At 49.3% G+C, this 57671-nt stretch carries 49 protein-coding genes (1 of these 49 running past the window's edge); 19 read left to right on the forward strand and 30 right to left on the reverse strand.

The features are described 5' to 3' along the window. On the forward strand, nucleotides 1–188 hold a 188-nt coding region (locus BZG13_RS15415; RefSeq protein WP_206744308.1), incomplete at its 5' end, for a hypothetical protein. On the opposite strand, the gene BZG13_RS08010 is transcribed toward BZG13_RS15415, so the two are convergent. Then, entirely contained in the window at nucleotides 173–1201 is a 1029-nt protein-coding gene (locus BZG13_RS08010) for a lipoate--protein ligase (protein ID WP_077486242.1), read from the reverse strand. The genes BZG13_RS15415 and BZG13_RS08010 overlap by 16 nt on opposite strands. Before the next feature lie 443 nt (nucleotides 1202–1644). Between BZG13_RS08010 and pheS the strand changes: the two genes are divergently transcribed. The 6 genes from pheS (at nucleotide 1645) to btuD (ending at nucleotide 8779) form a co-directional block, all read left to right on the forward strand. Then, nucleotides 1645–2628 (forward strand): phenylalanine--tRNA ligase subunit alpha, encoded by a 984-nt coding sequence (gene pheS / locus BZG13_RS08015; RefSeq protein WP_069362382.1) that lies wholly within the window; start codon nucleotides 1645–1647, stop codon nucleotides 2626–2628. Nucleotides 2629–2647: 19 nt separating this feature from the next. Next, a complete protein-coding gene (pheT, locus tag BZG13_RS08020; protein WP_077486243.1) occupies nucleotides 2648–5050 on the forward strand; it encodes a phenylalanine--tRNA ligase subunit beta in 2403 nt (800 codons plus the stop codon). Between the two features lie 405 nt (nucleotides 5051–5455). Beyond that, nucleotides 5456–5752, forward strand: coding sequence for an integration host factor subunit alpha (gene ihfA, locus BZG13_RS08025; protein WP_069362384.1), 297 nt, complete (start codon nucleotides 5456–5458; stop codon nucleotides 5750–5752). Between the two features lie 170 nt (nucleotides 5753–5922). After that, on the forward strand, nucleotides 5923–6963 hold the full coding sequence (locus tag BZG13_RS08030; protein WP_077486244.1) for a succinylglutamate desuccinylase: 1041 nt from the start codon (nucleotides 5923–5925) through the stop codon (nucleotides 6961–6963). A 62-nt stretch (nucleotides 6964–7025) separates the two neighbouring features. Further along, nucleotides 7026–8009, forward strand: a complete 984-nt coding sequence (gene btuC / locus BZG13_RS08035; protein WP_077459491.1) for a vitamin B12 ABC transporter permease BtuC — start codon at nucleotides 7026–7028, stop codon at nucleotides 8007–8009. Further along, nucleotides 8006–8779: a vitamin B12 ABC transporter ATP-binding protein BtuD gene (gene btuD / locus BZG13_RS08040; RefSeq protein WP_108743871.1), complete on the forward strand. Its 774-nt coding sequence runs from the start codon at nucleotides 8006–8008 to the stop codon at nucleotides 8777–8779. Before btuC ends, btuD begins: the two co-directional genes overlap by 4 nt. An 18-nt stretch (nucleotides 8780–8797) precedes the next feature. Here btuD and BZG13_RS08045 read toward each other — a convergent pair whose 3' ends face one another. Next, nucleotides 8798–9262 (reverse strand): tellurite resistance TerB family protein, encoded by a 465-nt coding sequence (locus BZG13_RS08045; protein WP_077486245.1) that lies wholly within the window; start codon nucleotides 9260–9262, stop codon nucleotides 8798–8800. 329 nt (nucleotides 9263–9591) lie between these two features. On the opposite strand from BZG13_RS08045, the gene hrpA reads away from it, so the two are divergent. The 3 genes from hrpA to BZG13_RS08060 all read left to right on the forward strand — a co-directional run bounded on the left by hrpA (nucleotide 9592) and on the right by BZG13_RS08060 (nucleotide 15274). Further along, entirely contained in the window at nucleotides 9592–13428 is a 3837-nt protein-coding gene (gene hrpA, locus BZG13_RS08050; RefSeq protein ID WP_077486282.1) for an ATP-dependent RNA helicase HrpA, read from the forward strand. Nucleotides 13429–13608: 180 nt separating this feature from the next. Then, the gene (locus BZG13_RS08055; protein ID WP_077486246.1) at nucleotides 13609–14244 is read left to right on the forward strand and encodes a murein L,D-transpeptidase catalytic domain family protein; all 636 of its coding nucleotides are present in this window, start codon (nucleotides 13609–13611) and stop codon (nucleotides 14242–14244) included. A gap of 172 nt (nucleotides 14245–14416) precedes the next feature. Continuing rightward, the gene (locus tag BZG13_RS08060) at nucleotides 14417–15274 is read left to right on the forward strand and encodes a DNA ligase (RefSeq protein ID WP_077486247.1); all 858 of its coding nucleotides are present in this window, start codon (nucleotides 14417–14419) and stop codon (nucleotides 15272–15274) included. Nucleotides 15275–15314: 40 nt separating this feature from the next. Here BZG13_RS08060 and dld read toward each other — a convergent pair whose 3' ends face one another. Further along, entirely contained in the window at nucleotides 15315–17105 is a 1791-nt protein-coding gene (gene dld, locus BZG13_RS08065) for a D-lactate dehydrogenase (protein WP_077486248.1), read from the reverse strand. A gap of 103 nt (nucleotides 17106–17208) precedes the next feature. Further along, nucleotides 17209–18900 carry an L-lactate permease gene (locus tag BZG13_RS08070; RefSeq protein WP_077486249.1) on the reverse strand — a complete coding sequence of 564 codons (1692 nt, stop codon included), beginning with the start codon at nucleotides 18898–18900 and terminating at the stop codon, nucleotides 17209–17211. Nucleotides 18901–19077: 177 nt separating this feature from the next. Here BZG13_RS08070 and BZG13_RS08075 point away from each other — a divergent pair, with 177 nt between their 5' ends. Then, nucleotides 19078–19980: a LysR family transcriptional regulator gene (locus BZG13_RS08075; RefSeq protein ID WP_069362393.1), complete on the forward strand. Its 903-nt coding sequence runs from the start codon at nucleotides 19078–19080 to the stop codon at nucleotides 19978–19980. 55 nt (nucleotides 19981–20035) lie between these two features. Here BZG13_RS08075 and BZG13_RS08080 read toward each other — a convergent pair whose 3' ends face one another. Both BZG13_RS08080 and BZG13_RS08085 read right to left on the reverse strand, forming a co-directional pair. Next, nucleotides 20036–20860, reverse strand: a complete 825-nt coding sequence (locus tag BZG13_RS08080) for an HDOD domain-containing protein (RefSeq protein WP_077486250.1) — start codon at nucleotides 20858–20860, stop codon at nucleotides 20036–20038. Nucleotides 20861–20925: 65 nt separating this feature from the next. Then, nucleotides 20926–21645 carry a DUF3581 family protein gene (locus BZG13_RS08085; RefSeq protein ID WP_077486283.1) on the reverse strand — a complete coding sequence of 240 codons (720 nt, stop codon included), beginning with the start codon at nucleotides 21643–21645 and terminating at the stop codon, nucleotides 20926–20928. Nucleotides 21646–21833: 188 nt separating this feature from the next. Between BZG13_RS08085 and cobB the strand changes: the two genes are divergently transcribed. Next, nucleotides 21834–22550: a Sir2 family NAD+-dependent deacetylase gene (gene cobB / locus BZG13_RS08090; protein WP_077486251.1), complete on the forward strand. Its 717-nt coding sequence runs from the start codon at nucleotides 21834–21836 to the stop codon at nucleotides 22548–22550. A gap of 58 nt (nucleotides 22551–22608) precedes the next feature. Here cobB and potC read toward each other — a convergent pair whose 3' ends face one another. Genes potC through potA form a run of 3 tightly spaced genes read right to left on the reverse strand, consistent with a single transcriptional unit; the run spans nucleotide 22609 to nucleotide 25329 of the window. After that, entirely contained in the window at nucleotides 22609–23379 is a 771-nt protein-coding gene (potC, locus tag BZG13_RS08095) for a spermidine/putrescine ABC transporter permease PotC (protein ID WP_077486252.1), read from the reverse strand. Further along, complete coding sequence (potB, locus tag BZG13_RS08100; protein ID WP_069362397.1) at nucleotides 23376–24227, reverse strand: spermidine/putrescine ABC transporter permease PotB; 852 nt, start codon at nucleotides 24225–24227, stop codon at nucleotides 23376–23378. The genes potC and potB overlap by 4 nt, the downstream gene beginning before the upstream one ends. Then, complete coding sequence (gene potA / locus BZG13_RS08105; RefSeq protein ID WP_069362398.1) at nucleotides 24214–25329, reverse strand: spermidine/putrescine ABC transporter ATP-binding protein PotA; 1116 nt, start codon at nucleotides 25327–25329, stop codon at nucleotides 24214–24216. Before potA ends, potB begins: the two co-directional genes overlap by 14 nt. A 271-nt stretch (nucleotides 25330–25600) precedes the next feature. Between potA and BZG13_RS08110 the strand changes: the two genes are divergently transcribed. Further along, a complete protein-coding gene (locus tag BZG13_RS08110; RefSeq protein WP_069362399.1) occupies nucleotides 25601–26428 on the forward strand; it encodes a hypothetical protein in 828 nt (275 codons plus the stop codon). Between the two features lie 30 nt (nucleotides 26429–26458). Beyond that, nucleotides 26459–27109, forward strand: coding sequence for a DUF2987 domain-containing protein (locus tag BZG13_RS08115; RefSeq protein ID WP_069362400.1), 651 nt, complete (start codon nucleotides 26459–26461; stop codon nucleotides 27107–27109). Nucleotides 27110–27265: 156 nt separating this feature from the next. Here BZG13_RS08115 and ttcA read toward each other — a convergent pair whose 3' ends face one another. The 11 genes from ttcA to ccoN form a co-directional block, all read right to left on the reverse strand. Continuing rightward, nucleotides 27266–28195, reverse strand: a complete 930-nt coding sequence (gene ttcA, locus BZG13_RS08120; RefSeq protein ID WP_077459075.1) for a tRNA 2-thiocytidine(32) synthetase TtcA — start codon at nucleotides 28193–28195, stop codon at nucleotides 27266–27268. A 145-nt stretch (nucleotides 28196–28340) separates the two neighbouring features. Continuing rightward, a complete protein-coding gene (uspE, locus tag BZG13_RS08125) occupies nucleotides 28341–29288 on the reverse strand; it encodes a universal stress protein UspE (protein WP_077486253.1) in 948 nt (315 codons plus the stop codon). Between the two features lie 145 nt (nucleotides 29289–29433). Then, nucleotides 29434–30183 carry an FNR family transcription factor gene (locus tag BZG13_RS08130; protein ID WP_077486254.1) on the reverse strand — a complete coding sequence of 250 codons (750 nt, stop codon included), beginning with the start codon at nucleotides 30181–30183 and terminating at the stop codon, nucleotides 29434–29436. A 65-nt stretch (nucleotides 30184–30248) separates the two neighbouring features. After that, nucleotides 30249–30923, reverse strand: coding sequence for a sulfite exporter TauE/SafE family protein (locus tag BZG13_RS08135; protein WP_077486255.1), 675 nt, complete (start codon nucleotides 30921–30923; stop codon nucleotides 30249–30251). Next, nucleotides 30910–31125: a cbb3-type cytochrome oxidase assembly protein CcoS gene (gene ccoS / locus BZG13_RS08140; protein ID WP_077459072.1), complete on the reverse strand. Its 216-nt coding sequence runs from the start codon at nucleotides 31123–31125 to the stop codon at nucleotides 30910–30912. Before ccoS ends, BZG13_RS08135 begins: the two co-directional genes overlap by 14 nt. A gap of 4 nt (nucleotides 31126–31129) precedes the next feature. Further along, nucleotides 31130–33508: a heavy metal translocating P-type ATPase gene (locus tag BZG13_RS08145; RefSeq protein WP_077486256.1), complete on the reverse strand. Its 2379-nt coding sequence runs from the start codon at nucleotides 33506–33508 to the stop codon at nucleotides 31130–31132. Nucleotides 33509–33510: 2 nt separating this feature from the next. Continuing rightward, nucleotides 33511–33996, reverse strand: a complete 486-nt coding sequence (locus BZG13_RS08150; RefSeq protein ID WP_077459070.1) for a FixH family protein — start codon at nucleotides 33994–33996, stop codon at nucleotides 33511–33513. A gap of 74 nt (nucleotides 33997–34070) precedes the next feature. Further along, on the reverse strand, nucleotides 34071–35051 hold the full coding sequence (gene ccoP, locus BZG13_RS08155; RefSeq protein ID WP_077486257.1) for a cytochrome-c oxidase, cbb3-type subunit III: 981 nt from the start codon (nucleotides 35049–35051) through the stop codon (nucleotides 34071–34073). After that, the gene (locus tag BZG13_RS08160; protein WP_077459068.1) at nucleotides 35051–35233 is read right to left on the reverse strand and encodes a cbb3-type cytochrome oxidase subunit 3; all 183 of its coding nucleotides are present in this window, start codon (nucleotides 35231–35233) and stop codon (nucleotides 35051–35053) included. Before BZG13_RS08160 ends, ccoP begins: the two co-directional genes overlap by 1 nt. A gap of 12 nt (nucleotides 35234–35245) precedes the next feature. Beyond that, nucleotides 35246–35857, reverse strand: coding sequence for a cytochrome-c oxidase, cbb3-type subunit II (gene ccoO / locus BZG13_RS08165; RefSeq protein WP_077459067.1), 612 nt, complete (start codon nucleotides 35855–35857; stop codon nucleotides 35246–35248). A gap of 13 nt (nucleotides 35858–35870) precedes the next feature. Continuing rightward, entirely contained in the window at nucleotides 35871–37298 is a 1428-nt protein-coding gene (gene ccoN, locus BZG13_RS08170; RefSeq protein WP_046073229.1) for a cytochrome-c oxidase, cbb3-type subunit I, read from the reverse strand. A gap of 277 nt (nucleotides 37299–37575) precedes the next feature. Between ccoN and BZG13_RS08175 the strand changes: the two genes are divergently transcribed. Beyond that, nucleotides 37576–37995: a hypothetical protein gene (locus BZG13_RS08175; RefSeq protein ID WP_077486258.1), complete on the forward strand. Its 420-nt coding sequence runs from the start codon at nucleotides 37576–37578 to the stop codon at nucleotides 37993–37995. A gap of 87 nt (nucleotides 37996–38082) precedes the next feature. Here BZG13_RS08175 and BZG13_RS08180 read toward each other — a convergent pair whose 3' ends face one another. Continuing rightward, nucleotides 38083–38643, reverse strand: coding sequence for a hypothetical protein (locus tag BZG13_RS08180; RefSeq protein ID WP_077486259.1), 561 nt, complete (start codon nucleotides 38641–38643; stop codon nucleotides 38083–38085). Nucleotides 38644–38785: 142 nt separating this feature from the next. On the opposite strand from BZG13_RS08180, the gene BZG13_RS08185 reads away from it, so the two are divergent. Together BZG13_RS08185 and BZG13_RS08190 are read left to right on the forward strand one after the other, a co-directional pair. Then, nucleotides 38786–39976 carry an FIST signal transduction protein gene (locus BZG13_RS08185; protein WP_077486260.1) on the forward strand — a complete coding sequence of 397 codons (1191 nt, stop codon included), beginning with the start codon at nucleotides 38786–38788 and terminating at the stop codon, nucleotides 39974–39976. Nucleotides 39977–39978: 2 nt separating this feature from the next. Then, a complete protein-coding gene (locus BZG13_RS08190; RefSeq protein ID WP_077486261.1) occupies nucleotides 39979–42099 on the forward strand; it encodes an ATP-binding protein in 2121 nt (706 codons plus the stop codon). A 267-nt stretch (nucleotides 42100–42366) separates the two neighbouring features. Here BZG13_RS08190 and BZG13_RS08195 read toward each other — a convergent pair whose 3' ends face one another. After that, nucleotides 42367–42657 carry a DUF3634 family protein gene (locus tag BZG13_RS08195; RefSeq protein ID WP_077486262.1) on the reverse strand — a complete coding sequence of 97 codons (291 nt, stop codon included), beginning with the start codon at nucleotides 42655–42657 and terminating at the stop codon, nucleotides 42367–42369. 31 nt (nucleotides 42658–42688) lie between these two features. Further along, a complete protein-coding gene (matP, locus tag BZG13_RS08200) occupies nucleotides 42689–43138 on the reverse strand; it encodes a macrodomain Ter protein MatP (RefSeq protein WP_077486263.1) in 450 nt (149 codons plus the stop codon). A 184-nt stretch (nucleotides 43139–43322) separates the two neighbouring features. Here matP and BZG13_RS08205 point away from each other — a divergent pair, with 184 nt between their 5' ends. Both BZG13_RS08205 and fabA read left to right on the forward strand, forming a co-directional pair. Further along, nucleotides 43323–44978: an AAA family ATPase gene (locus BZG13_RS08205; protein WP_077486264.1), complete on the forward strand. Its 1656-nt coding sequence runs from the start codon at nucleotides 43323–43325 to the stop codon at nucleotides 44976–44978. A 68-nt stretch (nucleotides 44979–45046) separates the two neighbouring features. Continuing rightward, a complete protein-coding gene (gene fabA / locus BZG13_RS08210) occupies nucleotides 45047–45562 on the forward strand; it encodes a bifunctional 3-hydroxydecanoyl-ACP dehydratase/trans-2-decenoyl-ACP isomerase (RefSeq protein ID WP_069362414.1) in 516 nt (171 codons plus the stop codon). Between the two features lie 229 nt (nucleotides 45563–45791). Here fabA and rmf read toward each other — a convergent pair whose 3' ends face one another. From rmf to BZG13_RS08245, 7 genes are all read right to left on the reverse strand, one after another. Beyond that, nucleotides 45792–45962 carry a ribosome modulation factor gene (gene rmf / locus BZG13_RS08215; protein ID WP_077458712.1) on the reverse strand — a complete coding sequence of 57 codons (171 nt, stop codon included), beginning with the start codon at nucleotides 45960–45962 and terminating at the stop codon, nucleotides 45792–45794. Nucleotides 45963–46153: 191 nt separating this feature from the next. Then, nucleotides 46154–48064, reverse strand: a complete 1911-nt coding sequence (locus BZG13_RS08220; RefSeq protein WP_077486265.1) for an ABC transporter ATP-binding protein — start codon at nucleotides 48062–48064, stop codon at nucleotides 46154–46156. Continuing rightward, nucleotides 48051–48305 carry a glutaredoxin family protein gene (locus BZG13_RS08225; RefSeq protein WP_077486266.1) on the reverse strand — a complete coding sequence of 85 codons (255 nt, stop codon included), beginning with the start codon at nucleotides 48303–48305 and terminating at the stop codon, nucleotides 48051–48053. Before BZG13_RS08225 ends, BZG13_RS08220 begins: the two co-directional genes overlap by 14 nt. Then, a complete protein-coding gene (rlmKL, locus tag BZG13_RS08230; RefSeq protein ID WP_077486267.1) occupies nucleotides 48302–50431 on the reverse strand; it encodes a bifunctional 23S rRNA (guanine(2069)-N(7))-methyltransferase RlmK/23S rRNA (guanine(2445)-N(2))-methyltransferase RlmL in 2130 nt (709 codons plus the stop codon). Before rlmKL ends, BZG13_RS08225 begins: the two co-directional genes overlap by 4 nt. A 647-nt stretch (nucleotides 50432–51078) precedes the next feature. Further along, nucleotides 51079–51633, reverse strand: a complete 555-nt coding sequence (locus BZG13_RS08235; RefSeq protein ID WP_077458716.1) for a cell division protein ZapC — start codon at nucleotides 51631–51633, stop codon at nucleotides 51079–51081. A 139-nt stretch (nucleotides 51634–51772) separates the two neighbouring features. Then, nucleotides 51773–52786: a quinone-dependent dihydroorotate dehydrogenase gene (gene pyrD, locus BZG13_RS08240; RefSeq protein WP_077486268.1), complete on the reverse strand. Its 1014-nt coding sequence runs from the start codon at nucleotides 52784–52786 to the stop codon at nucleotides 51773–51775. A gap of 66 nt (nucleotides 52787–52852) precedes the next feature. Further along, on the reverse strand, nucleotides 52853–57671 hold the 3' portion of the coding sequence (locus tag BZG13_RS08245) for an NAD-glutamate dehydrogenase (protein WP_077486269.1). 2 nt of this gene lie beyond the right edge of the window; only the last 4819 of its 4821 coding nucleotides appear in the window; the start codon is cut by the window's right edge — 1 of its three bases falls inside, at nucleotide 57671; the stop codon is at nucleotides 52853–52855.

Here is a 57671-nt window from a genome sequence, read left to right on the forward strand (position 1 = left end):
CTATTATTCAAGCTAAAAATCCATCATTAATGATGAATTTTATCCATATGGTGAAATTTTGTTGCATTAGAAGAGCTGTCACCTATAGTGACGTGACAGCTGCTTGCGTCTTTGCGTGGGATCAAAGGAGAGGCGATTATGTGATAGAGGTCACTTTAGATGTGTTCAGCGATCAGGCGATGGCTTGACGTAACCACAGGGCTATATCTTCGTACATAACTTTGTGACTTTGATCGGCATCAGCCCAGCTCATCACAAACTGGTAAAGTTTTTCTGGATGGTAGGCTTGTCCGATCAATTGATTGGCCAGTGTTTCTAGCGGTCCTGGCGTTAAACTGTCAGTGAATAACTGGCAATCGATGATTTCTCCATTTTTCACATCTAAATGCAGCTCAACCCCTCCCCATTCAAAACGCTCATCAAAGGTATGCATGAACTGCGGGCTGTTACCGAAATTCCATGCCCAACTGCACTGTTTTTCATAAATAGCGTCAAACCCTTCGACATCAGGCTTGGCGTCGGGGGAAATGTACTCAACCTCAGTGGTATGGCCGTAATGGCGGAAAAAGGCGGTTTTAATCGCGTCACACACGCGTTGGTGATCAACGTCTGGGACAAAGTCAGCGATATTGGCCACGCGCGCACGCACAGATGAAATCCCCTTAGCTTGGAGTTTTTTAGGATCAGGGTTGAGGTAATCACCCAGTCGCGACAAGTTGGCATTAATCAAGAGTGTACCGTGGTGAAAGCCGCGATCTTTGGCCTCTTTGTAGGCAGAGCCCGATACTTTTCTTGGGCCGTCGGGCGTGTCCATGGTGAGATCATTTCGGCCACTGGCTGAGGCTCTGATCCCGAGCGTTTTCAGCGCATTCAACACAATTTGTGTTGATACCGACTTGTCATAACCGGGCTTGCCGGCCATAAAGGTAAAATTGGTGTTGCCCAAATCATGAAACACCGCGCCCCCACCGCTTTGGCGTCTCGCCAACACCACAGCATCTTGTTCCATTTTGCGTGTATTACACTCGCGCCATGGGTTTTGACCGCGTCCAATAACCACCGTATTGTCATTACGCCATAGGAACAGGACGTTCTGCTGTGCCGACATGGTACGAAATATGGTGTCTTCCACGGCCAGATTGAACCAAGGGTGAGTGGACGTCGAAACAAACACACGTAAAGGGCGACTAGTGTCTTGCATACTGGCTCCAAGTATTCGGTAAACAAATTATTCGGGAAACGCGAGCGCGGACCAACTGGATTGTTGCCACGCAAGCTCGTTCGGCAATCAATATAGACGCTAGAATATCAAACAATACTTAGCGAGTTATTCAATCAGCGCTAACAGGCTCGATTTTTACCGCATTAACGCGCTGAATGACCAATCTGCCATCAAAATGACGCCACACGTGACCGGATGGCGAGGAAAAATAGCGTAAATGCTGTTTAGCGTTTGGCATTAGTCGTGGCATTAATTAGTATGTAAGGTCAATTTATTACCTGTTCTCTCAGTCAATTGGCATTGAGGCGTATTATTGAGACGACTCTGTCAGTTTGCTCAGACAATGGGTGAAACCATGATGTCAGCAGGTATTGTCACGCACCTACCTGATTTGGACTGCCCAACGGGTCGACGAGGAAACAATGCAACAATTAGAAGAAATTCTTGCGAATGCAACCAGTGCGGTGGCCGATGCCGCCTCTGTGGCTGCATTGGATGAAGTCCGGGTTAAATTCCTAGGAAAGAAAGGCGAGCTAACCGCACAATTACAGGCGTTGGGCAAACTGCCTCCGGAAGAGCGCCGCGAAGCGGGTCAAACGATTAACCAAGCCAAGCAAACCGTACAACAAGCGATTGCTGAGCGTAAAAATGCACTTGAGCGCGCCGAGTTGGAAGCGAAGCTTGCCGCAGAAACCATTGATGTAAGCTTGCCGGGCCGTCGTATTGAAAACGGTGGTATTCACCCCGTGACGCGCACCATTGAACGTATTGAGCAATTTTTCGGTGAGTTGGGTTTCTCTGTTGCGTCTGGGCCAGAGATTGAAGATGGTTTTCATAACTTTGATGCGCTGAATATCGCCCCAGATCATCCTGCGCGTACCGACCACGATACTTTCTTCTTTAACCCTGATTTGATGTTGCGTACGCACACCTCTGGCGTGCAGATCCGTACCATGGAAGCGGGTAAACCTCCATTTCGTATTATTGCCCCCGGTCGCGTTTATCGTAATGACTACGACCAAACGCATACCCCGATGTTCCACCAAGTGGAAGGGTTATTGGTCGATAAAGACATCACCTTTGCTGATCTCAAAGGGATCCTCAATGACTTCTTACGCAACTTTTTCGAGGAAGATCTAGAAGTGCGTTTCCGTCCCTCTTACTTCCCATTCACTGAGCCTTCTGCCGAAGTTGATGTGCGCCGCAAAGGCGGAAAATGGCTGGAGATCTTAGGCTGCGGCATGGTTCACCCGAATGTACTACGTGCGGTGAATATCGATCCAGAGGAATATCAAGGCTTTGCCTTTGGTATTGGCGTAGAGCGCCTGACTATGTTGCGTTATGGCGTGAATGATCTCCGTGCGTTCTTTGAGAACGATCTGCGCTTTTTGAAACAATTTAAGTAATCAGTGGGGCAAGGTAATAATGAAATTCAGTGAATCTTGGTTGAGAGAGTGGGTAAATCCAGCAAACGACACCGACGCGCTGGCCCATCAGATCACCATGGCCGGCCTTGAAGTCGATGAAATTGCACCCGTAGCTGGCGACTTTAGCGGCGTGGTTGTGGGTGAAGTGGTTGAGTGTGGCCAACACCCAGATGCAGACAAACTGCGTGTGACCAAAATCAATGTCGGCGACGATGAATTGCTTGATATCGTTTGTGGGGCACCTAACTGTCGTCAAGGCTTGAAAGTCGCGGTCGCGATGGTGGGCGCCGTATTACCCGGTGACTTCAAAATCAAAAAAGCGAAGCTGCGTGGTCAACCGTCCTTCGGTATGCTGTGCTCCTTTACCGAGCTGGGTATTGATGTGGAATCAGACGGCATTATCGAGCTGCCTACCGACGCGCCAATTGGTACCGACATTCGTGATTACCTCGCGCTAAACGATGTCACCATCGATGTTGATTTGACCCCGAACCGTGCTGATTGTTTAAGCCTGCGTGGTTTGGCACGTGAAGTCGGCGTATTGAACCGCGCTGATGTCACTGAACCGAGCATCACACCGGTTGCGGCCAGCATTGAAGACAAGGTATCGGTGCGCATTGATGCGCCGCAAGCGTGCCCACGTTATTTAGGGCGTGTGGTAAAAAACGTCGATCTTAATGCACAGACCCCGCTGTGGATGCAAGAGAAACTGCGCCGCAGTGGCATTCGCGCTATCGACCCTGTGGTGGATGTCACTAACTATGTGATGCTTGAGCAAGGTCAGCCGATGCACGCCTTTGATCTTAGCAAGCTTGAGGGTGGCATTGTGGTACGCATGGCAGAAGAGGGTGAACCCCTCACACTGCTGGATGGCAACGAAGCAACCCTTAACGCTCAGACATTGGTGATCGCGGATGAGAAAAAAGCCTTGGCGATGGCCGGGATCTTTGGCGGGCAAGACTCTGGCGTCACCACCGACACCCAAGATATCTTGCTCGAGTCGGCGTTTTTTGCCCCTGACGTGATCCGTGGCCGTGCGCGTAGCTATGGTTTGCACACCGATTCCTCCCACCGTTTTGAACGTGGCGTCGATCCAGCGTTACAAGCGGCGGCGATGGAGCGGGCGACTGAACTGCTTTTAGCGATTTGTGGTGGTGAAGCGGGAGAGGTTATAACCGCTGAGTCAGCAGAAACACTGCCAACTCGTGACACTGTCACCCTACGTCGTGAGAAGTTAGATGGTCTATTGGGTCATTCAATCGATAACAGTGATGTACAAGCTATTTTGTCCCGTCTAGGGTGTGCGGTAACAGAAACGGAGAAGGGCTGGCAAGCAACGGCACCTAGCTGGCGTTTTGATATTGCCATTGAGCAGGATTTGATTGAGGAAGTCGGGCGTATTTACGGCTACGACAACATTCCAACCCGTGCGCCTAAAGCGGCACTGGCTATGCGCGAATACAAAGAGGCAGCGATGCCACTGAAACGTGTCCGCGACTTATTGGTTGACCGTGGCTTCCACGAGGCGATTACCTACAGCTTTGTTGAACCTAAACAGCAAGCGCTGATTGTTCCCGATGTTGAGCCACTGATCCTGCCAAGCCCAATCTCTGCGGACATGTCAGCCATGCGCCTGAGCTTGCTTCCTGGGCTTTTAAACACGGTGGCCTATAACCAAAAACGTCAGCAGCCTCGTGTGCGCTTGTTTGAATTTGGCTTACGCTTTACCCCGGAAGGTGACACCGGTGGGACCGTTCGTCAATCGAGCATTCGCCAAGAGAGCATGCTTGCGGGTGTGATTGCAGGCCCTGGTAGTGAAGAGCATTGGGATCTGGCAAGCGCAACCGTTGACTTTTTTGATTTGAAAGGCGACCTAGAAGCGGTACTGGAACTCACCGGTAAGTTGAAAGACTTCCGTTTCGTGTCAGCATCCCATCCTGCCATGCACCCAGGTCAAACTGCCGCGATCGAGTTTGACGGCAAAGTAGTGGGTCATATTGGTACCTTGCATCCTGAGCTTGAGCGTGAGTTTGGCTTAAATGGCCGAACGGTGGTGTTTGAGCTGGAGTGGCAAGCCATTGACGAACGCTTTATTCCCGAAGCGGCAGGGCTATCGAAATTCCCTGCCAACCGCCGTGATATTGCGGTGATTGCCGATCAATCGCTTGCGTCGGGCGATGTGGTGGACGCGTGTTTGCAAAGCGGCAACCCATTGCTTAAGGACGCACAGCTTTTCGACCTTTACACTGGCAAAGGTGTGGAAGAGGGCAAGAAGAGCTTGGCAATCGCACTGACCTTGCAATCTGATGCGCGCACGCTTGAGGAAGCCGATATCAATGATGCCGTGTCTGGTGTTGTTAGCCATTTATCAGAGAAATTAGGCGTTACCTTGCGTGATTAAGCTAACGTCATCCCAAAAAGCAGCGGAAACGCTGCTTTTTTTATGCCTAAATGGCCTAACATCTATCCATTTGAAAAACTAAATAAATTCACTATATTTGGTGAGTAAGTGTTCAAATATTGATAAAAAAGCCTAATATTAAGCAGCTTAGTAGTCTATGACCTATGCTGGTTAAGAAAACGCTTGTAACACCTTGGTTTGAAAGGTCAATTTTTTGGACATTGCTCGTGATTTTTTAATGTAAAAAAGTTGGCGCAAATCAGCCAGTTGGCATACACTTGTTTTGAGCTGGCCTGCAAATATCCCTAAAATACAAGGGCTAAAGACGTATGGGTCAAGTGTAGAATGGTGGTGTCGATACTGCGGTATTGCATATGTGTTCAACAATTCTTGAGGGAAAAACCTATGGCGCTCACTAAGGCCGATTTGGCTGAGAACCTGTTTGAAAATATCGGGATTAGCAAACGGGACGCCAAGGAGACAGTCGAGGTGTTTTTCGAAGAAGTTCGGAAAGCGCTCGAAAGTGGCGAACAGGTCAAGTTATCAGGGTTTGGTAACTTCGACTTACGAGACAAGAATGAACGTCCCGGTCGAAATCCCAAAACAGGGGAAGATATTCCGATCACTGCGCGCCGCGTCGTGACATTTCGACCTGGCCAGAAACTCAAAGCGCGAGTTGAAAATGCAGACGTTGAACAATAACGCTGCGTGACCCCGACAGTGGTGACGATACCACACTAGAAAGCCGTGTGCAGATGTGCCACGGCTTTTTAATTTGTCTATACATGATCACATTGTGAGGGGAAAACACTGGGTTTATTGGTTATCTCGCTGTAACGTTTTGTTGTCTAGTTGTAATAAAAGGAAGCATTATGCTGACAGCACGCCCAGGTGCCTTTATTGATGCCGCACTCACCGCACCTCACGCTTTTACCCCAGACTCATGGCGAGTGGGCTCGCTCACCGTCAATCACAGTGCCCCCGGTATTATTTCGATACAGCCCGATGTCGCCAAGGTTTCGCGTTGCGTCGTATTGTCATCAGGCATTCATGGTGACGAAACCGCGCCCATCGAGCTTATTGACCAGCTACTCGCCGATATCTTGTCAGAGCAATTTATCCCCAATGTGCCGCTATTACTGATTATTGGTCATGCCGAAGCGATTAAAGCGCACACTCGCTTTATTGAAGATAACCTTAATCGTCTATTTGGTGGCTGGAATGAAGAAAAGAATGAAGAGCACTATCTTGCTAACCAATTGCAAACAGCCGTGAGCGACTTCTTTGCCGCCCAGCCAGACGACATGACTCGTTGGCACCTCGACTTACACAGTGCCATTCGTGAGTCCTATCATTATATGTTTGGTGTGATCCCCACCACGCCGACCGCGAGAGATGTACGTCCACTGGCCGCATTACTCAATGACGCCAAAATGGATGCCACTGTCCTTTCCCAATCGCCATCACCCACCTTTAGTTGGTATAGCGCCAACCACCACGGTGCGCTGGCTGCTACCTTAGAAATGGGCCGGGTCGCGCCATTGTTTGAAAATGATATGCGTGAGTACGATCCGCTTGATCGCACCTTACGAGGCTTACTCAAAGCCGCCACATTACCGACTGAATTAGCGCCGATGCGCTTTTACCGTGTGACGCGAACCTTGACCAAGCACACCGATCAGTTCGCGCTCACTTTTCCCTCATCGGCTAAAAACTTTACACCGTTCGAGCAGGGGGCATTATTGGCCACCGACAAGGGACAAGAAATCTATGCCGAGCATGAGGGAGAAGTGGTGATCTTTCCCAATGCCAATGTCCACGTTGGTCATCGGGCTGGGTTACTCGCCACCCCCTTTGAGCCCACTGTCAATCAACCGATCTATGTGCACGCACCACAAAAAGCCTCGGCGTAGCGCTTTTCAAGCGGGCAGTCAGTCGGTAAAGTGCGTCGCAGTATTGGTTTAATGGATGACGCATGCGAGTGTCAGAACTTACCGCTCGCCAACAGAGCCGTTGGCGGCGCGCGTTACTTACTTTCTCGGCTTTGCTTTTGTTGGTGTGTGGGCTTGCACTGAGTGTGGGCGAAATATGGATCAATCCTTTTGCGCCCGGCTCAACATTAGAGCAGCAATTACTCCTACAACTTCGCCTCCCTCGTGTGCTAGTCAGTGTGATGATAGGCGCCTCACTGGCGATGGCTGGGGCAAGTTTACAAGTGCTATTGGGTAACCCACTGGCGGAGCCAGGTGTCTTAGGCATTTCCGGCGGCGCAAGCATCGCCGTGGTCTTACTGTTGTTGCTCGCGCCGGCTTGGGCGTCGAGTGGCAGTATGGCCGTCGCTGCCATGTTGGGCGCGAGCTTGTTTACCTTTATATTAGTGATATTAGCCCGTCGCGCTCTAGCGACGGCTCGCATTTTATTGGTCGGTGTTGCGCTTAGCATTTTGGCGGGGGCAGGCGTCACCTTGGCGTTTTACTTCAGCACTGACTTTAATTTGCGCCAATTAATGGTTTGGTTAATGGGATCGCTGTCCGGCATGCGATTGGAGCATGTGGGTATACTGACAATGACCTTACCTTGTATTGCATTATTGTGGCGATACGGGCATAAGCTTGACCAGCTTATGCTCGGTGAGTCTCAGGCGCAGCAATTAGGGCTAGACACACATCAACTACGTTGGCAATTGATCGCCTTAATTAGCGTTTTAGTCGGGGTATCTGTGGCTGTGGCGGGTGTTATTGGCTTTATTGGCTTAATTGTTCCGCACTACTTACGTCTTTGGCTCGGTAGCCGTAATCGTACCTTATTACCCATGTCTGCGTTGGCAGGGGCGCTACTATTGGTCAGCGCCGATACCGTTGGCCGACTTATTCTTCCCTCAGCGGAACTGCCGGTGGGGGTAGTGACCAGTGTGCTTGGTGCGCCATTATTTATTTGGATGTTGGTGAGGGCGGGATGATCGTTGACGCTAAAGACTTAAGCTTAGCACCACGTCTGCTGCCGATATCTTTATCGGTTGAGGCCGGGCAAGTGGTACACCTTATCGGCCCCAACGGAAGTGGTAAAAGCACTTTACTGGAACTCTTGTCGGGCTTGGAAGTGCCGCAATCGGGGAGTGTCTGGCTGCAAGGGCAACCTGTATCAGGACAAACCCGATACGATTTGGCGCAAGTGCGGGGATACCTGATGCAACAACAGCGCCCCGCGTTTGTCATGGCGGTATTTGAATACCTCAACCTAGTGCTCGATAGTGTGCAATTGGCAACCGGTGAGATTCGCGACAAGGCCGTCGCTGACGTGGTGTCTCGCTTGGCCATCAGCGACAAGCTCCACCGAAGAATAGACAGCTTATCGGGCGGTGAGTGGCAGCGGGTGCGTTTGGCGGGCGTTTTATTGCAAGTCTCCAAAGCGTTAAATCCACATGCGTGTTTACTGTTGCTAGATGAGCCGTCAACTGGGCTCGATGTCGCGCAACAGGCGGTGATTTATCAAGAAATAACCGCCTTGGCGCGAGAGCAGGAGATTGCGATTATCATGGCCAATCACGACTTAAACCGTACCCTTGAGCACGCGGATACGGTGGTGGTGCTTCAACAAGGGCGTATTGTGTCGCTTGGCCCACCGAAGGCAGTATTGACCGATCGGCTGCTTTCAGATGTTTTTGCCACCCCGCTAGAGCAAGTATCGACCGCCAATGGCCCGGTGATCATGCGCGCGTCTTCGGCATGAGTGTGAATATCTTAAAAACTAGCTTTCGTCGTCGTTTTCAATCACATTAAGCTTGGCGCGAATAAACTCGGCATGATCCACATAAAGTAGCTCAGCGGTTTTACGGATCACCGCTTCCTCGAGCGGATCAATGTTCTCGTCAGCATATGCCACCGACCACATCGCCTCGATTAGGGCTATCCGCGCTTGTGGGTCAAGATCGCGCAGTTTATCCGTATATTCATACAGCGAGGTCGCATGCTCACTGTGTTGCCTTGCATCCTCCAACAATTGCTCAGCTTGTGCGGTGTCCAGGGAAAGGAGCTGGCATATTCGATCACGTTTCGTGGCCTTCTCGCGCTCGTCGATATCGTGATCGGCCATCGCCACTTCACTTAATAGCCCCGCCATCGCTTGGTGGAGGGATAGCCCCGCTTGCTGACCCGATTGTCCTATATCAGCGTTCAGCGCCGACTCTAACTTATTCAGTAGTTGTTTAAGCATGGTCACTCTCCTCACTGCGGAGCGAAATTGTGATGGGTTTATTCAGACACTGTCGCGGTTTGGCCATTTGCTAGACAATACGTCGCAAATGCACTCAGCGTTTACTTATTACCGGCATGGTATAGAGGGTGGGTCACTCAATGACACGCAGCCTCACCCATCCCGCTTTGATTCTTTTTACTTTGTGATAGGATGCGACACCAATCAACCTTATTTATCGGCTGTGACACTGATAAACGCCTTAAAAGATTAAGCAGTAAGCAGGAATCGCCTTGAGTTCACGTCATCACAACACGCCAGAGACACTGTTTGCAGCGCTAAACGATTGTATGCTGCAAGACCGTTTTCGTTTTAAAAAGCGCATCCACGGCGCGCAAAAAATCAAAAAAGACGACGCCAAACAGGCGGTGTACGACCAAATCGCCGCAGAGATGGCGCAGAGTATGCAGCGTTTGTTGTCGCGACAAGCCAGTGCGCCAACCGTTCGCTATCCAGAAGAACTGCCTGTTAGTCAGAAGAAAGATGACATTGCCGAGGCAATCGCGAACAACCAAGTGGTGATCATTGCGGGGGAAACGGGCTCAGGTAAAACCACTCAGCTGCCCAAAATCTGTATGGAGCTTGGGCTAGGTGTCGCCGGTACCATAGGTCACACTCAGCCACGTCGCTTGGCTGCACGCTCGGTCGCTTCACGGATTGCTGAAGAGCTTGACGTCGAGTTAGGCAGCAGCGTGGGCTATAAAGTGCGTTTTAATGACAAAGTCTCAGAGGCGACGCAAGTCAAACTGATGACGGACGGGATCTTGTTGGCCGAAATCCAGCACGATCGGTATCTGAATCAGTACGACTGCATCATTATCGATGAAGCGCACGAGCGCAGCTTAAATATCGACTTTATTCTCGGCTATTTGCGCGAATTATTGCCCAAGCGCCCCGATCTCAAAGTCATCATTACCTCGGCAACCATCGATCCTGAGCGTTTTTCTAAGCACTTCAATAACGCGCCTATGATAGAGGTGTCGGGCCGAACGTATCCGGTGGAAGTGCGCTACCGTCCATTGGTGGAAGAGGACGATAGCGATCGTGACCAGCTTGAAGCGATCAGCGATGCGGTTGATGAACTGTGTCAGGAAGGGCCGGGTGATATCCTGATTTTTATGAACGGTGAGCGTGAAATTCGCGACACCGCCGATCATCTTCAGCGCCGTCAACTGCGTGATACCGAAATTTTACCCTTATACGCGCGACTGTCTGCTGGCGAGCAAAACCGTGTATTCCAATCTCACTCGGGACGCCGGATTGTACTGGCCACCAACGTCGCTGAGACCTCACTAACCGTACCGGGCATTAAGTATGTGATTGATCCCGGCACGGCGCGGATTTCTCGCTATAGCTACCGGACCAAGGTGCAGCGACTGCCGATTGAGCCGATTTCACAGGCCAGTGCTAATCAGCGTAAAGGACGCTGTGGCCGTGTAWCGGAAGGCATTTGTGTGCGCCTGTATAGCGAAGAGGACTTTTTAGGCCGTCCGGAATTTACCGATCCAGAAATTCTGCGGACGAATCTAGCCTCTGTTATCTTGCAAATGACGGCACTAGGGCTCGGTGATATTCAAGCCTTTCCGTTCGTTCAGCCGCCTGACAGCCGTCATATTAAAGATGGTGTCCGCTTGCTTGAAGAGCTGGGTGCGATTAAGCCCGGCCAAGCTACCGACAAACGTAAACTGACCGCCATCGGTAAGACCTTGGCCAAACTGCCGATTGACCCGCGTTTGGCACGCATGGTGATTGAGGCACCTAAGCATGGTGCCTTACATGAGGTGATGGTGATTGCCGCGGCCTTAGCAATCCAAGACCCGCGTGAGCGTCCAGCGGATAAGCAGCAACAAGCGGATGAAAAGCACCGTCGTTTTGCCGATAAAGAATCGGACTTTTTGGCCTATGTAAACCTTTGGGATTACGTCAAAGAGCAGCAAAAAGCGTTATCGAACAACCAGTTCCGTAAGCAGTGCAAAAAAGACTACCTCAATTACTTGCGCGTGCGAGAGTGGCAAGACGTCCACTATCAAATCACCCAGGTGATGAAAGAGCAGAAGGTGCAATTTAACCAAGAGCCCGCCAGTTATCAGGCCATTCATATGGCACTGCTTGCCGGGCTATTGAGCCACATTGGCCTGAAAGACCAAGAAAAGAATGAATACCAAGGCGCGCGGAATGCACGATTCCATATTTTCCCCGGCTCTGGGCTTTTCAAAAAGCAGCCTAAATGGGTGATGGTGGCCGAGCTGGTTGAAACCTCCAAACTTTGGGGGCGAATTGTCGCGCGTATCCAACCCGAATGGGTGGAGCCACTGGCGCAGCATTTGATTAAGCGCAGCTACAGTGAACCACATTGGTCACGCAAGCAAGCGGCGGTGATGGCCAGTGAGAAGGTCACGCTATACGGGATCCCGATTGTGGCGAGCCGTAAAGTCAATTATGGCGCCATCGATCCGGTGGTCAGCCGTGAGCTGTTTATTCGTTCGGCATTGGTTGAGGGGGATTGGCAAACCAAGCATGCTTTTTTCCACCAAAACCAAAAGCTGCTGGAGGAAGTGGAAGAGCTCGAGCTGAAATCTCGCCGGCGCGATATTTTGGCAGACGACGATACCTTGTTCGACTTTTACGATCAGCGCCTCGAGCATAGCGTGGTCAGCGGGCGTCACTTCGATACCTGGTGGAAAAAGGCACGTCAAGACAACCCCGATCTGCTCAACTTTGAAAAAGCCATGCTATTGCAAGGCGACGCCAGCCATGTCACGGAGCTGGATTACCCCAACTTTTGGTATCAAGGCAACTTGAAACTCAAACTGAGCTACCAATTCGAGCCTGGCCAAGACCACGATGGGGTGACGGTGCATATCCCGTTGCCGATCCTCAATCAGGTATCAGAAGAAGGGTTTGACTGGCACGTCYCCGGGCTACGTCACGAGCTAATTGTCGCGCTGATTAAATCGCTACCCAAACCGTTACGACGTAACTTTGTACCCGCACCAAACTATGCCGATGCGATCTTACAGCGCGTGACGCCCATGGAGGCGCCCTTGCTCGATAGCATGGAAAAAGCCTTAAAGCAGATGTCAGGTGTCACCATTGACCGTGACAGTTGGAACTTTAGCCAGCTCCCCGAGCATTTGCGCATCCAGTTCCGCGTTGTGGATGATAAAAACCGCACCTTGTCTGAAAGCGAAGACTTAAACACACTCAAAGTCTCGCTAAAAGACAAAGTACAAGCGACCTTATCGGATGTCGCGGACGATGATATTGAGCAGCAAGGGATCACCCAATGGAGCTTTGGGGCATTGCCTCAGCGTTATCAGCAGAAAAAGCATGGCTTTGAAGTCAAAGCCTATCCGGCCTTGGTGGATGAAAAAGACAGTGTGGCGATTCGTCTGTTCGAAACCGAATACCAGCAACAAAAAGCCATGCAAGCGGGTCAACGTCGGCTGATCTTGCTCAATGTGCCATCGCCAATTAAATATCTACATGCGCATTTGCCCAACAAGTCGAAACTCGGTCTGTATTTTAATCCATATGGCCGCGTGTTGGATTTGATCGATGATTGCATCGCCTGTGGCGTGGATAAGCTCATTGCGCAACACGGCGGCTTAACCTGGGAGGCGCAAGCATTTGAGGCGCTTAAAGAGACGGTGCGTGCGGAGCTAGGCGATACCGTGGTGGACATCGCGCAACAGGTCGAACAAATATTGACGCACGCGTTCAATATCAACAAAAAGCTCAAAGGCAAAGTGGATCTCTCGATGGCGTTTGCGATGTCGGATATCAAAGCCCAACTAGAAGGGCTGATTTACAAGGGCTTTGCCACCGAATCAGGTTGGCAGCGGCTTCCCGATATTCTGCGCTATATGAAAGCGATCGAACGTCGATTAGAAAAGCTCCCCGTGGATCCTACCCGCGATCGCAATCACATGCTCAAGATAGAGTCTGTGATGAACGAGTATAAAGCATTGCTAAATAAGATCCCTAAAGGCAAGCCCATACCTGATGAAGTAAAAGCGATTCGTTGGATGATTGAAGAGCTGCGCGTGAGCTATTTCGCGCAACAACTCGGCACGCCTTACCCCGTCTCGGATAAGCGGATTAAAAACGCCATTGCGGCGATATAACCCGGCAAGCTTATGCCGCTGCGGATTAGATGAAGACGGGCAAAGCGTCGACGTGAAATAATTTATATAAATATCAATAAGTAATCAAAACCGTGTCATATGGCACGGTTTTTGTTTTTGTCAATACGAACGACAGACCGCTCGGTAGTTCGTGTTGCCGTGGCAAGAAAGGAGCAAAAAATGAAACAAGCAGGTGTGGCCCCTTGGTATCGGATCGTTTTGTATGTATTGGCGATCAGCATGCCAACCTCGGTTTGGGCCAGTTTTAAAGATGAGGTCAGTGGGTTGTACCAATCTCTCAATCTCGCTGGGGAGGTGTCATACCAGGCCTTCGCAGATGCGTATCGCCACTTTGCCCATAACCGTAGCCGCAAACCTGTAATGACGCTAATTGACTATGGCAAACCTTCGTCAGAAAAGCGATTTTGGGTGATCAATGTGAAAAAGCGTCAAGTGTTATTTCGTTCCTACGTGTCACACGGCAAAAACAGTGGCTCCCTTTACGCAAAGCGTTTTTCGAATCAGATTAATTCCTTGCAAACATCATTGGGGGTCTATCGTGCGGCGGAAACCTATCATGGTAAGCACGGCTACTCACTGCGTTTAGATGGCCTTTCCAAGGGATTAAACGATAATGCGCGCGCAAGGGCGATTGTGATACACGGTGCCGATTATGCGCACCCTAAGGTGATTAAACAAAGCGGCCAATTAGGCCGAAGCTGGGGCTGCCCGGCGTTACCTAGCTATTTATCGGCCCGCGTGATTGATGCGATCAAAAACGGCACCTTTATCTATGCTTTTGCCAGCCAAGCTTGATGGTTCTTGATTGCGCAGCGGACGAGGTTTCACGAGTCATTTCACGGTGGGCGATGTAACACCTGCACATTGTTCACCGTGAACGCTAATTCTCTACCACGAAAAAATAAAGGCATGTTGATACGCCTTTTATCGCGCTAGTCTATGCTCCTTACCACTAAGGAGGAATGCCATGGCACGCCTAAATCCTTTTACTTTGTGCTTACTCTCCGCATTTACCCTGTTTCCCACCAGTGATGTTGATGCTGCACCGTCTGCACCAGCGCTGATGCATGGTATTGACGGACAGATTGCCGAACACGACTATCGTGGCTATTGGGTCAGCGAAAAACTGGATGGGATCCGCGCCTATTGGACCGGCACGCAACTCTTAACCCGACAAGGAAATCTCATTCACGCACCGGATAGATTGATTCAATCGCTGCCAACCACGCCTTTAGATGGTGAGCTATGGGCCGGAAGAGGTGGGTTTCAAACTGTGTTGCGTACCGTGTTGGACGATAAACCGGATCCTGACGCGTGGCAGAGCGTTCGTTTTTATGCGTTTGATTTACCGGATCAACCTGGTCCGTTTTCTGCTCGCTATGCAGCACTGAAAAAGATAGTCACAAATAGCGCATCGCCGTTCTTAGCATTGGTAAAGCAAACGCCGGTGACTGACAATGATGAACTCGAGGCACAGCTTTCTGCTATTGATGAATCGGGCGGTGAAGGCTTGATGCTGCATCATCCTGATAGTGTGTATGTGGGGCAGCGCGTAGACAGCGTCGTTAAGTTGAAAACCTACCAAGAAAAAGAAGTGACTGTGGTAGAAGTGAATCCGGGAAAAGGGCGGTTACAAGGCTTGATGGGCTCTCTGGTAGTACGCCTGGCTGACGGCACCGAGTTTAGCGTGGGATCGGGCTTTAGTGATGCGCAACGGGCTGATCCACCACAGATTGGTAGTACTATCTTGGTACGCCACAACGGTGTCACTCAAAAAGGCATCCCACGCTTTGCGCGTTTTATTCACGAGAAACCAACGCGTTAAAAAAGAACCCGCCAAACGGTTGGCGGGGTTGTGGGTCGGTTTAGTGCTCGTGCGTGGCGGGTGACGAGTCCTGACTTGCGCGAGGGCGCAGTTGGTGGTCTAAGCACTGGCAATCAACACTGTATTTTTTCTTCCCGGTCTTTCCAATCCCAGGGTTAAAACTGTTGGTAGGATCTAACTGGTGATAGAAATTAGCCAAATCCGGCTCCGCGGCATAAAGGTGTCCCACATTATGCTCGGCTGGGTATTTGGCGCCTCGCTCATTTAGCAAAGCTAGCATTTTCGCCTTAATTGCCGACACGTCCGCACCTTTTCTCACCACATAGTCTTGGTGGAAGACGTGGCAGAAAAAGTGCCCGTAATAAAGTTTGGCCACCATCTCTTGTTCTATCTCGACGGGCAAGTGTTCTTCCCACTCGGTCTCGTTGCGCTTAAGGGCTATATCTAACGCGAGAATGTCTTCCACATCGCGACTGTGCATCGTGTGGTAGCGAATCGCCGCCCCGGCTGCGGCAAAGCGGTGAAGCATGGCTTTTTTCGCTTCATCCTCACTACAGGCAAAGTAATCACTGTCTGCGTGTTCGGCAAAAAAACGGCTTAAAAACGCCGAAGCTTCCTCGATTCCTTCCTCTGAGGCTTTGAATATTAGGTGGTGCTCAAATCTATCGCGAAACGCGAGCATACGTTTGGGTAAGTGCTGCGGAAAAAGCTGACTGGCGTATTGCATCACTTTATCGGGTAATGCGTTAGGCAGTAACGGCACCTTATCTAACCAATTTGTTATTTTTGCTTTCAAGGCAAACATTTTCGGGATTGAATCCGTGCCCAGTCGACCAATCGCTAAAAACACATCTTTTCCGTAACGCTCAGCGATATCAAAGGCGTCACGGTGCATATATTCCGCCACTTCAGGCAAGTGTGAAAGCTCGGTAAGTACACGGCGACGCAATGTATTGAGCACATCTGGGTTGTTAGTGCCAATGTAAAAGACTTGCTCACGTTCAGGGATCGGGTAGGTATCAAGGCGCACGGCAAAGACAGCCAGTTTCCCTGCACAGCCGCTCACTTCATGTAAGCGGTGTTTGTCGGCGTTATAGCGCGCGGGGCTGTCAGCATCGACATCACGCAAGATTTGCTCGTAGTCATCTGCAGACGCCTTACGCGCGTCATAGGTGATATCACGGGGTGTGTAATCACCACGCTCAACGCGCGAAAGAATGGTTTCTGGGTCATCACCCAGGGCAATGCCTAAATGATTCACCAGCGTTAGCTCACCATCCTCATTTAACTGTGCAAATAATGAATATTCGGTATAAGCCGGGCCGCGTTTAACCAATGCACCTCCGGAATTATTGGCCACACCACCAACAATCGATGCGCCAATGCACGACGAACCGATGACCGAATGCGGCGCGCGCTTAAGAGGCCTGAGCGTCTGCTCTAGCTGATGCAATGTTGTGCCGGGAAAACTCAGTACCTGCTTACCGTTATCGATAAGCTGTAATCCGTCTAAGCGTGTGGTGTTGATTATTACCACATCACGATCGTAGTCGCTGCCTTTGGGGGTTGAGCCTTCGGTTAAGCCCGTATTCGCGGCTTGCATGATCATCACCACATCCGCGTCGACACAGGCTTGGAGCACCCGCCATTGCATCACTAAAGAGGTGGGAAAAATAACGGCGAGCGCAGGACCACCTCCCGAGCGAAAGCCAGTCCGATAATGCTGGGTCTGGTTTGTCTCAGTGAGTAAGTTATTCTTGCCTACGATGTCGGTTAAGGTGGAAATAAATGCTTGTTGCTGTGATGACGACAAACGTGATGGGGTGTTCATAAGCGTTCCTTTCCTTTACGTTACGACAAAGGCTGGGGTCAGCCTAGCTGGCCCGCTTGTGGAGAGAAAGGCCGAGAGGTGGCTCGGCCAATAACATGTAAGATTACGCCCCGGAGAGGACATCGGCAAACTGCAACACATTGACCAAGACAATGCCGATGACAGCGGCGGCAATCAGGTAATAAAGCGTGGGTAAGACGGTTTTACGCAGGGTCACGCCCTCACGGCCGAGTAAGCCGACCGTCGCGGATGCGGCGACCACGTTATGGATAGCGATCATATTGCCGGCTGCCGCACCGACGGCTTGCAGGGCAATCACCACTACGGTCGATGATCCTAAGGTTTGTGCCACTTCAAACTGAAACTGGCTAAACATCATATTGGACACCGTATTGGAGCCTGCAATAAAAGCGCCCAATGCGCCAATGGTGGCGCTCAACGCTGGGAAGCCATCTCCCACTAAATCGGCCGCAAAGCGTGCGGTCATGACCGGCATACTCACCAAATCGGCACCATTCACGCCTGAGTTAATAAAAATACGTACCATAGGGATGGTAAACACCAACACAAACCCGGCACCAATCAATGTTTTACTCGATTCACGCGCCGCGGTTAACAGCGGCGGCAATTGACGCGCCTGAAGCAACACGGCTAACAAAGCCACGAACGCAAGGATGCCGCCTGGCAGATAAAGTGGTTGAATGGCAGCGTTGACCCCAGTTTCACCAAACAACGCGGAGAAACCAAGGCTGACATCGGTCAGTGCCGTTTTGACCGTCGGGCTGACGCGGCTGATCACCAAGAAAACCGCCAACAACACATAGGGCGTCCAGGCCATGGCCATGCTCATCGGCTTTTCTTGAACCTTGAGATCCATTTTCAGCGAGCCTAACCAATGGCTCGGCCAGGTCGACTCATCATCAAAGTCCCACTGATTTTTCGGGACTAAAAAGCCTTTACGTGCGGCAGTTGTGACCAACACGATCCCTGCCAGACCACCGAGTAATGAAGGGAATTCAGGTCCTAACAACCAGCCGGTGAGGGCATAAGGAACGGTGAAGGCTAACCCGGCGAAAATCGCAARCGGTGCCACCTCTAAGCCTTCTTTCCAGCTCTTATTCTTGCCGAAAAAGCGGGTCAACATCATTGCCATTAGCAAAGGCATTAGTGTGCCAATCACCGCGTGAATAAAGGATACTTGCGTGGTAATAGATTGCAGGTAGGTCGCCCAATCACTGCCATTAGCGGTGAGCGTTTGCCCAATCGCATGGCTGTCTAACCCTTTGTTGACGCCCACAATAATAGGCGTGCCGACCGCACCAAAGGAGACCGGCGTCGATTGGATCATCATACCGACGACAACTGCGGCGAGAGCAGGGAAGCCGATGGCGACCAACAACGGCGCGGCAATGGCGGCGGGCGTACCGAAACCTGATGCGCCCTCGATGAAAGATCCAAAGCACCATGCAATGATGATGGCCTGAATGCGTCTGTCATCGGAGATGGTGGTAAAGCCATTACGTATTACGGTAATCGCGCCGGTGTGTTTTAAAGTGTTGAGCAAAAGGATGGCACCAAACACGATCCAAAGGACGGCTGCCGTAATGATCAAGCCTTGTGCGATGGAGGCCGACACACGTGCTGCACTCATCTGCCACTGGAAGAGTGCGATTAAGACTGTCATGATAAAGGCAACGGGCATCGCCTTTTTAGCTGGCCAATTTAAGCCGACCAGTAAGATCGCCGCGACCACGATGGGTGAAAACGCGATGAGGGCGTATAGGGTATCTGTCATAGGTGTTCCTTATTAGGTGTCTCTTCCGTTGAATCACGTTGAATAAACAAGTCACCGATGTGTTGTTATTTTGCTGACAGCTCGGTGACTCGATGTTAACCGTATGTGACATTACGCGTTTGCATTTTTCTGATATATGGAAATAATGAAAATAATTACTTCCATAATTGACATAATATGCCGAAAACAGATGATCTCGTCCTCTTTGCTCAAGTCGCCGAATGTGGCTCTTTTAGCAAGGTAGCAGAAATAAATTCGCTGACAAATTCCGTAGTTAGCAAGCGGATTAAAAAGCTCGAAGAAGGCTTAGGTGTGCAGCTTTTGTATCGCACCACGCGCAAACTGACACTGACCGATGCCGGGCGTACCTTGTATCAAGGTGCAAAAAATGTGAAGCAGGCCGCTGATGAGGCCTTTGATGCGGTCGCAGGGCTCGGGGAATCAATAACCGGCCAGATTAAAATTTCAGTGCCGACCATTTCTGGCGAGCTATTACTCGCTGAAGCGGTGGCAGCGTTTTGTGGGCAATATCCGGGCCTTAACATTGATATGTCGCTGGACAATCGCTTTGTCGATTTAATTGATGAAGGCTTTGATTTGGTTATCCGCACCGGCTACCTCGAGGACTCTAGCTTAATTGCACGCCATATTATCGACTCACAATGGGTAGTGTGTGCGGCACCCAGCTATATTGCGCGTCATGGCCGGCCGCAACATCCGATTGAGTTAAAACAACATAATTGCTTGCAATATGCCTACCAAACCACGGGGGCCAGTGACTGGGAGTTTAAAGGCGAGCACAAAAACCAAGTCATTAAAGTGGCCGGTAATTTTTCGACCGACAACCCCATCGCCTTGCGACAAGGCGCGCTAAGTGGTCATGGCATCGCGTATGTACCGCGGTGTTTAGTCTATGACGACTTGATGCAGGGCGTATTGGTTGATCTTTTTCCTGACCAAGTAGGCAAAAAGCTCGGGATTTATGCGGTATATCCATTCACTCGCCAGCCGCCTAAAAAAGTGCGTTTGCTGATAGAGCACATCCGCAATAAATACCTTGCCATTCAGCATTGCTTTTAGGAAGCAGCGCGCCGTGGGCTCATATGTTGAGCCCATGCGATAGCTGTTAGAGGCGCTATTTAAGCATTTTGGCCATTTCACGCCCTGAGCCAATGACATCGTCGATATTCGCGACCACGGTTTTAGGCAAACCGAGAATGTTGTACTCGAGCTGCTGTTCGAGCCAATCTAGCTTGGAGTCGGTGGTAACAAACTCCCCCCAAGCGACGTCGATTTTATTGGCTAAGCGAAGTATCCCCGCCAATGGCGAAAACTGCTCATTGTGTACGGGAGAAAACTGATAACGAATCGCATCGCTTAGCCCTTGAGGAAAATTCCAAGTTTGTGCAAGCTCGCCACCTAACTCGGCGCTGGTGATCCCCAAAATAAGCTGCTGTGCCTCTTGCTTGGGCTTACCCGCTTCCATATGGAGATTAATGCGGTCTAACTTGTCGTAAGCGGTGGTCATGATCAGCAACTCACCGAGATTATGGAGCATCCCTGCAGTGAATGCCTCGTTACCGTCCATTCTTAATGCATGTGCCAGGGCTTTACTCAAGGTTGCAATTTCGAACGTGTGTTGCCAAAAGGCATCCATATCCACTTCGTCATCGACGTCAAAAGCACTCATCAGTGCGCTAGACACCACCAGGGTTCTAACAGGGCCCAAACCAAGCCGGATAACCGCCTCGTTGACAGAGCCCACGTTTCGGGCGCGACCAAAATAGGCTGAATTAGACAAGCGAAGCACACGCGCGGAGATGACCTGGTCGTAGGCGATTTTTTCGGCGATTTGATTAAGCTCAGCGTCATGGCTGTTGACCAACTCAATCAACTCTTGCACGACTTTGGGAATCTTGGGGAGACGATCGATAAGCTCGACTAAGCGACTGGATTCCATAACAACTTCCTTCAGCGTTGGCTCTGATTTAACTATAGATCAGAGCCAAAGGCTTTAGGGAAAAATTACTCTGTGGCGGGGATGGCGCAGTAAGCCTGTTTTCTGGCATTAAATCGGTCTACCAGGTTTTGAATGGCCTCTTCGCAGTAGGGGCGCAAACCACTGGCCACCATGGTTTTGCATCCATTTCCCACACGCTGCCCATCGACAATAAAATCAAAGGCAAGATCGACTTTTCCGCGTTTGCCGCTCACGTGCATCACCGAATCTGATAAAGCGACATCGGCAGAGTTGATTGCGAGATCATCAAACGCCAAGCTCATTTTCTCGTACATGACTAAAGGACGTTCAGTGTTGATCATCATTTGTTGCTCCCGCATCAGTGGCACCATGATATGCGGGAAGTTCTTACCGGAAAACTGCACGTAGTGCTCGGCGATCTCTGTTGCTAGTGCTTTATCGTGACGTGTCTGACCATGGCGTGTCATGGTCAGATAAAGCTTTTGGTTATCATCGATGACGGTAACGCTATTGCCTGTATCGACAATTGATAAGGGCGTGTTGGCACTGATCATGCCATTGAATTTAATCTCGATTTGCTCGCTGATCCCTGTTTTAGCCAATAAGATAGAAAGCAGCAAATCTCCAGGCACACAGAAGCGTGACGCGTCCGTGTCATGAATCGGGTTAAAGTCGCCGGCGATACGTTTAGCAAAGTCACTTGCTTGCTGGCGAGTAAAAATCAGTTTGCCATCTTGCTCGTTGTAATAATCTTCTAGTTTCATAATGGTTAACAGATGCGAGAAATAGGCAGACATTGTAACTCAAGCGACGCGCGGCATTGGTCTAGCCAGTCATTGCATTGTCCTTTTGTGATTAGAGTCAACGACTAAGGTCTAAAGCCTTACTACTTCAATGGTAAGCATGAGCGTGTTATAAACTCAATAAACAGGTCACGGCATAGGAACGACGTATGGCATTCCCTTATCGACACATCGTAGTTTTGACAGGTGCGGGCATATCTGCAGAGTCAGGGATTAGAACCTTCCGAGATCAAGATGGCCTTTGGGAAGAGCATCATATTGAAGACGTTGCAACGCCTGAGGGTTTTGAGAGAAACCCGACCCTTGTTCAGCAGTTTTATAATGATCGTCGGCGCCAGTTACAAGGAGAAATCACCCCCAACCCGGCCCACGAGGCTCTGGCACGCCTAGAGCAGGAAACCGAGGCCACTGTGCTTGTTGTGACCCAAAACATTGATAATCTTCACGAGCGCGCGGGCACACACAATATCATTCATATGCACGGTGAGCTGTTAAAGGCGCGTTGTAGCCACTCGCAGCAAACCATCGATTGGACCGGCGATATTCAGGTGTCCGATCACTGCCATTGTTGCCAAATGCCCGCTCCGCTGAGACCACACGTGGTGTGGTTCGGAGAGATGCCTCTGGGAATGGGGAAAATTCATGATGCCCTTAATCAAGCGGATTTGTTTATTTCTATTGGCACCTCTGGGGCGGTGTATCCCGCGGCAGGGTTTGTGCACGAAGCGGCAATGCATGGTGCGCACACTATTGAAATAAACTTGGAGCCCAGCGCCGTGGAAAGTGAATTTAATGAGCGGCGTTACGGGAAGGCGAGCACACTCGTGCCTGAGCTGGTGGAGGAAATTCTGGCACTGGAGCAGTAACGCAAGAGGATACAGATAGAAAAGGGCTGCTGGTGGAATAGCAGCCCTAGCGCACGGGTTACTTTAACCTGTCTTTCGCGAGCCACTGCGAGCACATAACCAACACCAATGAGACCAACAGCATGATGGTGGCAAGCGCATTCACTTCTGGTGACACGCCCACTTTTACCATCGAATAGATCTTTAATGGCAAAATTTCATAGCTTGGCCCTGTCACAAACGAGCTAACGATGACGTCGTCCAGCGAAAGGGTAAAACTTAGTAGCCAACCGGCACCAACCGCCGGTGCCGCCAGTGGCAAAATAATCTTGCTAAGGATCACCCATTCGCTCGCGCCTAAATCACGCGCCGCTTCAAGCATTTTAACGTCAAAGCCATTTAAGCGGCTATAAACAGTGACCACTACGAATGGTAAGCAGAAGGTGATATGAGAGAGCAGTAGGGTCAAAAAGCCCAGTTGTGCGCCCATCAACACAAATAGCGCCAATAACGAAATAGCCATCACAATGTCCGGGGACATCATCACCACAAAGAGCATGCCATTGACAAATTGTCTGCCACGAAAGCGGTAGCGAAAGAGGGCGACGGCAGTCAAGCTACCAATAATGGCGGCAGCACTAGCAGAAAAGACCGCAATGGTTAATGAGTTACCCGCCGCTTGCATCAGGCTATGATTATTGATCAGCTGCCCATACCACTCCCAGGTAAAGCCTTTCCAACTCATGCCAAATTTGCTGGCATTGAACGAGTTAACGATCAGAACCAGGATAGGGATGTAGAGAAAGGCGTAAACCAAGGAGAGAAAACTGTTTCTAAGCCACCGGATCATAATGCCTCCTTGCGATTCATCCACTTACCCACACGCCAATACGCAAACAGCAACAGCCCCATTAACACTGTCAGAGAAATACTGGCCGCTGAGCCAAACGGCCAATCGCGAACGTTCAAAATCTGACTTTTAATCACGTTACCAATCAGTAGGTTTTTTGCGCCTCCGAGCAAATCCGAGACGTAGAACATGCCTAGCGCAGGGAGAATCACGAGCAAGCTGCCGGCAATAATGCCGGGTGTGGTCAGTGGCAGGATCACCCGCAAAAAGCATTGGAGTTTATTGGCACCTAAATCACGCGCCGCCTCCAAATAGCTACGATCGAGTTTCTCGATGCTCGAATACAAGGGCAGGATCATAAATGGCAGCAAAATATAGACAAGGCCCACCATCACCGCATATTCGGTATACATGATGCGAACGGGGCGTTCTATTAAGCCAAGCCACATCATACTTTCATTGAGCAGCCCTCGAGTGCCAAGAAAGATTTTTAGCCCGTACGTGCGGATCAAAGAGTTGGTCCAAAAGGGGACAATCACTAAAAACAGCATCAAAGGTCGTGTGCTTTTCGGCATTTTGGCAATAATAAACGCGAATGGATAGCCAATCAGTAGGCAAATCAGGGTCGCCAAGGCCGCCATGTAGAATGAGTGCCAGACCACTTTGGCATAAAGCGGATCGAGCAGTTTTGCATAATTGCTTAGCGTAAAGGTCATCTCGATGAGATCAGCGTCATCGCGAGTTAAAAAGCTGGTCGCGATAATCATTAGGTTGGGTAAAAAAACAAAGACCAGCAACCAACCCACGACCAAGCCTACGATGGCGGTTTGCAGATTAAGCTTTTTCATCGGCCAATACCACCTCCCAGCTTTCTACCCAGGTCAGAGCGACTTTCTGATCGATGGAGTGATCAACGTCAGGATCGTCTTCATTAAAGAACTCGCTCACCATCACGGTTTGCCCTGATGGCAACTCGAGTACCGAGTCGAGGGTCATGCCCTTGTAATTTCGCTCGCGTACGTAGCCCACAATACCATTAGGCTCGGCATTGCCATGAATCTCTTCTAAGCGGATGTCTTCAGGGCGAAGCAATACCTTGATCGCGTCACCCGGATGCACATCGAGCTTGCAATAAACCTCACACTCACGAGATTCAACCCGGGCCCAAATACGCTTGTCATCAATGTGTTTGATGACAGTGGCATCAAACACATTGATTTCGCCAATAAAGCGTGCCACGAATAAATTCTTAGGCTCTTCATAAATCTCACGCGGTGAGCCGTCTTGCTCGATTTCGCCATCACGCATAACGATAATACGATCTGACATCGAGAGGGCTTCTTCTTGGTCGTGGGTAACGAAGATAAAGGTAATCCCAAGCTTGCGCTGCAGCTGTTTCAGCTCCATCTGCATTTGTTTGCGCAGTTTGTAATCGAGTGCAGAAAGGGATTCATCCAGCAAGAGCACGCTCGGTTTATTCACCACGGCACGTGCGATTGCGATACGTTGCTGCTGTCCGCCAGACAATTGATGAGGTTTACGAGAGGCATAATGGTCAAGTTGTACCATTCGCAGCGCTTCCATCACTCGAGGTTCAATCTGGTGATGATCCACGCCCTGCATGCGTAGGCCAAAAGCGACGTTTTCAAACACTGTCATGTGTGGGAAAAGGGCATAGCTTTGAAAGACAGTGTTTACATTGCGTTTTTCTGCTGGCAGGTTAGTGACATCTTTACCATCGATAACGACAGCGCCACTGTCGGCATCTTCCAGCCCCGCAATCAAACGGAGCACTGTTGTTTTGCCACAGCCTGAAGGGCCAAGGATAGTTAGGAATTCTCCGTTATTGACCGTTAGGTTGAAACGGGAGATGATTTCTTTGCCGTCGAAACTTTTGGTTAGTGACGCGAGCTCGACAACCGGTTTGTGAGATACATTTGCGTGCTTCAATGGTTCGTTCTCTCTCTACCTGGCAAATTGTCTTGTACATTCGTACCCATAAAACAGACGGCGCATAATAGACGCGTGGCAATCGAAGTTAAAGCAGTTTTTCGCGCGTGTTGGCACTTGTGTCTCTGTTGTCCATTAAGGTATCCAGCCTAAACCAGACCATTATCTACGCAAAGCCAATCTGGTTATTTTTCCTTATTTGTCAGAATGGTTTTTGGCTATGGGTTACAGTCAGATATACTGGGTGCATTAGTCATGATAGATAACGATTATGAGTCAACAAGAATACAATAATGCTTTACATATCGGTGGGTCGGTAGAAACGGCGCTAAACGGTCGCTACCGGCTCGATCCATTTGAGATAATCAAAGAAGCCTTCTCTCAGACCTTCAAGCACTTCTGGTCGTTTTTGCCCGCCACCTTGTGCCTATTCGCGGCTCAAATAGGTATTTTAATGCTGATGCTGACGTTGTTGTTGGGGGCACCGTCGCATTTATTTGAGGCATTGGTCGGTCAACGTGAGCTGACCACAGATATGATTTCATCTGTGTGGTTGGCGAATTTTACTTCTGAGGTTCTGATTGCGCCATTATATGCGGGGGCGAGCTTAATGGGCTTGAGTCACGCTATAGGGTTTCGTTCTAAACCACGCCATTTGCTAAAAGGGTTGGTATTTGCGTTGCCCGTGACGGTGGTGATCTGCCTGTCAGCGACACTGCAAAGTGTGGCGAGTATGATTTTTCCATTGCTGAGCCTGTATGTTGCGATGGCATTTTCCATGTCGCCGTTATTGATTTGTGAAAAGCGTCTCACGCCAGTTAAAGCACTTACCGTATCCTTTCGAGCGGTAAACAAGAAATTGTTCCAAATGGCAACCATCTATGCGGTTGTAGGCGTGCTATTTCTCATTTCTTTTGCCACTGCTGGCTTTGCCTTGGTTTGGGCGTTACCCTTTCTCTTCAACGTTAAAGGTGTGATTTACCGAGAAATGTTTGGCGTTGGTGTCGAGGTGACAGTGTCACAAAATGAGAATAAAGAAGGGGCGTCACACAGTACGACTAACTCGTCGTCACCTGACCAAGACACCTTTGACGCCTAATTCCGCTTTAAGCCTGCAACTGGAGTTCCGATGAAAAAACTAGCCAGTGTACTGGTTATGCTGGGAATGGTGAGTGTCCCGGCCAGTGCCGATACATACCGCTTTAGCTACAGCAAGCTATTTACTCAGCTTAAACATAACGTAGAAGAAGGGCACCCTGATATTGGCGTGGCGTACTTTATGGTCTCGGCCGAGTCGGGAGAGGTTTGTCCGATTTCTCGCGCATGGATGAGCAAGGAAGAACATTATGAAGCGTTTGATATCCCAGCCTCTCAAGCGTTACCGCTTCCTCTTGATAACCAGCTCCGCAAAGTGAATCCGGATGTTTTTGTTGAAACGCCCGCCGATCGAAACTGTGATATCTCGTTCCAAGTGTTGGTTGATAAGCCCGTAGGAAAGCAATTAACTAGCCAGCAGATCCAGGGCTGGTTGCCTCAGATGGACACCATGATGGAAAACTTAGGCGGGATGTTTGCTTCTTGGTTTATGCCTAAGGCGCAGGGCGTGGTTCTACATTTTGCGCCCTCGGTGACCGGCGCGGTGACCAGCAGTGAGGGGAATAAATACCCCATCGATGCTCACCAAGCCATTATCGATGTTAATCGTCTTGGCGATAGCACCACGTTAACGCTGCCAGATGCCCCCATCAAAGTGTCGCCTTGGTTGCCTAAAAACGGATAAACGGGTAGAGGCTTCAAGCCTGTACTGAGCTTCAAAGATACAATGCGCACTATGATGTAGAAGATTGAAACGACCAAAAAACGCCCACTGTCTGAGGTGGGCGTTTTTATTAGCAGGCCATTTAGCGCCAACTATGATTCTGCCATGCTTCAAACACTATGTGCCGACATTGACCACGTCGAGTGATAAATTAGGGTCAACTTCTACAGGGCTTTCTGAAACGGGCGCCGGATCGGTAAAGTTTTCTTTATCGAATGCAGTATCGCCGTCTCCCTCAAACGCCATCCCCGCTGCGACGGATTTAAAATCAAACAGCTCGATATCGGCCATATGGGAAGGGACGATATTTTGCATGGCTCGGAACATCGTCTCAATACGGCCTGGATACCGCTTGTCCCAATCTCGGAGCATATCTTTGATCACTTGGCGTTGTAGGTTGGGCTGTGAGCCACAAAGGTTACACGGAATGATCGGGAAAGCCTTTTGCTCTGAGTAACGCTCAATGTCTTTTTCTCGGCAATAGGCCAGTGGACGGATCACCACATGTTCGCCGTTATCAGAGACGAGCTTCGGTGGCATGCCTTTCATCTTGCCGCCGTAGAACATGTTTAAAAGCAAAGTCTCTAATATGTCGTCTCGATGGTGACCCAATGCAATTTTGGTCGCCCCCAGCTCTTTCGCTGTGCGATATAAGATACCGCGGCGAAGTCGCGAGCATAGGGAACAGGTTGTCTTGCCCTCAGGCACTTTCTCTTTGACGATGGAGTAAGTGTCTTCTTCAACAATTTTGTACTCGACGCCTAAGCTCTCCAAATACGCTGGCAAAATGTGCTCAGGAAACCCAGGTTGCTTTTGATCTAAATTGACCGCAATGAGTTGGAATGAAACTGGCGCGCTCTTTTGCAGGCTTTGCAGCATATCAAGCAAGGTATAGCTGTCTTTGCCGCCTGATAAACAAACCATGATGCGATCGCCGTCTTCAATCATATTAAAGTCGGCAATCGCTTGTCCGGTGTTGCGACGAATGCGCTTTTGCAGTTTATTAAATCCGTATTTTTGTGCTTTGCTCAGCTCTTCGGTGCTCATAAGTACTATCGCGTTGTCAGGCAAGGTAAACGCATTACACTGCCAGTGTGCATGAATGGCGGGTATGATACGGATTTTGACCACAAATGCCAGTCACCCGCAGGCAGTGAATGCCACTGCCTGCTAGATAAGGGAATGAGAAAGGTTAATCGTTAGCGCGAGGATCGAGTGGGCTAATGTAGCCATCAGGTTTAATGGCAAGTAAGTCACAGTCGAGTTGATCAATCATGTGCTCTGCGGTATTGCCAATGAACACCGCGGATAAGCCAGTGCGTCCTGTGGTACCGAGAATAACAAGCTCGGCATCCAACTCTCCGGCAATGTTGGGGATAACATCTTCCGGCAACCCTTCTTGGACATGCGTGCGTGTTTCTTCGATATGATGGCGCTGACGCAAGGCTTTCATGGCGGTGAGATGATGACCTCTCACCGCATCGGTATAGGATGTCGGATCAAAGTCAGGCAGCTCGATAGTAATATTCACCGGGGTGGCGGGGTAGGCATTAGCCAGGTGCAACTCAGCCCCTAGCATAGCACTCATGATATTCCCCTCATCGACTAATTTGTCGTTGAGCTCAGCGTGGGTCTCGGTTTCAGATGCCACATGCACAGAGGCAACGATCTTGCCTTTATCTGGCCAACCATGGTCTTTAACTAATAATACTGAACTTGGGCATTTGCGTAACAAGTGCCAATCGGTGGGTGTAAAGATGACCGAGCCTAGAGTGTCGTGCTGGTGTGTCGCTTTAACCACCAAATCGTGGTGGTGGCTCAGCACGCGTTCAACGATCGCCTCGTAAGGACGATTATGCCATACCACGACTTTTTCGATTTCACACTCTTGAGCTTGATGCGTTTGAATAATCTCATTCATCCACTCTTCACGTTGGTGCATCACACCTTGGCGCATCGCTTGCCGCTCATCCGATGAGAGCATGGATGTCATTTCGTAAGAGAAATCATAAATAGCAAGAAAGAGGGTAAGCTTAACCTTTGCATCACTTCGCTGGCTAAGCGTGACCGCACGCGAAAGTGCAGGCTGTTGTTCTTGGGAAGGATCAATGACGACGAGCAGGTTCGTGTACCTAGACATATCTGCCTCCTTTGCACAGATGCATCAGTTAATTTCACTTTAACCTACTTCGCCCGTTCACGCGAAAGAAATTGCTTACCATAGAGCAAAAAAGAGAAATGGCGCATAAAGCGCCATTTATTAACAACTTATTTACTTCTGTCTGCTAAACAACGCATTCTTCATCCGCAAGACGAGCAAGCTCTTCTAAGTCTAGAACCGTGATATATTTCCCTTTGACCGCCAAGATTTCTGACTTTTGGAAGCGGCCTAATAAGCGACTAATCGTTTCAACGGTTAGGCCAAGGTAGTTACCAATGTCACCTCGTGTCATGGTAAGACGGAACTCACGCGGAGAGAACCCACGCTGAGAAAAGCGCTTCGAGAGGCTATAAAGGAAAGCGGCCAAGCGTTCTTCAGCCGTTTTCTTCGATAAAAGCAAAATCATATCCTGATCGCCTTTTATCTCATTGCTCATTAGTCGCATGATTTGCTGGCGAAGCTTAGGCACCTTCCCAGAGAGGTCATCAAGCGTGTCGTAGGGGATCTCACAAATCATTGACGTTTCTAGCGCTTGAGCAAAGCTGGGGTGCTCACTATCGTTAATAGCATCAAAGCCTACCAAATCGCCGGCAAGGTGGAAGGCAGTTATCTGCTCATCCCCTTGTTCTGTGATTGTGTAGGTCTTAACCGTACCTGAACGAATCGCATACAGCGCTCGTAGACTATCACCGGCTTTGAACAACTCTTGGCCTTTCTGAATAGGTTTTTTTCGCTCAATGATGCTATCCAGTTGATCCAACTCTTGCTCATTTAACGTAAAGGGAATGCACAGTTGGCTAATACTGCAATCTTGACAATGAAYTGCGCAGCCGCCTGACTGAACCCGCCGAGTGATGATCTTATTAGACACCATACACCTGCCTGAAATTGATTAACGTCAATATACATATTACACCATGATTATGTGCTAGGTCGACCTTATATCAGGAGTTTGAGTGCTGAATAGGCCGTGTAAAAGCCATAAAGCGCCAACATTGTGGCACATATCAAACGCAGTAAGTGGTTGTTAAGAATGGGCTTCACCCGCTCTGCAAGGGCGCCAACAGTTAACATCGCCGGTAACGTTCCGAGGCCAAACCCCAGCATTACAAGGCCGCCGCCTGAGGCACTGCCAGCGACGGCAGCCCAACTGAGCGCTGAGTAAACCAGCCCGCAGGGCAGCCAGCCCCAAACAAGGCCAAAGGGATAGGCATATAACGGCGAACGCAGTGGCATTAGCTTGGATGTTAGCGGAGAGATAATTCGCCAGAGTTTGCTACCCAGTCGCTCAATATAGCTAAGGCCATTCCATACTTGGGCCATATAGGCTGCCAATAGTAACATCATGATGGCCGCAAACAGTCGCAATACCGCAAGATGCTGCGTTAAATCGGACAAAGCAAGCAACGAGGCCACAGCGCCACCAATCATCGCGCCAGCAAGCGTATATGAGCTGATACGCCCCAAGTTATACAAGAGAAGGTATGGCCATTTGGCCTTTTGCGAAGGAATGCCAAGCGACATAGCCGCAGCGACCCCGCCACACATCCCCAAGCAGTGACCTGCCCCGAGCAGACCAATGATGAGGGCACCTATAAAATCAACGTTTGTCATCTTGGGTCGACGCGTCAGGAGCGGTGGGTTGGCTTGATTGTGATCCGGTGTCTTTCTCCGGCTCTTCTTCATCAAAAAGGATCGAAGAGCCTTGCCGTTCTAGATCCTCGAATTGATCAGATTTGACCGCCCAGATAAAGACAACGGCCGCCACGCAAACCAACATGATGGCGATAGGGATCAAAATGTACAAACTAGCCATAACGCTAATCCTCTTTTTTGTTCAGTAGGCGCAGCGAGTTAGATACCACAATGATCGAGCTTGCTGACATGCCTACCACCGCCACGTATGGGGCAACATAGCCCATAACCGCCAACGGCAGAATGGTAACGTTGTAGCCTAAGGCCCAAATTAAGTTTTCGCGGATAATACGGCGCGTTTGCTGGGCAAGCTGCCTGGCGGTCAGCAGTTTTTCTAAATCGTCACTCAACAACACCATATCGGCGGAAGATTTAGCAATATCAGTGCCTCCGCCCATCGCAACCGACAAGTGGGCACCGGCTAAAACCGGCGCATCATTGACGCCATCACCGACCATCAGGGTCACGGTGTCATCATCAAGGCTTTGAAGGTACGCCAGTTTTCCTTGCGGCGATACCCCTGAAATCACAGAATCTATGCCAAGGGTGTCCGCGACTTGTTCCACATTGCGTGACTGATCACCGGTTAGCATGGTGGTTTGGATGCCAGATTGTCTCAATGCGGCGATTAATCGTGCGCTGCTTGGCCGAATCGGATCGGTCAGTGAAAACGCAGCCACTACTTGCCCGTTGCAACTAAGCACGACGGGATAGGCATCATACTCAGTTTTAGGCGAGGATAGAGCAAATGCAGCCTTACCAATACGCCACTGTTGGCCATTGATCTCGCCGCTTACCCCTTGACCAATATGGTTGTCCGCCGCTTTGACTGTCAGAGCCTCAGTCGCTTTTGCTTGGAACGCGTTGGCGATGGGGTGATTGGCAAACCCTTCTAAGCTGGCTGCAATGTTCAAGGCCGCTTGTTCGCTAATGTCAGCGGCAAATACGCGGACGGAATCAATTTTTACCTCACCCTCGGTCAGTGTGCCTGTTTTATCAACCACCAATCGATTCACCTTGGTTAAGGTTTCTAAGACGTGGCCTCGGCGTAACATGATGCCGAGCTGGCCAAAGGTCGATGTTGAGCAAGTAAGGGCCGTAGGGGTGGCGAGCGATAATGCGCAAGGGCAGGTCGCAACAAGCACGGATAACATGATCCAAAAGGCATCGCCAGGTTGCACAACATGCCAATAGAGCCAAGTCGACGCGGAAATGATTAAGATGGCGGCGACAAAGTAACGCGCGATATGGTCTGCCAGCACCGCTACTTTGGGCTTTGCCATTTGAGCTTCATCTTGCAAACGCACAATATGAGCCACGAGAGACTCTTTGTGATTACTCGTGACACATATATCGACATTCCCTTCCACATTCATGGTGCCGGCATAAACGGCATCACCGAGTTGCTTAGTTTGTGGCAGCGATTCCCCTGTCAGCATGGCTTCATCGACAGAGGTCGTGCCAGACAGTATTTTTCCATCGGCAGGGAAGGGCTCACCGGGCAACACACGAATTTGATCGTTTTCTTTAAGACTGTTAGCGGGCACGGCTTCACCGTTAAGACGACGCGCCATTTTGGGGACCAGTTTTAACAAGTTAGCGCTGGCCGCCGCCGCGGTACGGCGTGCGCGCATTTCCAGAAAACGCCCGAGCAATAAGAAGAAGGTGAACATCGCCACCGATTCGAAAAACACTTCTCCTTTTCCGGTAACGGTCGCATACAAGCTAGAAAAATAGGCGAATAACAAAGCAATAGAAACGGGGACATCCATGCCCAGTGTGCGTGCCTTAAGGTTGCGCCACGCATTGATATAAAAAGGTAACGCGGAATAAAGCAAGACAGGCGTCGCGAAGATTAAACTTATCCACCGGAAGTAATTGCGAAAGGTTTCGTCCATATCGCCAAACACTTCGAAGTACATCGCCACCGCTAACATCATGACCTGCATGGTGGCTAAGCCAGCAATACCCAATCGGTATAAGTACTGCTTCATGTTGCGATGGTATTGTTGTTCTTGCTTGTCGGCCTCAAAAGGTGCCGCTTTATAACCTAGATGATGAATGTGTGTGAGTACCGTACTCAGGGAGGTTTCATTCTCATCCCAACGCACCTGGGCGCGGTTCGTGGTAGTGTTGACCTGAATATGTGTGACACCCGTGGTACGCTGCAGTTGCTTTTCAATCAGCCACGCACAAGCGGCGCAGGAGACACCATCAAGTGACAACGTCACCTCTTTTTGGTCTGCCACATCGCGGACAAACTCTTGTTGTACATCTTGATTATCGTATAGGGTCAGTGCTTTGAGCTCTTCGGGGACCAAGTCGGCCTTATCGGCGTTCTCTGTCCGATATTGATAATAAGAACTCAAACCACTGTCTACGATCGTGGTTGCCACGGCTTGGCAGCCAGGGCAACACATAAGGCGGGGTTTATCGAAGATCACTACTTGGTAGGTGTCTCCTGTCAGTACAGGATCACCACAGTGATAACAGGATGTGGTCATGGTTACTGCTTACCGCTTAACGTCAGGGGAGTTGAGACAGGGAAATCGACACGACCGTGAACTTTCCATTGCTTATCGAATGAAGTGATTTCGATAAACCAGGGCCCAGATATTGGCTCAGCCAGATCGATATGATAAACCCCTGCTTGGTTTGGGTTTACCATCACATTCACATCTTTTCGCTCGAGTGTTCGGTGCTGAATATGCACCTTAAGCGCAGGAAATGACGCGAGATCACCTTTATCTAGTGTTATCGCGATTGCTTGGTTGCTTGACGACAGTTGCGCTGAAACACCTAGCTGTGCCGCGACTTTCAGCTTGGAGAGATCAACATTGATCGCTTTGCCTTTCTTATAGTAATCCTCTGCCACGAGAGACACAGAGTTCATTGAAAAGACGGTCACAGTTAACAAACTCGCGACGACAACAGAAGCGGGAAGGGCAATCAGGAACCAAGGCCAAAACTGCTTGTACCAGGGTGTTACCATCAGAAGCTCCTCGGTTTGAGCATTTACATTTAACAAGCCCCTGCAAGCAGGGGCTGTGTATCACACCTAAGTGCTTATTCTACTTCAGGATTACTCAAACGCCATACATAGGCAGAGAGTATCTGAATYTTTTCTTCGCCAAGGTGAGCTTCCCACGCGGGCATCACGCCTTGACGACCACCACGAATGGTTTGTTCAACCGCGCGGCGAGAGCCACCATATAGCCAGATATTGTCAGTTAAATCCGGCGCACCAAAGGCAGGATTACCTTTGCCGTCCGTGCCGTGACATGCGGCACATACAACAAAGCGAGATTTACCCTTAGCAGCCATTTGCGGATCCACTTTACGGCCTGACAAGCTCAGCGCATAAGCCGCAACTTCTTTCACGCCGTCTTCACCCATGGTATCTAACCAAGCTGGCATGTTGCCTTTTCGGCCATGGAGAAGCGTGGCTTTAATGGTTTCAGGCTCGCCACCATACAACCACGCATCGTCGGTAAGGTTCGGGAAACCAGCCTGACCGCGCGCATCCGATCCATGACAGGCCGCGCAGTTTTGGCTAAACAAACGTTGACCAACCTTTAAAGCTTCTTCATTACGTGCGATTTGAGTAATCGGGCGCAATGATTTGCCATCTTCTTGGTACGCCAGTTTGCGGAATGCTTCACCAAATACCTTGTCAGCCGCCTCGAGCTCCATCGCATATTGGTTAATGTGCTGCGCTTCTTGCGCTTTTGCCATTAACTCACGCGACTCCTCGACACTGCTTACGTCTTGGTACGAACTTTTCCACCCTAACACGCCGGCAAAGTTACCCAGCCCCGGATAGAGGATAAGATACCCTAAGCCGAACACCAGGGTTGCCCAAAACATATACGACCACCACTTAGGCAGTGGGTTATTGAGTTCACGAATACCATCATACTCGTGACCCATGTCATCGCCTTCTGCGACGCCCATTTTATCTTTGGTTGTCCAAATGATAAGAGCAGCACAGCCAGCAATCGTGCCGAGTACGATGACTGTTACGAAGATACTCCAAAACGTACTCATTAGCGATTATCTCCTGTCTTGTGATTGGACTTATCCTGATTGTTCTCCTCATCGTCGAAAATCAGGTTAGCCGCTTCATCAAAGTGCTTTTTGCGACGTTTGCTATAAGCCCAAACAACGATCCCAATGAAGCTCACAAATAGGACAACTGTCCAGATACTATGAAAGGTGCCGATATCCATAGGCCCTCCTTATTACTTCATTGCGTGACCTAGTGACTGAAGATAAGCAATCAACGCTTCTATCTCCGTTTTACCTTCAACCGCTGCCTTAGCATTCTCGATGTCCTCATCGGTGTATGGCACACCAAATTGGTCACGGAATAACTTCAGCTTCGCGGCCGTTGTTTCCCCATCTAGCTTGTTCTCTGCTAACCAAGGGAAGCCAGGCATGTTCGATTCAGGTACTACGTCACGTGGATTAATTAAGTGAACGCGGTGCCATTCGTCAGAGTAACGATCCCCAACTCGGGCAAGGTCAGGACCAGTACGCTTAGAGCCCCATAAGAAAGGGTGCTCCCAAACACTTTCTCCTGCGACGGCATAGTGACCGTAACGCTCGGTTTCAGCACGAAATGGACGAACCATTTGACTGTGACAAACGTTGCACCCTTCACGGATGTAGATGTCACGTCCTTCCATTTCTAACGCTGTGTACGGACGAAGGTTATCTACCGGTTCAGTGGTTTGCTTTTGGTAAATCAATGGCGTTATCTCCACCAATGCACCAAAGCTGATTGCAACGATGATCAAAATCGCTAGCAAACCTGTGTTTTTTTCTACTATCTCGTGGCGATTTGAACTCATTTAATCGTCCTCCTTACACCGCAGGCTCAAGCGATTTCAAGCTAGCTTCAGGCGCACGAATTGTTTTATATGCGTTGTAAGCCATCAAGAACATGCCTGATAGGAAAATCGCACCGCCGATAAAGCGGACGAAGTAGAACGGGTAGGAGGCTTCCAATGACTCCACAAAGCTGTATGTCAACGTACCGTCAGTGTTGACAGCGCGCCACATCAGACCTTGCATCACACCAGAAATCCACATGGCAACGATGTAGAGTACGGTACCAATCGTGGCAAGCCAGAAGTGTACGTTCACCAAAGACACCGAGTACATACGCTCTTGACCAAACAGTTTTGGAATCAAGTGGTAGATGGAGCCGATAGAGACCATCGCAACCCAACCAAGTGCACCGGAATGAACGTGACCGATTGTCCAATCGGTGTAATGCGACAAGGCGTTAACTGTCTTGATCGACATCATTGGGCCTTCAAACGTGGACATGCCATAGAATGACAAAGACACAATAAGGAAGCGCAAGATGGGATCATAGCGGAGTTTATGCCACGCACCTGATAACGTCATAATACCGTTAATCATCCCGCCCCACGAAGGTGCAAACAAGATTAACGACATCACCATCCCCAGTGACTGCGTCCAGTCGGGTAGTGCCGTGTAATGAAGGTGGTGAGGACCCGCCCAGATATAGAGAGAAATCAATGCCCAGAAGTGGACGATGGAGAGTCGATAAGAGTAAACAGGGCGTCCCGCTTGCTTGGGAACGAAGTAGTACATCATACCCAGAAAGCCTGCTGTTAGCAGGAAACCAACCGCGTTATGTCCGTACCACCACTGTACCATCGCATCGACTGCGCCAGCATAGATAGAGTAAGACTTCATCGGTGAAACAGGGATTGCCATGCTGTTAACGATGTGCAACACCGCGATGGTCAGAATAAAGGCACCGAAGAACCAGTTGGCCACATAAATATGTGACGTCTTACGCTTGATAAGCGTGCCAAAGAACACGATAGCGTATGCGACCCATACCACCGCGATGGCGATATCAATTGGCCACTCTAGTTCCGCGTACTCTTTAGAGGTGGTGTATCCCATTGGCAGCGAGATGGCTGCAGAAAGGATAATGGCTTGCCAACCCCAGAAGGTGAACTCTGCTAACTTCCCTCCGAACAACCGTGTTTGACAAGTTCGCTGCGCAACATAATAAGAGGTTGCAAACAACGCACTGGTACCGAATGCGAAGATCACTGCGTTAGTATGCAGTGGACGCAAACGGCTATACGTCAAATACGGAATATCAAAGTTCAGTGCAGGCCACACTAATTGAGCGGCAATAAGTACACCTACAGCCATGCCCACAATACCCCACAAAATGGTTGTTAGAGTAAATAAGCGGACAACGCGGTAGTTGTAGTCTTGTTCAAGCTGCTTAACTTGGCTCATATTGCATGCTTCCACTTTTAGTTAACTACACTCACGTTTGATACGGACGAAGCCTCCGCTTCGCCTGTTAACATACCATTTTTAAGAAAACGCCCCGTTGCGTATGGTTTTTAACCACTTTGCACACTCCGTTGCTATTTCTTTGTAAAAATGGCATTTTCGACCAGAATCATACTGTAGATACTGGTTAAAAAACAGGGTCTAACCCACACACTTAGTGCGGCTTACCTACCTTTCTTATAAAACTTTGACCTCTGTAACACGGAGAAAGCTACCCATGGCAGCAGAAAAACTCACTCGAGGACGACTCGCGCAAATTATCGTTATGCTTACACTTTTAGTGGTTGCTTTCTTCTGGAGGACGCTGGTCTATACACCCGGATTGACCATTATAGACTGTGAAGGGGAGCGTGGATTTTGTGGCACGTCACAATCTCAGCAAGCGATAGCATTCTCATGGAGAAAAGAGCATGATAGTGTAATATTTTCAGCCACTTCAGACCAAAAGCCACACTTGGCTTATTGGGGAGAGGAAGGGAATAAGCAGATCGAAATTAGCGATCAGCAGGACCGAGATGGGGAGAAGATCACGCTGACTTGGCAATGGAAAACACAAGATTTACCTCGCGACGCCATGAGCTTTAACCTTGTCTTTGATCAATATCAATTTAAATTTAATTACCCTAAAAGCGAGTGAAAAACTGCGGTTTAAAGATTATTTTTTTTCGTTTATGACGATTATAAAAGGAAATGCTTATTTATGAGTGTTTCCTTTTTTATCTTGTTACAGCTTAATCTTAAACTCTTGATCGTTAATGCTATTTGACTCATCACTCAAAAGAAAGCATACCAAAGGAGATAAAACTTCGCTCTTTTTACGCGACGGTAATGTTTCCACATCAGTGTTAATATTGTGATCCGACCAGAAACTTATACTGTTAATCCGTTGCAGGCGATTTGTAGCCGGCTTGTCATTGAGAGACACGCTACCCAGGTGCCTGTTTGTAGCAATAACGACACAACGAGCCTCCACCTGACAAAACGTATCTAACCCATCAATCCCCAGCGATTGTATATAGGCATGCCCGAGCTCAGAGACGATAACGGCACCGATAAAAGGGGAGAGTTGCGCAGTACACTGATCAAGCGTGACTTGGAGCGTATCTTGCGTGAGCGCAGGGGCTTCTTTAAACCTGACTCGGGGATCATGAGCGACAATGTCGAGCGCTGTCGTTTGATTATGATCGATAATAACAGGGGTATAGCCTTTCGCGGCTAATTGATAGGCGATAGTGGCACCTAAGGTGCAGGCCCCACCGAATAACGCAACGGGTCGACAATCCATGTTGAGCGCTCTAGCGATATAAATGAAGTGATAGAATACGTGATTTCAAGCGCGATTTCAGTGGGTAGCGCAATGATTTGATTGCCTGATACAAGTATCATTAAAATCGTGATAAATAGCGAAAACAATAACGAACGTTAAGATGAAAATAGCCACAGCATGCACACAACAACCAGACGCAGTGGACGCCGCGCAAACACTGGCGCGCACGTTATTGAGCCGCTTAAGCGCACCGAGGCTTTTAATGGTCTACTGCACGGAGCAATACGATGTTGATGCACTTCAGCGAGCAATGGTTGCACTCTTTCCTGGCGTGCCATTGATAGGTTGTACGACCTGCGGTGGTGTCATGACGCAAGCCGGTTACATCGAAGGGCCAACAGCCGCAGTGTGGGCTTGCAATGATGAAAAGGGGAGTTACGGTACATCCCTTGTGCCACATCAAGCCCATCGCCCAATACGCGATTCAGCACGTATTGCGCTTAATCAAGCCATAGAAGAGAGCGGCCGTTGTGGTGAACTTCCCAAACTCATCGCTTTACACAGTACACCAGGGGATGAGGAGACGACGTTAGCTGCTATTCGCGAAGAGTTGGGCGTATCGGTTCCGGTGATAGGTGGGTCAGCGGCGGCCGACACCGTCGGCGGACGATGGGCCATTTTCGATAACAAGCAAACCGCGCAGTCTGGCATCGCAATCAGTGTTTTTTATCCAACCGCACGGGTGAGCTATTCATTCCACTCCGGTTATGCCGCCACAACGAAGAAGGCCATCGTTACAGAGGTACGTGGTCGCACCTTAGTGAGTTTGGATCACAAACCCGCATCGGTGGTTTATAGAGACTGGTACGAAGAAGAAACAGGGCAGACGCTAGACTTAGATGATTCGTTATTTGCGCGATCAACCTTGTATCCGCTCGGGACACAAACGGGCAAGATACACGGCTTACCCTATTACACCTTGTCACACCCCATGTTTGTGAACCAAGACGGACACATGGAGCTCTTCTCGCAAATCGCCGTTGGGCAAACCGCACACTTTATGACAGGCACCAGTGAAGGGTTAATCGCCCGTGCAAGTCGAGTCGTGGAATCGGCAAACGATCATGCATTGCGGACACCTCAACCTCTTGGTGGGCTGGCGATTTATTGTGCAGGGTGTATGCTTCACGTCAAAGATCGACTGGATCAAGTCGCCGACAATATCAACACGGCCTTATACACTGCGCCGTTTGTATGCCCGTTTACCTTTGGTGAACAAGGCCTGTTTAAGGGTGGGGAATTGTCCCACGGTAATTTAATGATCTCGGCTGTGTTATTTCATAAGGATTAATCATGACGTCGAAACGCGTATCGACCTTTGAACGTTCAGACTCTGAATCTTTACAAGAAACCTTATTTGAACTCAGTCGTGTTGAAGCAAGAGAAAAGCGTTTAAGGGAAGAAAACGACGCAATTTTATCGGCGATCTCAGCCATGACGGAAGCGACGTCAAAAACCGATATTTTTGCTTCCTTACTTGATGTGATCCGCCGGTATGTCAGCTTTGATAGCGCCGTGGCGCTAAGCCGTAACCGAGAAACAGAAGATGCGTTTCGCTGTTTAGTCTCGACTGAACGCTTGCTCGAAACCGTCACTTGGCAAACAGGGGATGTGTTTCGCCGCTGTGTGAGTGGCGAAACGGTTGCTATCTATAAACCTGGCATGGTGAAAGAGCTGCATTGCTTAACGCATCAATATGCCAGTTATTTACAAGGCACTGCGCTGATTAGCGGGCTGACGGTCAATGACAGTGAAGTCATGCTTATTTTACTGTCACACCGCCGTGATGCATTTAATAACGAAGCTCAGCAAGTTATCGACCGGTTTCGCCCCTTGATTGAGCGGACCATTATGGATATCGACTACCGCCATCGCCTCCATGCATTAGTGGGGAGTCGCACCCAGGAACTGAATGCTAGCCGCCAGCGCTTTCAAGACTTTGCCCAAACAGCCAGTGATTGGTTTTGGGAGCTCGATAACCAATTTCAACTGACTTACCTGTCGTCACCCAATACTGATACCGACATTGATGCTGAAGCCCTTCTGGCAAAGCTCAAATCAGATGCCGAATTAAAAACGACGTTAGAAGCGTACATATATACAGAAAAAGCCTTTAGCGATATTGAGTGGCATATAGCGTCTCGTCACCATGATTATTGGGTCAGTCTATCAGGCCGTCCTTGCTACAATAAGCGCGGTGAACTTGCAGGTTATCGGGGGACGGCTAAAGATATCACCGCGACCAAACGTCGCGTCGTTGAATTGCAGCAGGCGCGTCAGCAAGCTGAGTTGGCGAATAATGCCAAGTCGCAATTCCTTGCGGTCATGAGCCACGAGATCCGCACACCACTCAATGCTGTTTTGGGATTGATCGATGCGTTGCAACACTCTTCATTGACGCAAGAGCAAACGCAGTGGGTAGGGCAAATGGATAAATCTGCTCAGTTATTGCTGACATTGATCAGCGATGTGCTAGATTTGTCTAAAATTGAATCTAACCGCTTTTCACTCTCTCCCTCATTGATGAAGCCCAGCGATAGTGTGTCGAATGTCTATCAACAGTTGATTGAGCGGGCTGATAAAAAGCGCATTAACCTCTCTGTCAGTGTCTCTCCTTCTGTGCCTAACACCTTGTTTATGGACGAGAACCGCTTTACGCAAATACTGCTTAACTTGGTGGCCAATGCTTTAAAATTCACGGACCGTGGCGGGGTGACAGTGTCACTTGACGCTCATGGTGAGCGCCTTGAGCTATGGGTGAGAGATTCAGGAATCGGTATCGACGAAAAGCAGATTGATCGAATCTTTGAGCCTTTTACTCAAGCGGATGGCAGCATTACTCGCCGCTTTGGTGGTACCGGCCTCGGATTATCCATTTGCAAAAAACTGGTAGAGATGATGGGGGGCAGTATTCACGTAGAAAGTGAGCCTTATCAGGGAACTGACTTCTGCGTTCGCTTGCCGATTGTCGAGACACCTCAAGATGCAGAAAAGTACCAAGCACAGCCCAATGTCCCGGCTGATGCCGTGCAGCCTATGTCGATATTGGTCGCCGAAGATAGCCGCGCTAATCAAATGGTGGTGAGGTTAATGCTTGAAAAACAAGGCCATACCGTGACGCTCGCATCCAATGGCGAAGAGGCTCTGGCACGGGTTGAACAAACAGAATTCGATCTTGTGCTCATGGACATGTCGATGCCCGTAATGGATGGCATCGCAGCCACCAAAGCACTGCGCGCGTCTGGATTTAAACGTCCAATTGTTGCGTTAACGGCTAACGCGATGGATGAAGACAAACAACGGTGTGTCCGTGCCGGCATGGACGACTTTGTGACTAAACCCATTAGRGCSGCGAGCCTTAACGCCGTACTGCAYGYYCATCAGCCATTAGATCTKTCCACTAATTACCGCTGAYTTGAATCGAYTTAGGCCAATTCATTTGGAATAATCAAGATTAAAGGAAGTAGTAATTAGCCATTTTATGGTAAATAGATAATTACGTTTAATGACAGCAAGCGAGTAGTGCTCGACGAGTAAACTAGCACGGACGTCATCAACCTTGACACTGTATTTAACATAATCTATATAATGCGCACTTAGAGGTATGCGTTAAGATAGGAGCGATATGGCGTTTCTCGCTTATCACATCGCTCCTTGTCCGGCACGGCGTGTAATCTGATGCTATTTGAATGACTGATGTGGAAATACGTTTTTGATACGTTGTTGAATACGGTTATCAACGCTGCGCGACATCACCACCTTCGCGGGTTTAAAGCGATTGCTATACACTTTCACTGTGCCCGTAAACGGATGGCGCTTCGCGATGTCTTGGCAGTCATGTAAGAAACCTTTCGGCACTTTTCCTTTATGACGCACTAACTGACCATCTTTAAATGCAATCACGATCAGTGGCCGGTCGATCAACATGAATGCGAGGAAAATGGCAAAAGAGATCAGTAAAAAGTAGCCCATACTGCAATGCTCGCTTATCGGTTAACAGGTTTCACATTCCTAGCAAGTTACTCAGATCTTGCTTTAAGGTGTCTACTTGCTTGTTGGCACTTTCTGAACGATTGGCCTCAGATAATAAATACTCAATAGTATCGGATAAGGTCGCGTCAAGCTCATGTGCTTTTTGCGAGAGCTTCTCCCACACCCGGTAATCCAAATCGATGGATTTTTTCCGCGTTTGCTCTTGCTCGGCGTTAAAGTGACGCTTGCGCTTGGCGCGAATCGCTTGTTTTAGCTTTTTCTCCAGCGACGGCGCCATGTGCTTTTCAATCCATTGATGCACCCGCGTGGGTTCATGCTCTAAGGCTAACAAGGCATCAACAGCTGTTTTAGCCTCATCGCTATCAATGTACTTTGTGACAGCGTCACCGTCTTTCCACTTTTTCACCAGGTAGGCCCATTTCCAGCCTGCCTCAAGGTTCTCGAGTTGTTGATATTTCATATGCCAAGCTTTTGTCACGCCACGTGGTGACAGCGTAACACTAACGCGCTGTCTGTTCAATTATCACACACCGCAACGATGCCACCGTGCGCCAATGGTTGATCCAATGGCCCCACTATCCTATTACCACAGTGTGTTATCCTTTATACTCTATCCATTCTAATCTTAGTCAGTAATCATAGACATGCATGAAGTTGATTGGCGTGATGCCAAACCACATTATTCTCAGTTTTCTCTCGACATTGCACAATTTGCGCATTTAGAGGCGGCCTCACTGTTATCACTGCAATCACGCTTAAAAAAGGCTCTGACTTGGTTAATGTCACCTTCTTGTCCAACGGCTTGTCTTACCGTGATGTCCGCTGACTTACCTCAATATCTGAATGCCTATCAAGCAGAATTAGCGACACAGTACCCAGAGGTGCCGGTTGTGATCGGTGATGCGATTACCGAATCAACACTGTTTGGCTTCGCTTATGATGCGAATAAGAATGTGACAGCGTCACAAAAAAAGTACGGTTTGCTACATCAAGCTCACGATGGCGTATTAATTTTAAAAGTCGCGGATATACTGCAGCAGCCGCGGATTTGGGTGCGTCTCAAGCAGTGCTTATCAACGGGCAAGCTCGCTTGGCAAACCGCCCGCGCCGATCAAGTGACGGAGTTGCCCGATGAGGCAGTGAACGTACGTCTGGTGTTAGTCGGCGACAGACAGTGGCTGGCCGACTTTGAAACCAATGAGCCTGATCTCTACGACGGCCTATCAGCTTATGCCGAATATGAGCAAGACATTGCGCTCGACGCGACCACCATTGTGCCCTACTTTGCTTGGCTAAAAGGCTTGGTTACTGCACACACTCACTTACCCATGACAGAATCAGGCTTAGTACGTTTGTTGCAAGCCGGGGCACGTGAAAGCGAAGATCAATGGCGGATGCCCTTGTGTCCGGTTTGGTATCATCAACTACTGGCTGAATCTGTCATAACGGCGTCGGATGCCCTCGACAAAGCTGCCATTGATGCTGCTATCTCTCAGCGTTACCAACGTGCTGCCTACCTCCCCGAACGTGCGATTGAAGATATCCACAAAGGGCAAGTTTTTATTGATACCCGCGGCGAGCATATCGGTCAAATAAACGGATTAACGGTGATCGAAGTGCCTGGGCATCCGATGAGTTACGGTGAGCCAGCGAGAATTTCTTGTGTCGTTCATTCCGGTGATGGTGATATTGCTGATGTTGAGCGTAAAGCCGAGCTTGCGGGCAACATTCACGCCAAAGGCATGATGATTATGCAGGCCTTTGTGAGCGTGGCGCTAAACCTCGATGACCCTTTACCGTATTCCGCCTCCATTGTATTCGAACAATCGTATAGCGAAGTGGATGGTGACAGTGCATCCTTGGCTGAATTATGTGCCTTTGTGAGCGCGTTATCTCAACAACCGATTAATCAAGCCATCGCCATCACCGGCGCCGTTGACCAATTTGGTCGCGTACAAGCGGTTGGCGGGATTAATGAAAAAATTGAAGGCTATTATCAAGTCTGCGCGCACCGTGGTTTAACTGGTCAACAAGGCGTGGTGTTACCCAAAACCAACCTCTCTTCTCTGTGTCTACGTAACGACGTGGTTGATGCGATTAAAGCCGGCCAGTTTCATATTTGGGCGGTGGATGATGTCGAACAAGCCTTGCCGCTTGTGACAGGTCTCCCATTCTCCGGAGATGATGAGGAGACATTGCTCAGAAAAATATCTAATCGAATAAATCATTTTCATACTGATGACAAACAAAGCTGCAACAGTTTGTTTAAACGCTTAAAAAACTGGTTTGGCCAGTACTGATCCGAGTTGTTTGGCGTACACGTGTACGCTAATCTGCTCGCAATTGAATAAGGAGCAGTTTAGATATAATGAAACGCCAAAATTCCTATAATCGCGACGATTTACTCGCATCTAGCCAAGGTGAGCTCTTTGGCCCGGGGCGTCCACAGCTTCCGGCACCAAACATGCTGATGATGGACCGCATCACCAACATTACCGATCAAGGTGGTGACTTTGATAAAGGCGTGATTGTCGCAGAGTTGGATATCAACCCAGACTTATGGTTTTTCGACTGTCACTTCCCTGGTGATCCCGTGATGCCAGGTTGTCTTGGCCTAGATGCCATGTGGCAGCTAGTCGGCTTTTTTCTCGGCTGGGTTGGCGGCGAAGGAAAAGGCCGCGCCCTAGGAGTGGGTGAAGTGAAGTTTACCGGACAAGTATTGCCAACGGCTAAGCGTGTTCGCTATGAAATTCACATGAAACGCGTGATTAACCGCAAACTCGTGATGGGTGTCGGTGATGGCCACGTCTACGTGGATGATAAAGAGATTTACGTCGCGAAAGATCTGAAAGTGGGGCTTTTCCAAGATACCTCAGCATTCTAATCCTCGCTGTCTAGCCGGTGACTATCGCCGGCTTTTTACTGCTCGCCTTCTTGACCCACCATATTTTCCTTTGTGCTTTGCGGGACCAATGGTTCAATTTTTTAGCGATTGTTAACGTTATCTTTGTACTTATCTTTATGTGGTGACAAAGAAATAAAGTTATAGTGCATTAAGTGCTAATTAAAAAGGCCTTACCAAAACGGTAAGGCCGTAGAAGATTAGAAAGAGACTACTTCATCATTTCCGATTTACTGGTTCTGCCTTCGCGCCATCCGCCAAGCCAGCTACTTCTAGCATCCGTTTGTTGGTAAGGACATAGTTCAGACGATCGACCGTTTATACCTGCTTGAAAGCCCTTTGACTGTGCGCGTTCCAAACGATCTCGCTTCTGTCTTTTCATAGGGTCGCCCTCTTTATTCCATTTTGTTCAATGCTGCTTGCTATTTGCAAGGATGCTTCCGTCTGTGACGTTTTTATGAAGCACCTTCTACAGCTTCGATCATGATTATTTTTTAAGCAAGCACTATCGCGCAACAACTAAACAAAATGTGAGTCATATCCCTCCCATATGTGACAACGTCACTAGCGCAATTATTGCATCGCTTCCAATTCTTCCCAGCGTTCAAAGGCTTGCTCTAGTTCCTGTTCAGCCTCTGCTAATCGAGTCAGTTTAGGTTGGGTAACATCCTGACTTTTCGAGAAAAAATCAGGATCGTTCATTTCTGATTGTAATGCTTCAATCTCTTCTTCTAGCGCCTCAAGCCGCGCTGGCAGGGCTTCTAGCTCACGTTGCAGTTTATAAGAGAGCTTGCGTGGCTTACTCTTAGGTTTTGCCGTCTTTTGTTCCGTATCAGCCTCACCACCCGTTGAATGCGTGCGGCTATTGGGTGTGATGGCTTTAAGATACTGCTCACGCTGTTGTTGGGCATCGTGATATCCCCCAACAAACTTATTAATGGTACCGTCGCCCTCGAATATCCAGCTATGAGTGACCGTGTTGTCGACGAATTGACGATCGTGGCTGACCAGCAATAAAGTGCCTTGGAATTGCGAAAGCAAGTCTTCCAATAGTTCCAGCGTTTCGATATCGAGATCGTTGGTTGGCTCATCAAGAACCAATAGATTCGCTGGCTTGAGGAACAACTTAGCCAACAGCAGACGGTTTTTCTCGCCCCCAGACAGTGCCTTAACCGGGGTTTGAGCGCGGCGAGGATGGAATAAGAAATCCTGCAAATATCCCATCACGTGACGCTTACGACCACCGACTTCAACCTCGGTTTTGCCTCCCGCCAAGTTATCGATAACCGTTTTTTCTGGATCTAGCTTCTCCCGGTATTGATCAAAATAGGCCACATCCAGTTTTGTGCCTACATGCAAAGTGCCACTGTCCGGGGTGAGTGTTTCAAGCATCAGCTTTAATAGCGTACTTTTTCCACATCCGTTCGGGCCAATCAGCGCAATGCGATCGCCGCGCATCACAGTGAAACTAAATGGCTTAATCAGCGGCTTGTCYTGATAGCTAAAGGCGACGTTTTCCGCTTCAAACACAATTTTGCCGGAGCGGCTGGCATCGTCGAGCTGCAAGTTAGCGTTACCCTGTAACTCAACGCGGCTCGCACGCTCTTGGCGTAGCGCTTTCAGTGCGCGCACTCGCCCCTCGTTACGGGTACGACGTGCTTTGATACCTTGACGAATCCAGGCTTCTTCTTGAGCCAGTTTTTTATCAAATTCAGCGTTCTGCTCAGCTTCCACTCGCAGCGCTTCTTCTTTACCGTCGAGGTAGGTTTGATAGTCGCCTGGCCATGAGGTCAGCTTACCGCGATCAAGATCAACGATACGTGTGGCCATCGCGCCAATAAACGAGCGGTCATGCGAGATAAAAACGATTGCGCCTTTAAAATCTTTTAAAAATTGCTCTAACCACAAAATGGTCGAGACATCCAAGTGGTTAGTGGGCTCATCAAGAAGCAACACATCCGGCTCACAAACCAGAGCGCGCGCTAAAGCGGCTTTGCGCTGCCAACCGCCAGATAAAGCTTTAAGCGCGGTATTGCCCTCTAGGCCTAACGCCCCTAACACCACCATAATCTGATTATCAAAGYGCCAAGCGTCAGCGTGGTCGAGCGCTTCTTGCACTTTGGCCAACTCGGCAATATTGCGATCACTAGGATCGGTTTCGATCGTCGCGATCAGCTGATGATACTGCTTGAGTTTGTCCCCTGCTTCCGCGAGACCTTCGGCCACATAATCGAACACAGTTCCTTGGCTATCGCGGGGGGGATCTTGTTCAAGCCGGGAGACTTTGAGTTCAGACTGACTTTGAATACTGCCATCATCGAGCTGTACCTGACCATCAAGCACCTTCATCAAGGTAGATTTACCGGCGCCATTGCGCCCTACCAGACACACGCGCTCACCTGGCTGGAGAATAAAGTCAGTTTTGTCCAGTAATGGGTTGTCGCCATACGCCAACTGGGCGGAGGTTATTTTAATCAATGCCATGTTGCGTTAACCAAGCTTGTAATTGTGTGTGATCAAACGGCCATCCTAATTCAGCCCTCACCGCTCCAGACTGATCACGTATTGCGATCACAGGGATAGTGACGCCGTAACGCTCAAAGAGCGCATCGTCAAAGGCAATGTCTTGACTGTTGAGTGGCGTTTGATAACCGAGAGATTGATAGAGTGCCCACGCTTGTTCACAAAGGTGGCACCCTTCCGTACTAAACAATACGAGTGTCATGCGGACATATCCTGATGACGAATAATCCAGCAATTGTGAATATGTGGGTTGCGGGCAAAATCTTCAGGAATCGAGCGTTTGCTAATATTTTCTGCACTGAGCCCTGCAGCCGCTAAACCTTCCAAATCCATCTTAAAGTGTCGCTTGTTATTGGAAAAAATAATTTCACCATCGGGACGTAAACGGTCTTTTAGTGCCAAAAGGACATCCAGGTGATCACGTTGCACATCAAAAGTGCTGTGCATTCTTTTCGAGTTAGAGAATGTCGGCGGATCGATAAAGATTAAATCAAATTGCTGATCTGATTGGCGAATCCATTGCAGACAGTCTGCCTGTTCAAAACGGTGTTGACGCCCGACAATGCCATTGAGCGCCATATTGCGTTCCGCCCACGCTATATAGGTTTTTGACATGTCTACAGTCGTGGTAGAGCGTGCGCCACCGACCGCGGCATGCACCGACGCACTGCCCGTATAGGCGAAAAGGTTAAGGAAATCTTTCCCTTGCGCTTTCTCGCCGATTAGACGACGGGTATTGCGATGGTCAAGAAATACCCCTGTATCAAGATAATCATAGAGATTAACCTCAAGCGCCACGCCGTATTCATGGACCGTCATGGTCCGCGACGCGCCAGCAAGCTTTTGATACTGATTGTTGCCCTTTTGCTTTTCGCGCGTTTTTAACACCACTTTATTGGCATCCACACCCGTCACTGCAATGGCAGCACGCACCATATCCAACAAGCGACGACGTGCTTTCTCAGGCTCAATGGTTTTCGGCGCTGCGTATTCTTGAATCACCAAATAATCGCGATAGCGATCTAGCGCGGCTTTATAGTCAGGCAAGTCGGCATCATAGAGTCGATAACACTCTAACGCTTGTTTCTTCGCCCATTTGTCGAGCTTCGCCATATTCTTGCGCAAACGGTTAGCAAAATCTGGGGCGACGTCCGCCTTTGGCGCTTCACTCTCCGGTTTTTCACCACGCGCAGTGATCGCATAGGTTTTCATCACACAGTCTAACGCACCGTTGCGTAACTTAAATTTGTCATCCGCGCGCATCCGCAAGCAACTCAGTAACTCTTCCGATCCTGAATACAAAGAAACCGTGTTCCCCGCAAATGCCTCTTTAAGGTGATCACCGAGCTGCGTGTAGAGGGCGATCAAGCCAGGCGTGGTTCCCAAGCGCTCCCCGTACGGCGGATTAGAAAGAATATGTCCCCCTGAGAATCCCTCAGGCGGCGTCACTTGCGTGGCATCACCCGTTGCAAAATCAATCAATTCACCCACGCCAGCACGTCGTGCATTCGCGCGTGCTGTCTCAATCATACGGGCATCGTTATCCGTGCCATAAAAACGTGTCTGGCACTGACTTACACCTCGTTTTGCCTTGACACTCGCTTCCGCTTTGATCGCTTTAAAGGCTTCATCATCAAAGCCCAACAACGATTCAAAGCCCCAGCGCTTGCGCTTTAATCCAGGCGCGATTTTCGCTGCCATCATCGCCGCTTCTATCAGCAGGGTGCCCGAGCCACACATGATATCCATCAAAGGCTGATCCATCTTCCAGCCACTCCTTGCGACTAAGGCTGCCGCATGGGTCTCTCGTAAGGGCGCAGCGCCTGCTTGGGTACGATAGCCGCGCTGATGTAGGCCGCTCCCTACCATATCAATCCCAAGCAGGCCTTGATCTTTCGATAACCGCATATGGATACGTAAATCAGGCTGCTCGCGGTCGACGCTTGGGCGGGGCAAATTCGACTTTTCAAACTTGTCTACAATTGCGTCTTTGACTTTCAACGCCCCGTACTGGCTATTGCGTATCTCGCGATTGGTACCATTAAAGTCCACCGCAATCCGCTGACTGGCGTGAAAATAATCGGGCCAGTTAATTGCCGTTGCCCCGAGGTAGAGATCCATATCATCGCGCACCGCAAATTCGCCCAGCACTAAGACAAACCGCGACGCAATCCGACTCCATAAACAGCATTGATACAGTGTTGAATCGTCGGCTTTAAATTTAACCCCTGCATGAACTTGCTTGACGCTAGAGACGCCAAGTTGTTCAAGCTCTTGAGCTAGCATGTGCTCGAGGCCTCGAGCGGTTATTGCGAGATAGTGTTTCATTCAGTCTCTACACCCTTTGGGCGTCGTTATCATCATGGCGGCGATTATACATCAATCTTGCGCCTATCGTTGACCCAAGCGGTAACAAACACCATTGAATGATGAATAAATCGCCGGATTATTGTTTCCATATAAAAACAGATGCTAAGAAAGATTTGTTTCTGCATGGAATCAATTATCCGACCCCGACCCCCATCCGTGTTTCTTCCAGGAAACCATCTTGCTTCTACACTGACATCGCCTCGCGCAATGCGGTTTGAACCGACGCGTGTAAGTATTCACTGCTGCTATGATATCTATCAAACCTCACTTTATAACAATAAAAACGGACTTATTTTCCCTTTGGGAAAGAATGCATCACCATCAAAACTGGACTATACCAGAAGAGATTTGCTCAAGCATTTTGCCGGATAAAATAGGAAGAAAGCAGTCAATAACTGCCGTGATAAGGGTGAAAATATCCCCAAATGAATGAAAAAATGCTCAGAGATGCGCACACTTTTCGTTCATAAAATGAACTGATATCACATTTTTTATGCACGTCTGTTTGGTATAAGAAACGTCAAGATACAGCTATCGCGCTGTCATCTGTCTACGGAACAAGGAAAGTGAGGGAAGAAAGGAGGCGTGGGCTGAGTGAAAACCACTCAGCCCACTAACGCAAAGCGACCTTTTTGGCTATTTGTTTGACATATTGGTTGCGATAGCCGGTCGTTCATTACTTTAATCGCACCACAAAACGCCATTTTTTTATTCGCGCTCAGTTCAAAATCCGCTTCGCGCGCGAGCATGCACAGTGAAGCGGAACCGGCGTTCTCTATGATAATAAACGGCGCCCTATCCCCTGTTTGGCTCGTGAGCTCGACTATTTGCCCCCACTCAGGGGTGGCAATAGTGTCTTGTTGTGGCTCGAAAAACCAGCTTTTAGGTAAGACAGGTTTGTGGAAGCGATAGGCTGCCACTGCGTTCAAAGCGAGTTCGGCCTGACGAGGGCCGGAAAGTGAAAGATTTGACAGAGGCTCTGTCAAACGTTGAAAGAGTGATGCATCCTCAACAGAAAATGGGGATGATGAGAACGCATCGGGGATGAGATGTTTGGCATTAACCGCCACGCGAAAAACCATGTCATCGCCTAAATCCAGCATCAGTGAATTCGACGTATTATCGAAATACCATCTCCATGCATCATTAGGTTTTAACATACTTCAGCTCCCGCGATGACTCACTTACTGGGTGTCTGGCGATAACAACACTGCCATTGCCTGAAGTGTAATGGGCTGAAGCGAAAAAAAAAGGGGAAGAAAACGTCCCCTTTAATGCGTTAAGCGTTTATTTACTAAGCTAAATATGACGCACGATTTGTTTGATGAGCCCAGGACCTTGGTATATTAACCCAGAGTAGACTTGCACCAGATCCGCCCCCGCTTCGAGTTTTTCTCGCGCGGCGGTGACTGAGTCAATGCCGCCTACCCCAATGATGGGCATCGCACCATCGAGTGCACGATGTAGTTGGCGAATGACCTCGGTGCTTTTTAGTTGCACAGGACGGCCACTCAGCCCACCCGCTTCACGATAATGTGGCATACCATCTACCAATGAACGCTCAAGCGTCGTGTTGGTCGCAATCACGCCATCAATCTGATGACGAATCAGTGCTTGGGCCACTTGTTGAATTTCGTCTTCACTCAAGTCTGGGGCAATCTTAACTGTCAAAGGCACGTATTTATCGTGGGTGTCTGCCAAATATGCCTGTTCCGCTTTCAGTGTGCTAAGGAGTTCATCGAACATCTCGCCATATTGTAAGGTACGTAATCCTGGCGTGTTAGGCGACGAGATATTGACGGCAATATAGTCAGCGTGTGGGTATACTTTTCGCATGCAGGCGAGATAATCGTCGGTCCCCTGCTCGATGGGTGTATCTTTGTTCTTACCAATATTAATCCCCAACACACCATCGAAGTTTTTCGCACGTTTCACGTTTTCTACCAATGCATCAACGCCTTGGTTATTGAAACCCATTCGATTGATGATCCCCTCGGCAGCTATAATACGAAAAAGTCGAGGCTTATCGTTACCCGGTTGCGGACGGGGCGTCACTGTCCCCACTTCGACAAAGCCAAACCCCATCGCGCCAAAGGCTTCTATGCACTCGCCGTTTTTGTCCAATCCTGCTGCTAAGCCAATGGGATTATTGAAGTTGAGTCCCATCACGGTAACTGGACGAGGAGGAAGCTGTTGGGAATAGAGAAAACGAAGCGGGGTGTGGTGATATCGCGAAAGGGTGTTGATGGTTAGATCATGTGCTTTTTCTGGATCTAACTGAAAGATAGCCGGTCTGGCGAGGCGGTAAAGCATTATCCCTCCTAATAAAAAAAGCCCCGTATAAACGGGGCTAGATTATTGCGTTATTGGCGCGCTAATTCAATTTAAATTTAACAGCGACAATTCACGGAGTGCCACCGAGAACTTGGCAAACTCATGCACTGAGCCCACTTTGAACTCATCAACAATGCTCTGCCAGCGGCCGAGGATCACCACGTGCTCATCCATCCATTGCGCTAACCCTGTCTCAGCATCTTGATCATCCGCCATTTCAGACACAATATGAGCGGTGAGTAAGCGTTGTTGCCAATCCAGATCTTCACGGAAAGACGCACGGGCCAAGGCTTGCCAGTGGTTATCCACGGGTTGATTGTTGATTTGTTTCAAGAACCAGTGCAGTGACAGGCCATCCCCTAGCACGTAATACAAGCGCGCCACCAGCTCAAACGGCTTATTCAGCTGCTCTGACACCTGAGCTAAGTCTAAGCCAGAGAACACGCTAGTGAGACGACAGACTCTATTGGCCAGTGCATCCGGCACCCCAGCTTGTCGCAATGTCTCCGCCTGTTGGTCATGCTCTTTGATTTCACTCTCAACTAGATACTTGTCCAAGTGCTCAACCAAGTTTTGCAGCGCGGGGCGGTAAAAGGCCACTTGTGCCTCGATGCTCTCCCCTTTACGTTTGTTGCGTAACATCCATCGCGTTGCGCGCCGTAACATCCGACGGCAACGGAACAAGATATCGTATTGCACCTTAGCACTGACCTGATTATCTAGTGCTCGGACATCGTCAAATAATTGTTCAAAGCCAAACACATCACGCGCGATAGCATACGATTTGGCAATCTCACTGACACTTGCGCCGGTTTCATCTTGCATACGCGTAATGAAATTAAAGCCCATGTCGTTCGACATCTGGTTGGCCAACGCCGTCGCAATGATCTCGCCGCGAAGTGGATGGGATTCCATTTCTTGGCGATAGTGACGCTGTAACTCTTTCGGGAAGTAACTGGGAAGTAGCTGGCCAAAGTGTGCATCTTGCGTCACTTCATCGACCACCAGTTGCTCTTTGAGCACCATCTTCCCGTACGCCACCAGCACGGCAATTTCTGGGCGCGTTAGGCCCGTGCCACGTAGATTACGCTCAGACAAGGTCTCATCATCCGGCAAATATTCAAGTGCGCGATCCAGCTTGCCCTCTTTTTCAAGATAATGAATAAAGCGGATCTGCTCTTTTAATAACGCAGCTTGCTGATTGTGAGTAACCGAAATCGACTCACTCTGACTGTACGCATCTTCAAGCACGATATCCGACACTTCATCTTCCATCCGCTCTAGTAGCTCGTTGCGTTTTTTCATGGTCAAGTCGCCAGCGGCCACCAGCCCATTGAGCAAGATCTTGATATTGACTTCGTTATCGGAACAGTCGACCCCGCCAACGTTGTCGATAAAGTCGGTATTGACGCGACCGCCTTTGAGCGCATATTCGATCCGCCCCAGTTGCGTCATTCCTAAGTTGCCCCCCTCACCGATAATGCGGGCGCCAATTTCGTTACCATTAACACGCAATCCGTCATTGGCGCGATCACCAACAGAGGTGTGGGTTTCATCAGACGACTTCACATAGGTGCCGATCCCACCATTCCAAAGCAGATCAACTTTGGCTTTTAAGATCTGCTTAATCAGATCATTCGGTGCCATTGACTGCTTGCGTGTCCCAAGCAGTTTTTGTATCTCTGGCGTTAAAGTAATCGACTTGGCGCGGCGAGAGAATATCCCCCCACCTTTGGAAATCAACTTGCTGTCATAGTCTTCCCAGCTTGAGCGCGGCAGGTTGAAAAGGCGCTGTCGCTCTTTCCAACTTTTTGCAGCATCTGGCTCAGGGTCAATAAAGATATGCATGTGGTTAAACGCAGCCACCAAGCGAATATGTTTAGACAGCAACATGCCGTTACCAAACACATCACCACCCATATCGCCAATCCCCACACAGGTAAAATCTGTGGTTTGACAGTTGATATCAATTTCGCGGAAATGACGTTTCACTGACTCCCATGCACCGGCTGCGGTAATCCCCATCTTCTTGTGGTCATAACCGTTGGAACCACCCGACGCGAACGCATCGCCCAGCCAAAAGTCATATTGTGCGGAAACACTGTTAGCAAGATCGGAAAATGTCGCTGTCCCCTTATCTGCAGCAACCACCAGATAGGCATCGTCTTCGTCATGACGGACAACGTGTCGCGGCGGTGTCAGGGTACCTTCCACGATGTTATCGGTAATGTCGAGCAACCCTTGGATGAAGATCCGATAGCAGCGCTTCCCTTCCGCGAAAATCGCATCGCGACCCGAGAGCTGGTGCTGTCGCTTACAGACAAATCCACCTTTCGCCCCAACAGGCACAATCACGGTGTTTTTCACCTGCTGCGCTTTGACAAGACCAAGCACCTCGGTACGGAAATCTTCTTGCCGATCCGACCAACGTAGTCCGCCACGAGCCACCTTACCACCGCGTAAATGCACCCCTTCAACATCGGGGGAATACACAAAGATCTCGAAGGCCGGAACAGGCTTGGGCATATCCGGGATTTCAGAGGCCTCGAGTTTTAACGAGAGATAAGGCTTGTCTTGGCCATTATCCGGATCTTTTTGGAAGAAGTTGGTCCGTGTGGTCGCCAACATGATGTCCATGTAGCGACGAATAATACGGTCATCATCAAGGCTCTCAACATTATCGAGCGCTTCTTCGATATCATTGATAATGGCGTCCTGCGCGCGCTTGGTTTGCTTACCCGCCGGATCAAAGCGCGTATTGAACAGTTTTACCAAGAAGCTGGCAAGCTGAGAGTGTGACGCCAACGTCTCTTCTATATAGGCTTGACTAAATGGAAAGCCAATCTGACGCATATAACGCGCATAAGCACGTAAAATCGTTACTTCTCGTCCCGACAACCCCGCATTGAGCACCAAGCGGTTAAAGCCATCGTTGTCCAAACGGCCATGCCAAATATCGGCAAAGGCATGTTGGAAACGATCTCGGGCATTACCAAGATCAAACGCCGAACCGGCACTGTGCAACATGGAGAAATCAAGGATCCAGTATGTGTCCCCTTGGCTAGTTGCCACCTCATAAGGCGACTCACCAATCACTCTCAGCCCGAGGTTTTCCAACATCGGCATCACATCAGACAGATGAATAGGCTCGCCCTTTTGGAACAACTTGAGGCTAATCGCGTTGGATTGATGGCTCACCTCCTGTGGGCGGTAAAGCAACATGTCGAGCTTATTATCATCACTGAGACCTTCAAGGCGCTCAATGTCAGCAACGGCTGAGCCAGGGAGCATGGCTTCCTTGTACGAACGTGGAAACGCGCGTAAATAGCGTTTGGCGATTGGCGTACCTCGGTTTTCACCAAAGTTAGCAATCACCGCCTCTTGCAGGCGATCGTCCCACGACGACGCTGCCTCTGTTAGGTTTTGTTCGATCTTCTTCACATCAATATCGAAATTGTTGTTTTCTACTCGGACGATATAGTGCGTCCGTGCCAAGGGGCTTTCCGAGAAGAAAGTGGTAAATTCTACCGTCTGATCGGAACCAAAGTATTGCTGGAGAATACGCTGGGTTTGACGACGGAACTCGGTGTTGTAGCGCTCACGAGTGATATACACCATGCACGAGAAAAAACGCCCAAATGGATCGCGACGGACAAACACTCGCAACATGTCGCGATCTTGCATCTGCACCACGCCCATCCCAACGTCGCGCATTTCGTCTTCCGTCGCTTGGAACAACTCATCACGCGGATAGTTTTCCAAAATATTCGCTAATGCTTTCCACGAATGGGATTCACGATAAAAACCACTGTTATCGAGAATACGGCGTACTTTATTTCGTAGGACAGGAATACTTGCCGTGGATTGGTTATAGGCAGATGATGCGTAAAGGCCTGTGAAACGGTGTTCGCCAATCACATTCCCTTGTTTATCGAACTTTTTAATGCCGATGTAATCCACATAAGCCGGACGGTGAACTCGCGATTTGGCGTTACTTTTTGTGAGCACCAGTAGCTCTTTTTTCAACGCTTCAGCACGGGCGGACTCTGGCATTTCTGACAAGCTGAGTACCGCGGGCGATTTATGTTTTTTCGCCAAGCCAAGCGCATTACAGTCTGTGCTTGCCCGCAGTTCATAATCCCCTTCAACAGGCACTAAATCAAAACACTTGTACCCCATAAAGGTAAAGTTGTTGTCAGTAATCCAACTCAAAAACTCGATCGCTTCTTGCCGACGCTCGTCATCAATCGGCAACGGTGTGTCTTTCAATTCCGACACCAACTCAAGCATCTGCTCACGCATCGGCTTCCAATCGTTCACCACCATCACCACATCCGTTAAGGTTTCAGACAGMTCAGCCTCAAGTGCCGCCATCTCTGACTCATCGGACATTTTGTCAATTTCGATATGGAACGTGCTTTGGAACTGGCCATTATCATCACCAATGGCAATCACATCACCCTGCTCATTCTTTTGTGATTTTATTGGGGTGTTAAGCATTAAGTGGGTGGTGATCCCCAAACGGTTGAGCGCCATACGCACCGAATCAACCAAGAAAGGGGCGTCAGGTGCCAAGATCTCGACAATGGTGTGGGTTGACTGCCACCCATTGCCACTAAGGCTGGGGTTAAAGACTTTTACAAAGACTTTATCTTGTTCAAAGGTGTTGAGGTGGTGCCACAAACTCATCACAGCACCGTAGAGATCTGACTCATTGCGTTCCTGCAAATCATCATCAGAGATTTGACCCAATATCCTTTTGGCTAATGCATCGACAAGTGGTTGTTGAGTTTCATCGAGTTTATCGGCAATCAACTGATAAACCTTCTCAAGTAACACAGGTACTATAGGGTCACGCGAGGTC

Source organism: Salinivibrio sp. ML323, assembly GCF_001995745.1.
Lineage (GTDB): Bacteria > Pseudomonadota > Gammaproteobacteria > Enterobacterales > Vibrionaceae > Salinivibrio > Salinivibrio kushneri.

What these genes read in the sequence shown, in the direction of transcription:
- BZG13_RS08010 (WP_077486242.1), bottom strand. Translation starts at nt 1,201, where the DNA reads ATGCAAGACACTAGTCGCCCTTTACGTGTGTTTGTTTCGACGTCCACT.
- pheS (WP_069362382.1), top strand. Translation starts at nt 1,645, where the DNA reads ATGCAACAATTAGAAGAAATTCTTGCGAATGCAACCAGTGCGGTGGCC.
- pheT (WP_077486243.1), top strand. Translation starts at nt 2,648, where the DNA reads ATGAAATTCAGTGAATCTTGGTTGAGAGAGTGGGTAAATCCAGCAAAC.
- ihfA (WP_069362384.1), top strand. Translation starts at nt 5,456, where the DNA reads ATGGCGCTCACTAAGGCCGATTTGGCTGAGAACCTGTTTGAAAATATC.
- BZG13_RS08030 (WP_077486244.1), top strand. Translation starts at nt 5,923, where the DNA reads ATGCTGACAGCACGCCCAGGTGCCTTTATTGATGCCGCACTCACCGCA.
- btuC (WP_077459491.1), top strand. Translation starts at nt 7,026, where the DNA reads ATGCGAGTGTCAGAACTTACCGCTCGCCAACAGAGCCGTTGGCGGCGC.
- btuD (WP_108743871.1), top strand. Translation starts at nt 8,006, where the DNA reads ATGATCGTTGACGCTAAAGACTTAAGCTTAGCACCACGTCTGCTGCCG.
- BZG13_RS08045 (WP_077486245.1), bottom strand. Translation starts at nt 9,262, where the DNA reads ATGCTTAAACAACTACTGAATAAGTTAGAGTCGGCGCTGAACGCTGAT.
- BZG13_RS08055 (WP_077486246.1), top strand. Translation starts at nt 13,609, where the DNA reads ATGAAACAAGCAGGTGTGGCCCCTTGGTATCGGATCGTTTTGTATGTA.
- BZG13_RS08060 (WP_077486247.1), top strand. Translation starts at nt 14,417, where the DNA reads ATGGCACGCCTAAATCCTTTTACTTTGTGCTTACTCTCCGCATTTACC.
- dld (WP_077486248.1), bottom strand. Translation starts at nt 17,105, where the DNA reads ATGAACACCCCATCACGTTTGTCGTCATCACAGCAACAAGCATTTATT.
- BZG13_RS08075 (WP_069362393.1), top strand. Translation starts at nt 19,078, where the DNA reads ATGCCGAAAACAGATGATCTCGTCCTCTTTGCTCAAGTCGCCGAATGT.
- BZG13_RS08080 (WP_077486250.1), bottom strand. Translation starts at nt 20,860, where the DNA reads ATGGAATCCAGTCGCTTAGTCGAGCTTATCGATCGTCTCCCCAAGATT.
- BZG13_RS08085 (WP_077486283.1), bottom strand. Translation starts at nt 21,645, where the DNA reads ATGAAACTAGAAGATTATTACAACGAGCAAGATGGCAAACTGATTTTT.
- cobB (WP_077486251.1), top strand. Translation starts at nt 21,834, where the DNA reads ATGGCATTCCCTTATCGACACATCGTAGTTTTGACAGGTGCGGGCATA.
- potC (WP_077486252.1), bottom strand. Translation starts at nt 23,379, where the DNA reads ATGATCCGGTGGCTTAGAAACAGTTTTCTCTCCTTGGTTTACGCCTTT.
- potB (WP_069362397.1), bottom strand. Translation starts at nt 24,227, where the DNA reads ATGAAAAAGCTTAATCTGCAAACCGCCATCGTAGGCTTGGTCGTGGGT.
- BZG13_RS08110 (WP_069362399.1), top strand. Translation starts at nt 25,601, where the DNA reads ATGAGTCAACAAGAATACAATAATGCTTTACATATCGGTGGGTCGGTA.
- BZG13_RS08115 (WP_069362400.1), top strand. Translation starts at nt 26,459, where the DNA reads ATGAAAAAACTAGCCAGTGTACTGGTTATGCTGGGAATGGTGAGTGTC.
- ttcA (WP_077459075.1), bottom strand. Translation starts at nt 28,195, where the DNA reads ATGAGCACCGAAGAGCTGAGCAAAGCACAAAAATACGGATTTAATAAA.
- uspE (WP_077486253.1), bottom strand. Translation starts at nt 29,288, where the DNA reads ATGTCTAGGTACACGAACCTGCTCGTCGTCATTGATCCTTCCCAAGAA.
- BZG13_RS08135 (WP_077486255.1), bottom strand. Translation starts at nt 30,923, where the DNA reads ATGACAAACGTTGATTTTATAGGTGCCCTCATCATTGGTCTGCTCGGG.
- ccoS (WP_077459072.1), bottom strand. Translation starts at nt 31,125, where the DNA reads ATGGCTAGTTTGTACATTTTGATCCCTATCGCCATCATGTTGGTTTGC.
- BZG13_RS08145 (WP_077486256.1), bottom strand. Translation starts at nt 33,508, where the DNA reads ATGACCACATCCTGTTATCACTGTGGTGATCCTGTACTGACAGGAGAC.
- BZG13_RS08150 (WP_077459070.1), bottom strand. Translation starts at nt 33,996, where the DNA reads ATGGTAACACCCTGGTACAAGCAGTTTTGGCCTTGGTTCCTGATTGCC.
- BZG13_RS08160 (WP_077459068.1), bottom strand. Translation starts at nt 35,233, where the DNA reads ATGGATATCGGCACCTTTCATAGTATCTGGACAGTTGTCCTATTTGTG.
- ccoO (WP_077459067.1), bottom strand. Translation starts at nt 35,857, where the DNA reads ATGAGTTCAAATCGCCACGAGATAGTAGAAAAAAACACAGGTTTGCTA.
- ccoN (WP_046073229.1), bottom strand. Translation starts at nt 37,298, where the DNA reads ATGAGCCAAGTTAAGCAGCTTGAACAAGACTACAACTACCGCGTTGTC.
- BZG13_RS08175 (WP_077486258.1), top strand. Translation starts at nt 37,576, where the DNA reads ATGGCAGCAGAAAAACTCACTCGAGGACGACTCGCGCAAATTATCGTT.
- BZG13_RS08180 (WP_077486259.1), bottom strand. Translation starts at nt 38,643, where the DNA reads ATGGATTGTCGACCCGTTGCGTTATTCGGTGGGGCCTGCACCTTAGGT.
- BZG13_RS08185 (WP_077486260.1), top strand. Translation starts at nt 38,786, where the DNA reads ATGAAAATAGCCACAGCATGCACACAACAACCAGACGCAGTGGACGCC.
- BZG13_RS08195 (WP_077486262.1), bottom strand. Translation starts at nt 42,657, where the DNA reads ATGGGCTACTTTTTACTGATCTCTTTTGCCATTTTCCTCGCATTCATG.
- matP (WP_077486263.1), bottom strand. Translation starts at nt 43,138, where the DNA reads ATGAAATATCAACAACTCGAGAACCTTGAGGCAGGCTGGAAATGGGCC.
- BZG13_RS08205 (WP_077486264.1), top strand. Translation starts at nt 43,323, where the DNA reads ATGCATGAAGTTGATTGGCGTGATGCCAAACCACATTATTCTCAGTTT.
- fabA (WP_069362414.1), top strand. Translation starts at nt 45,047, where the DNA reads ATGAAACGCCAAAATTCCTATAATCGCGACGATTTACTCGCATCTAGC.
- rmf (WP_077458712.1), bottom strand. Translation starts at nt 45,962, where the DNA reads ATGAAAAGACAGAAGCGAGATCGTTTGGAACGCGCACAGTCAAAGGGC.
- BZG13_RS08225 (WP_077486266.1), bottom strand. Translation starts at nt 48,305, where the DNA reads ATGACACTCGTATTGTTTAGTACGGAAGGGTGCCACCTTTGTGAACAA.
- rlmKL (WP_077486267.1), bottom strand. Translation starts at nt 50,431, where the DNA reads ATGAAACACTATCTCGCAATAACCGCTCGAGGCCTCGAGCACATGCTA.
- BZG13_RS08235 (WP_077458716.1), bottom strand. Translation starts at nt 51,633, where the DNA reads ATGTTAAAACCTAATGATGCATGGAGATGGTATTTCGATAATACGTCG.
- pyrD (WP_077486268.1), bottom strand. Translation starts at nt 52,786, where the DNA reads ATGCTTTACCGCCTCGCCAGACCGGCTATCTTTCAGTTAGATCCAGAA.